The organism is Verrucomicrobiota bacterium, from assembly GCA_037139415.1.
Lineage (GTDB): Bacteria > Verrucomicrobiota > Verrucomicrobiia > Limisphaerales > Fontisphaeraceae > JBAXGN01.
On record JBAXGN010000045.1, the window covers coordinates 1 to 44,629 of the forward strand.

Sequence of the window (44,629 nt, forward strand, 5' to 3'; positions counted from 1 at the left end):
AACAACAAAAACAAAACAAAAAAACATTTACACAATTATATTTACAAAACCGGTTTTCGCCACCAAACCCAGGGTTTTCGCCACCAAACCCAGGGTTTTCGCCACCAAACCCAGGGTTTTCGCCACCAAACCATGGTTTGGTGCGGCCAGACCACGGTTTGACGCCACCAAACCACGGTTTGGTCTGGTCAAACTCGGGTTTAGCGCCACCAAATTCGAGTTTGGTCCGGCAAAACCACGGTTTGGCGCGGTCTGGAGACGGGTTTTTTGGAGACAGCGGCGGCTGGAAGGGTAATATCCGGAGAGTGATGGGGTGCGGTAAGGGGGCCGATTCCGTTGGGTGACTTTTCTGGCACACCCTTCAGGGCCGGGCCACTTCTGACGATTTTCCGGTGGTCGCGCCCCGTGCCCCTCGCGGCCGACCGGCTACAAGCTTTCAATCCTATCGGATTGAGGGAATTCAATCCGCAACCGCTCCCTATGCCCCCCCACATCAGGCTAACAATAGCTAAAAATGGGGGAGGAAAAAAGGGACATGGCAAAAATATTAGCTGGCATAAAAATGAGAAGCCGATCAAACAGACTGGCAGAAGCATAAGAACGCAACCGGAGGATGGATTTCAGACCGCAACGGCATTTCGCGTTTTTAGCGGTTTAAATTCCCCAGCCTGTTCCCGCTCCTGACGCCAACTGTTATTTTCTGGCAGTGATTTTTCTGTCGCTCCATGTTCCTGCTAAATGAAGGTCTTGGCGGCCTGAAAAAACTTTTAAATTGCTATTGAAAGCAACGGGTACTTTGGTATGTTACCCGTTCCTTTGCGGCGCTGGGCGTATGCCTGGCGACGGTTGGGGAGTTGAACGGTCTTAAAATGCCGCGCCAATGTTGGCGTGGTGGCCACAACCACATTAAACAAAAATCCCGTGTTCCGCGGGATGGCCAGCTAAAAAATGGCGGGCTGATAACAACGGAAAACACAGACATGATAAGTATTGGTATTAAGGAATTGCTCGAAGCCGGCGTCCATTTTGGACATCAGACGAAACGTTGGAATCCCAAGATGAAGCAATTCATCTTTGACGCCCGCAACGGCATTCATATCGTTGACCTCAGCAAAACCATCACGCAGCTCGAGACCGCCTGTAATTTTCTGCATACCACCGTTCTAAAGGGTGGCCAGATTCTGTTTGTCGGCACCAAGAAGCAGGCTCAGGAAGCCGTCCGCGAGGCGGCCAAGGCGTGCGGCCAGCATTATGTGACCGAACGCTGGCTGGGTGGCACCCTGACGAACTACGCGACCATCAAGAAATCCATTGATCGCCTCAAGAAAATTGAGCAGATGGAAGCAGATGGGTCCATGTCCGGCTTCGTGAAGCAGGAGCAATCGCGGTATCGCCGCGAGTTGGCGCGCCTGGTCAAATATTTGGATGGCATCCGCACCATGCCCCGCGTTCCGGCCGCCATGTTTGTGGTGGACGTGCATCGCGAGCATAACGCCGTCGCCGAAGCGAAGCGCCTGAACATCCCGATCGTGGCCCTCGTGGACACCAACTGCGATCCCGACCCGATCGCCTATCCCATTGCCGGCAACGACGACGCCATTCGATCGGTCCGCGTGATTCTCGCCACGGTGGTGCAGACCATCTCCGCCGCCAAGGGTGAGTACGACGCCAAGTTTGCCCGCCGCAAGAAAGAAGATGGCGCGGAAACTGCCGCACCGGCCCCGGCACCGGCCCCGGCTCCGGCTCCGGTGGTGGAAGCCCCGGTGGATCTGACGCCGCTGGCGGCTCCGGCTGCCCCGGCCAAAGCCTGATGGATGTCTAATTTCAGGTGCGGCTGGATTCGTTCAGCCGCGCCGATTATTCCTGAACATTCGCAACGAATATTTAAACTGAATTATTATGGCTGAAATCAACTCTGCATTAGTGGGCAAGCTGCGTGAAATCACCGGCTCTGGCATGATGGATTGTAAAAAAGCATTGACTGAATCCAACGGCGACCTTCAGGCCGCAGTGGATATTCTGCGCAAGAAAGGCCGGGCGACCGCCGGCAATAAATCGGTGAAGGAAGCCCGCGAGGGCGCCATTGCCCAGTTTATTTCTTCCGATTCCAAGGTCGGCGTGCTGCTGGAAGTGAATTGCCAGACGGATTTTGTGGCCCGCAACGAAACCTTCCGGGCTTTTTGCGACGAAGTGGCGCGCACGTACGCGACCAACGCGGACGCCAATTTTGAAAACCAGCGCATGGAACTGGTGGCCAAGACGGGTGAGAATATCAAGATCGCCCGGCACCAGAAGTTTGAAGTGACCGGCAGTGGTTTGATTGCCGCGTACATTCACACCGGGGCCAAGGTGGGCGTGCTGGTGGAAGTGGGCGCTGGCAAGGATGCCACGGTGGCCGCGGAAGACTTCAAACAGCTCGTGCGTGACATCACCCTGCAGATTGCGGCTGCCAATCCTGTGGCGGTCAGCCGCGAGCAGGTGGACCCGAAGCTGGTCGAAAAGGAAAAGGAAATTGCCGCCGAACAATTCAAGAACAAGCCCCCGCAAGCGGTGGCCAAGATTGTCGAAGGCAAAATCAACAGCTTTTTCCAGACGATCTGCCTGGTGGATCAAGGGTTCGTGAAAGACCCGGAAAAGACCGTGAAAGCTTATGTGGCCGAAGTGGGCAAGCGCTTGGGTGACGAAATCGTCATCCGCCGCTTCGTACGCTTCCAAGTCGGTGAATCCGCGTCGGCTTAAGCTGAACCTCAATCACGTTTTGCAGCGCCGGGTCTCGTTTGAGACCCGGCGTTTTTTTTGAATAATTTGCTCCGCTCAACCGCCTTGCGGGCACCTTCTCCCCCGTGGGGGAGAAGGACGGAGGCGACGGACCGGTAACCGTTGGTCAAGCCTTGTTGAGCACTTTTTCCAGCAGCTCGTTCATTCGCTTGACCATGTGGCGGGGGTCTTCGAGCACGCCGGCGGCCATCCGGGCATTATCCAATAATTGCTCGGCCACCAACGCGGCGAGGCTGGCATCCGCCAGCCGCATTTTGTTCAAGTGGCAGATGATGGCGTGGCGCGGGTTGATTTCGAGGTCGAGCTTCGCGCTGGTATCCTCCGCCGCTTCTTTGTTCATGGCCTTGAGGATTCGTCGCATGCTGGAGGTCATGAAACGGTCGCTGTCCACAATGACCACCGGGCTGTCCACCAGGCGCTTGGAGCTGCGCACTTCATGCACCTTGTCCCCGAGGGATTCTTTGAGCCATTGGGCCAACGCCTTGGCTTCGTCATCCGTCAACGCGCCTTCCTTCTGCTCCTGGTCTGCCAGCGCCAACTCTGATTTCTCAGCCGCCTTCAGCGGTTTCTCCTCAAAGCTGTGGAGATGCTCCATCACAAATTCATCCCAGGCGTCGTACAGGAACAGCACCTCGTATTTGCGGGCCTTGAAGACTTCAAAATACGGGCTGCCCTCCGCCGATTCCCGGTTGGGCGCGAGTTGATAATAAATTTCCTTTTGATCTTCCGGCATGCGCTTGAGGTATTCCGCCAGCGAGGTTTGCTTGCCTTTTTCGAGCGTGGAAGATTCGAAGCGCAGCAGCTTCCCAAGTTGCTCATGATGGTTATGGTCGCTGACCACGCCCTCTTTGAGAAATCGTTGGTATTCGGTGTAAAATTTCTCGTACGTCTCCGGGGCGTGCTGCGCCTGTTCATCAAGGAACTTCAGGAATCGGCCGGTCAGGACTTTGTTGAGCTTCTGCATCAACGAGGTGTCCTGCATGGATTCGCGGGAAATGTTGAGCGGCAAATCTTCGCTATCCACCACGCCTTTGAGGAAGCGCAGCCATTCCGGGAACAGTTCCTTGGGTTTGTGCTGGATCAACACCCGCTTGCAATACAGGCTGACCTCGGATTCCGAGCGGTACATCCCCACGGTTTCCAGATTGCGGGAGGGCACAAACAGGAGCGCCTGGATGGCCAGGGGGGCGTCGGCGCTGAAATGCAGACGCAGCAATGGCTTTTCATGGTCGTGGCCGACGTATTGGTAAAATTCGTTGTATTCCTCTTCCTTGATCTCGTTCTTGTTCCGGCTCCAGATGGCCTGCACGGTGTTCAACCGTTTGCCATCCAATTCGATGCCGAACTGGATGAAATTGCTATACCGTTTAACGAGCCGTTCGAGCGTCTCGTTCTTGGAAAATTCTTTGGCCTCCTCCTTCAATTGCAGCGTGATGGAGGTGCCGCGGGGCAAATCCGCCGCCGGTTCGATTTCGTACCCGCCCATACCTTCGCTGATCCAGCACCAGCCCTGATCTTCCAATTGATGCGAGCGGGTGCGCACCGTCACCTTGTTGGAGACCATGAAGGCCGAATAAAAACCGACCCCGAACTGGCCGATGAAGGTGGCGTCCGGTTTCTTTTCCTCGGCGAGCCGTTTAAGAAATGCGCGGGTGCCAGAATGAGCGATGGTGCCCAGATTTTCCACCAGGTCGCCATGGGACATGCCGACGCCGGAGTCCGTGATGGTGATGGTGTTCGCTTTTTCATCCGCCTGGATGGTGATGGCTAGCGGTCGTTCCGGTTGGAACACGCTCTGGCCGGACGTTTGCAGAAAACGCGCCCGCTCGCACGCATCCGCCGCGTTCGAGATCAGTTCCCGAATGAATATCTCGCGGTCGGTATAGAGTGAATGAATGACAATATCCAGCACTTGCTGGATTTCCGCTTGGAATTGATGTTTTTCCGTCATGGGTTGATAGCTCCACTTACTTTTGTTTTACGTTTAAGTTGGGATTTGGATTCCCTGTTTTTGCGCCATATTGGCAAAGACGCCGCGTCGGCGCAAAAGCTCGTCAAAGGTGCCCGCTTCGAGGATGCGTCCCTGGCCGAGCACAATGATGTTATCCATCGTGGTCAAGGTGGACAGACGATGGGCAATGCAAATCACCGTCCGGTTCTCCTCCAGCCGGTCAATCGCCGCCTGCACTTCGGATTCCGCCTGGGAATCCAGCGAGGCGGTGGCCTCGTCCAGCACCAGGATGGGGGCATTGCGCACAAAGGCACGGGCGATGCATAGGCGTTGCCGCTGGCCGACCGAGAGGGTGACGCCCCTTTCCCCGACGCGGGAGTCATACCCCTGCGGCAATTGCATGATAAACTCATGCGCATACGCCTGATGGGCGGCGAACTCCACTTCGGCACGCGTAGCGCCGGTGCGTCCGCACGCGATGTTTTGGGCCACCGTTTGATCGAAAATGACGATCTCCTGACTGACCAGGGCCATTTGCAGACGGAGGGCATGGCTGGAAAATTCACGAATATCCACGCCATCCAGCAGCACCCGCCCGGCGGTGGGATCGTAGAAACGAAACACCAGGTTCACCAGGGTACTCTTGCCGCAACCACTTTCACCCGCAATGCCGAGCTTATGTCCCCGTGGGATGACCAGACTCAGATCCTGCAGCACCGGTTTTTGCCCGTATGAGAAGCTGACCTTGTCAAAGTTCAGGGCGGTTTGAAATTTGTTCAGTGACTTCGGCGGCACGGGTTCCTTCACGGAAGGCTGCTCGTTCATGACTTGCAGCAACCGGTCCACCCCCACGCTGGTCTGCTGGAACAGGATGCCGACATTGGCAAGTTTCTTGATGGGCGTAAACATGACGATTACGCCGGTGAGGAAACCGACCAGGTCCGGCAGGCTGGTGCGCGTGTAAAAGATCACCGTGATGAGCAACCCCAGCCCAAACATGGCAATGGTTTCCATGAGCGGATTGACCAATTCGCGCGCCTGCACTCCTTTCATGCCATGATGCACCGTTTGGCGGGCATATTCGCGATAGCGCAACTCCTGCTCCGCTTCCAGCCCAAAGGCCTTCACCACCCGAATGCCGGAAAGCACTTCGAGCAACAGGCTCGCCTGGGATACTACCGCCGACACCACACTTTTGGCTGCCTTGCGCACCTTGCGTCCCAGGTAGATCAAGGGCAGCGTACACAGGGGCAAAAAGACAATCGCCAGCAACGTGAGCTTGGCATCCACAAAGAATAAGGCGGAAAAGACGCTAATGACGGTGATTGGCTCCTTGATCAGATCGTTGAAACCCAGGCTCATGCAGCGCTGCACGGCGGCGGTGTCCGAATTAACCCGGGTGGTCAGGTCGCCCATGGTGGACCGGTTGAAATAATCGAGGGACAGGCTGTTCAGTTTGCGCAACATGGCCACGCGCAGGTCCGCGATGACCCGTTCGCTGACCCAGTTGGTGCAGTAGGTGGCCAGATACCCGAGGTAACGGCTGAACGCCACCATGATCGGCAGGATCAGCAGACCGCCCACAATCTGCTTCCAATCAATGGCGCGGCCCATCAGGGGCAGCCAGGGATCCAACCAGCGCAGCAGGTAGCGGTTGATGGCCTTTAAGTAATGGCGAACGTCGGTAGCGGGGGGGGCAACAACGGCGGGCGCAGTCTCGGCGGGTTTGGCGGAGGCGACGGCGGAGGTGGCCTGGTGATCGGTTGCCATGCGCTCGAACAGCGTTTTGGTCACCCAGACGAAGCTCGCATTGGAAAGGCCAAACAGGACACTCAGCATCAAGGCAGTCGCCAGCCGCGTCCAGTACTGACGCATGAACGGCCAACCAAACTTAAACACGTTGAGTAAATTGCTCATGAACTGCAAACACTGCATGGAAGCGCGTCCAGCCACCCGGCCGGCCGCGCTTCAACGCACTGCCCGTATTGTTCACATCCCGGCACGAATGGCAACGGGATTCCGATGAAACGAACGAAAAGGACGAGTGAAAAGGATTGCGTGCGGGTTGGTTTTGCGCTTTGCTGGTTGTCAATGCTGCGAACCACCATGTTCCATACGTTATGTTGACCCAACGTCATAAGCCGCTGCTTTACGGCACCTTGGTTGTCGCCCTGGCGTGGGCGTTGGCCATGGTGGGTTACCTGGTTTTCAAAAACACCAAAATGACCGCGGAAAAAGTGGCCCAGTATGTGCGGACCACGGACCTAGCCAAGCTCAATGCGGAGCAGCGGCGCAAGGCCATTGCGAGACTGGCGGATGAATTGAACGCGCTCTCGTGGGCGGAGCGCCGCCGGGCCCGGTTGGAAAAGGAGTGGCGCCGGTGGTTTGAACTCATGAGCGAAGAGGAGCGGGAACGGTTTATTGAGGCCACCATGCCAGCCGGTTTCAAACAGATGCTCGATGCGTTTGCCCAGATGCCGGATGATAAGCGGAAACGGGCGGTGGAAAACGCGATGAAACGGCTTAAGGACACGCAGGATCAGATCGCCAGCGGTGATGCGAATGCGGCGCGGCCACCCGGCCTGGGCGGCGGGCCCAATGATCCGGTGATTAGCGAGGATTTGCAGAAGAAAGTCACCGCCATTGGCCTGAACACGTTTTACAGTCAGAGTTCCGCCCAGACCAAGGCGGAACTGGCCCCCGTGCTGGAAGAAATCCAGAAACTCATGGAAACCGGGGCGGCCTTCCACCGCCGGTAGCACTCGTTCATGAATGTTGTTGAGCAAAGCAGGTCGGGTCACACCGCTTTCACGCTGATCGAGTTGCTGGTGGTCATCGCGATCATCGCCATCCTGGCTGGTCTTTTGTTGCCGGCGTTTGCCCGGGCTAAAGAGAGCGGGCGCGCCACCGCCTGCCTGAGCAACCTGCGCCAGATCGGCATCGCCCTGCAATTGTATGTGCAGGATAACCAGAATAAAATGCCGGTCATGCGCGATCAAGCATTGCCGCCCGCCACCAACGATTTGGCCCGTCCCGACCTGGTGCTGACCAATTACCTCGGAGTCATAAAGATATTGCAATGTCCTTCGGATGATCAGCAGCTTTACGAAAAAACCGGCTCCAGTTTTAGTTGGAACAACCTTGTGAATGGTCAGGACGCCGAGCATCTGAAGGTGATGGGGATGGATTTTGATCCCCACCAGATTCCCCTCATGTACGACAAGGATGCGTTTCACAAGGCGCGGGGTGATAAAAAAGGCGTGAACTACCTGTACGCGGATGGGCACATTAAAAACCTGCTGGCCATTGAAGGGACCCGGTGAACACCATGGATGCATTGATCGAGCTTAAAGGCGCGCGCAAGGAATTTGGCGCACGGGTGGCCGTGGCGGGGCTGGATCTGGCCGTGCAGCGCGGTGAAATTTTCGGATTGCTTGGCCATAACGGAGCCGGAAAAAGCACGGCCATCGGGATGATGCTGGGCCAGGTGTGGCCCACCGCCGGGGAAGTGCGTCTCTTTGGCCAGGACGTTTCCGCCCGCCGCCAACTCGCCTTGCAAAAGGTGGGCGCCATTTTTGAAACGCCGGTCTTTTACGATTACCTCAGCGGTTGGCGGAACCTGGAGATTCTCAGCCACTACACCGGGCCCACCGAACCCAAGCGCATGGCCGAGGTGGTCGAGTGGGTGGGTTTGACTGGCCGGGAACACGCGCGGGTCAGCACGTATTCGCACGGCATGAGAGCGCGCCTGGCGGTGGCGCAGGCGTTATTGCCCAATCCGGAATTATTGATTCTGGACGAGCCCAGCGACGGACTGGATCCCGAGGGTATTCATGAAATGCGGCTGACCATTCAGCGGCTTTGCCGGGAACTGGGCCTCACCATCCTGCTATCCTCGCACTTGCTCAATGAAGTCGAACAACTTTGCACCCGCATTGCCGTGCTGAACCAGGGGCGGAAGGTCTTCGATGGCGCGCTGGCTCAGGCGATCCAGCAGCGGAACTGGTTTTCCTTGCGCACCGATGAGTTTGAAAACGCCGTGGCGGCGTTGCGTACGGCGGGTTTGGTGGAGGAGGCGCGGGATGGCCGTTATATTGCCTTGGCGAACGGCGTGGCGAGCGACCAAGTGGTGCGCTGGCTGGTTCAACACGACCGCCCGGTCCATGAAATCGTCCGCGAGGAACAGACCTTGGAAAATTTCTATCTGACGCTCATGCGGCAAGGGCGCGAGGCCGGGCCGGAGGGGAAAATATAAATATGTTCTTTGCCCAATTAAAAAACGAGCTACGCAAACTCTTCGGCAAAAAACGCACCTACATTGGGTTTGGCATGTTTTTCCTGGCGCAAAATGCCGTCAGCATCTCATTCAAGCTGACCACCGCCAGCCAGAAGGTTGCCAAATTTTTGGATGACAACGGTTATTTTGGCCAATCGTTCATCACCACCCTGACCATCGCGGTCATCATGATGTTGTTGATCGCCATCTTCCTGCTGCCGCTGTATGCCGCGCTGGTCGGGGGCGACCTGGTGGCCAAGGAGGTCGAGGATGGCACCATGCGCATGATTCTTTCGCGCCCCATTTCCCGTTTTCGCCTGCTGCTGGTCAAATGGCTGGCCGGCATCATTTTTTGCGTGACGCTGGTGCTGGTGCTGGCCGTGTTCGGGCTGCTCTCGGCCCGGGTCTGGTTCCCGTGGGGTGGCATGTTTGTAATGGCCCCGGAACACAACATCTTCAGCCTCTTTGATGCCAACGCCGGCCTGGGACGCTATTGCCTGGCCCATGTATTCTTGGTGGCGGAGGCCGGCTCGATTTTGACCCTGGCCTTCATGTTCTCCTGTTTCAACATCAAACCCGCCGCCGCCACGATTCTGGCCATGTCCATCATGCTGATCAGTTTCATCCTCCAACAAATCCCATATTTCCGGGACTATCAGAACTGGATGTTCACCTATCACCTGAATATCTGGATTTTGATCTTTGACCAGCACATCCCGTGGTGGCGCATTGGCCAATCCCTCAGCCTGCTGACAGCGTTTAACCTCACCTTCTTCATCATCGGCGCCTCCGTCTTTCATGTGCGCGACGTGAAATCGTAGGGTGAAATATTTTGTAAGGTTACCCAATTTGCATTTTGTAACTGGTTATATTTTTCCTTCCATCCCTTCCAATTTTTGCCACACTACTCTCGGAAGCCACTGGTTTGGAGAATTTTACCAATGATGTTCGACGCCATACAATTAGTAAAAACACCGCAATACCCGCTCCTTCTGGATCGGGCCAGTCCATGTTGCTAACTTGTCATGATTGTTCCAGCCGCATGAATCAATAATCCCTTACTGAGGCGGACATCCACACCAAGTTTATCACCTCTTCATAATTCATCCCTCATCCTTTATTTTGGAGGCATTGAAACGATGAAAAAGAAAACCTCTGTCCAGAAAATAAGTGTACCTGCAAAAACGAATCCGGACGGTTTCGCGCCGATCATTATCGAGGTCCTCCGTCTCATCCAGTCGGCCCGCCACGCCGCCGCGTCCACGGTCAACACGCTGCAGGTATTGACCAATAGAGGCGAAAATTTAATCAATACCCCAACCCGGCCAAGAGCAGGGCGAACAGGGCAATGACGACGAGCACGGCGTAGTAGCGGATCACTTGATCAATGCGGTAGCGCGCGTGCGTGGCGGCGACCAGGGTGACGAGGATCACCAGCAGGAAGACCTTGGCCCAGAACCAAACGACGTTTAGCGGAAACATCCAACCCTGCCCCCATGGGAAGAACAGCGCAACGAACAGCGCACTGTAGATGACCAACTTGGCCATCTGCGCGTATTTCAGCAGGGCCAGCTTGGGGCCGGAGTATTCCATCATCGGCCCTTCCATCAGTTCGGTTTCCGCCTCGGCGGTATCGAAGGGGATGCGTTGGACGAACGCCTGGAAGGAGAGCAGCATCACGGCCAGCATGATCAGTCCCGACCATGGGAAATGGCTGGCGGCATAGACCGAGCCGCTGAACACGGTATCCAGGCGCAACGAGCCGACATGAGTGGAGCCGATGACGACGGCGATGACGAAGAGGGGTTCCAGAGTGATGACGCTCATCATCTCGCGGCTGATGCCGAGTAGTGAGTAAGTGGACCCCGCCGCCAGTCCCGCCAACATCGTCGAAATACCGCACAGCGCCAGCAGGTACACCAGCAGCACCACGTCGCTGGCGTCATTCAATGGTGCGGATGCTCCCATGGGCACCAGCCATGCCACGGTGAGTATGGTTCCCAGCGACAGATAGACCGCGAACCGCTGCATCAGGGGCACTTCCCCGGATTCAATATCCTCCTTGCCCAATAATTTTAGCAGGTCGAAGTATGGCTGGCGAATTGGCGGCCCCTGGCGGGATTGGAGCTTGGCAGTCACTTTGCGCAGGATGCCCTCGAACAGCGGTGCGAGCAGCAGGACGATCAGTACGTTTGCCAGGCCCGCCAGGATGGCCAAAAGAATTTTTCCGGTCATAGTCGGTTTAAATTCCAGGGTTCAGATTGCCGCGCGCAGCACGGGTTTCATTGGCCCGGCGGATCAGTTCTTCCTGGGTGCACATGCGGTGTTCACCGGAGCGCAGGTCCACAATTTCCATGCGGTCTGTGCAGGAAAAACAGGGATCAATGCTGCCGAGCGAAATGGTCATGTCCGCCAGTTGCTGGTCTTTGATCATTGCCGGGATGCCCTGCAAATTCTGGTAGGTGGGAGCACGCACCCGCCAGCGGCGCGGTCGGTTGTTCTCGCCGGTGATGATAAAGTGATGGGACTCGCCGCGTGGCGCTTCCACGGAGGACATGCCCAGGCGGCCCACCGGCAATTCTTCGGTGAGGGCGAGTTGGATGGGGCCATCTTCCATCTTCTCTAGGCATTGCCGGATGATTTTGATGGTCTCGAAGACTTCCTTCATGCGCACGAGTATCCGAGACCAGACGTCGCCGCCTTGCTCGGTGATGACGTTGAATTCGACGCGGTCATAGGCCGCGTACGGATGGTCACGCCGGCAATCAATATCCGCGCCCGAGGCGCGCGCGACCGGTCCGATGAGCGCTGCGTTCTTTACCAGCTCGGGAGTGGCAATGCCCACGCCGGCAGTGCGGCGTTGGATGTTGCGGTCCTTGGAGACGGCGGCCACGACGCTGCGCCACTCGGCTTCGAGCTTGTCCAGTACAGCGCGCAATTCCATTTTCAGCGCGGGGGTGAAATCCCAGCGCACTCCGCCGATGACGCACAGGGCGTAGGTTTTGCGGTTGCCGCTGATTTTTTCCGCGATCCACATGATGGGCTCGCGGATGCGAAAACTCTGCATGAACAGGGTGTCAAAGCCGACGATGTGGCAGGCCAGCCCGACCCACAGCAGATGGCTGTGCAGGCGCTCGATTTCGAGCATGATCGTGCGGATGTACTCGGCGCGCGGCGGGGGCTTGATGGCAGCGGCTTCTTCCACTGCCTGCGCGTAAGCGACGTTATGCACGCAGCCGCAGATGCCGCAGATGCGCTCCGCTGCCATGGGAATTTCGTTGTAGGTCAGCACGCTTTCGCCGAGCTTCTCGATGCCGCGATGGGCCATGAACCCCCGGTATTCGCAGCCGCGCACCATCTCGCCATCCACGTACAGGCGGAAGTGGGTGGGCTCATCCAGGGTGGGATGAAACGGGCCGAACGGGACCACCACGCAGCCGGCGGGCGGTTCGTCGAACTTGAATTCGTTCTCGTCGTTGAACTCCGGCGGCACGAAATCCCAGCGCACATCCTTGCGCAGGGGATGATTGCCCTCGGGCCAGCCGTCCGGCAGCACGAGGCGCTTGGGATATTTATGTCCGACCGGTTCGATGCCCAGCAGATCGCGGAATTCGCGCTCGGCCCAGTTGGCGGCGGGCACGATGTCCGAGATGCTATCCACGCGCGGCTGGTCGCCGGGGAGATAGGTCAGCACGCTGCACAGGAGATGCAGGCGGTCGAAGGCGAAATGGTGGGCGACGAGGAATTTGCCAGAGACCGGACGATCGTCCGAGCCAATGCTGGTGACGTAGCGCGCGTCCATATCCCGAAACAGGAAGCGGCAGATTTCCTTGAGGGCGGCGGTCTCGACATAGAGGAACAGGCGGCCGGGGCCGGGCATGTCCGCCCGGGGGATGGCCCCGCCGAATTTCTCCTTCAACTGATTCAGGATTTTATGTGCTCCCATGGTAAATCTTAAAGCTTCAAGTTTGTTCGCGCCATTCGGTCAGTGCCCCTTCGGCGTCTCGTTCGGCAGCGGGGCAGTTTCGCTGACTGGAACTGGTTTGGCAGGCCGGCCGCCAAGCCACGGCAGGAACCGGGTGAGTTCACGGTAGAAATTGTGCGCATGGTACCGGTTGTGTTCGGACTCCAGGGCGTAACCGCACAGCCACGGTTTGCTCACGCGCCGCACCGCTCCGCCCAGCTTGGATAGGAACCGCACGAGGAGGAACATGGACGCCAGCACCGCCAGCGTGGCCAGCGGTGTCAACAGGGCCGCGTGATTGGTGCCGGTGATGGTGCCGTAATCGGCGATGATCGGCATGGCATCCGCCAGGATGCTGCCCAGACCGGCCCGGCTGCTGTTCAGCGCGGCCTGCACCAGGTGGAACCCGGCGGCGGGCGCCAGCCCAAGGAAGATGCAGAGGGTGGCCAGATACAATTTCGGCAGGCGCATGGTCCAAGGCACTTCAAGCGACGTGGTTTGTGCCGCGCGTTCGGCCACCAGTTGGCTCGTGCGGGATAGGAACGAGGCCCCGAAGAACCGGATGAAGACCGCCAGCGTCACCGCGCTGGTCATGATGGCGGCGACGGCGAAGAAGGGGAGGAACCAAGCTTGGCTGCCGGCTTGAAGCGAGGAGACATACAGATTCCATTTGCTGGCGAAGCCGTTGGAGAGCGGCACGCCCGCGATGCAGAACGAGCCGATCAGTGTCACGACGCCCGTGAATGGCATGTAACGCATTAGTCCGCCGATTTTGCCGATATCCTGGGTGCCGGTGGCATGCAGCATGGAACCGGCGTTCAGGAACAGCAGGCTCTTGAATAACCCGTGGTTGAGAGTATGCATTAGCGCGCCGTACAGGCCCACGGCGGCCAGCCCTGCAAGCGGTGAATTGATCAGGGTAAGGCTGATGCCCAACCCCAGCAGGATGTAGCCGATCTGCCCGATGCTGCTGTACGCCAGCAGTCGTTTGGATTGCGTCTGCGTCAGGGCTTGCACCGTGCCGGTGACCAGGGTGATGACACCCAGCGTGGCGATGGCCGTACCCCAAACGTGTAGTGGGCAAGCGCCCAAGGCGTCTTGCGGGGTGAGCCACAGGAACGTCCGAATGAGGCCGTAGATGCCGGTCTTGATCATGACCCCGGAGAGCAGGGCGCTCACGGGCGACGGCGCGGCGGGGTGCGCATCCGGCAGCCACATTTGCCCGAACGGCCACATGCCAGCTTTGATTCCGAAGCCGATCAGGAACAGCAGGAATGCGGCAGCGACGGTGGCCGGGTTGGATTGCAGCAACGCCGGCAAGTGCTCGCGGATGACATCGAAATCATACTTCAACATCGCCTGCCCGGGCGGGAGCCCCTTGACCTGGATGAGCAGTGCGCCGATCATGGTGATGGCACAGGCCAGTTGCATCATGAACATGTATTTCCAGGCGGCGCGGCGATGTTCCGGCTTATGGTGTTCAAAGCGGATCAACAGAAACGACGGGATGGTCATCACCTGCCAGAAGACGAAAAAGAAGAACATTGCATCGGTGGTGGTGACCAGGCCGATCATGCCCGCCACAAACAACAGTAGGCTGGGGTAATAGCGCGCCACGCTGTGCTCGCGGTAATGCTCCAGGTAGGGAATGGAATAGAGCAGGGCAGGGGGCACTACCAGGCCGATCAAAATCAGAAAGACCGCACTCAAACCATCCACCGCGATGCGCAGGGCGAAGCCCATGGATTTCCAGACCCAGATTTCCACCGGGTGCGACGGCCCGTGCCAGAGCGACTGGGTGGCGGCATACAAAATCATGCTGGAGGCGGCGCAGGCGACGATGAATGCCACCCATCCGGCGAGTTGGCGCGCACGCGCCAGCACTGCCGTCAGGACAGCTCCGGCCACGCATACCACCATGGCCCAAACAATGATCCAGGATAATGTCATGCTAAAATTTTATGGTTCTGCATCAGAACGAGCAGTGATTCCAATGTGGTTTGCAGAGCAGGGGATAGTCCGGCGTCCACCTGCAGCGACTGCGGCTGAATGCCGAGCAACCAGACCCGGCAACGACTTTGTGATTCCACCATGCGCGCCAGCAATCCGAGGGAAAGTTTATGGGTGGATACCTGCGGATAGCGGTTTTGGATGCCGGCGCTGTCCAGCAAGACCACATCGCCCGGATTGCCGCCGAAGTCCACGGTGTCCACCAACAGCAGGTGTGCAAAGCCATCCTCGGCCAGGCGCGGCAACCAGCGTTCCGGGCTGGTACCCGCGATGCAGACATCCTCTCGCCCCGCCTCGCTCAACGTCTCCGCCAGACGCACGCCAATGGCGTCGTCGCCGTACCCGGCATTGCCCAGGCCAATGACGCAAGTGCGTTGTGCCAGCAGGGCTTCGAGTTGTTCGTGGAGGTTGTTCATGGCGGCGCTTAAATATCCTCACCCAACTGGCGGATTTGCTCGAAAGTGAACACGGGCCCATCCACGCAGACGTACGCGACCCCGATGCAGCAATGGCCGCATTTACCCACGCCGCATTTCATATAACGTTCCAAGGTGGAGACGATGTCGGTTTCCTTGAAGCCCATGGCCAGCAGATCCTTGATGACAAAGCGGAACATGATCGGCGGACCGCAGACAAACGCAGTGGTGTTTTCCACGGGTACCTGCACACCCGGTTTCTTGAACAGGCTGCCGACCACGCCGACGTTGCCCTTCCAGGTCGCATCGCCCCGATCCACCGTCAGGTGGCACTCGCAGCCATTGGATTTACCCCATTCCTGCAACATCGCCTGGTACATCAGGTCTTTGGGTTGCTTGGAACCGTAAAAGACCTGGATCTTGCCGTATTTTTCGCGGTGTTTTAGGGCGTAGATGATGCAGGAACGCAACGGAATCAGCCCGATGCCACCCGCCACAAAAACCAGGTTGCGCCCGTAATACTGTTCCATGGGGAAGCCGTTGCCGTACGGTCCACGCACGCCGAATTCGTCTCCCGGTTGGAGTGCATGCAACGCCGCAGTGCAACTGCCGACCTGTCGGATCGTGAAAAAGACCTCGTCTTCCGTGGGACTGGGCGGCAGCGACGCGGGAAATTCTCCGGTGCCGAATAGGGAGACCTGCGCAAACTGGCCCGGACGGAACTTGCGGAATTTCTCCTGCTCGGCGGCGTCCTTGAAGTGCCAGAAGAAGGTTTTGACCTCGTCAATCTCCTGCACCACGCGATCCAATACCGCGATCTTGGGCTCGTAAATATTATACTGGTTCTGGTTTTGCGTCATGCCAATGCCTCGTGCTTCGGTCAGGTTGAGTTGGCCACTTTCATGGAGTCAGGTTTATCTTGTTCGGCGGTGGCGCGGCGGATCATCTCGACCACGCTGGGCATGCCGACATCCCCGTGGCATACGGCGGCGCAGCGCCCGCAGCCCACGCAGGCCATGGATAGCTCGCGCTGGATGAAATAATGCGCCAGTTTTCGGAACACCCGGCGGTTGCGGCGGTCATGCACGGCGCGGCGCGGGTTGAACCCGCCCGCCATGCGCGTGAAGCCGCCTAGTGCGCAGGCGTCCCACAGGCGCATGCGCTCCACTTCGCCGCTGTTCCCGACTTTGCGATCGGACACGGTGAAACAGGTGCAGGCGGGGCAGACGTAGGTGCAGCCGCCACATTCCAGGCAACGGTTGCCAATTTCCCCCCAGGTTTTTTCCAGGATTTTTCCCTGGCTGATGTACCGGACGGTGGCGGAGAACCAGCCGGTGGTGACCTTGAACCGCTTGCGCACTTCCTCCAGAATGACGCGCCGGCGCTCAACGTGTTGGGGAGTGCCCGGTTTGAAAATCGGGTCGGCAAAGAGCGTCTCGCCTTTCGCGCTGCCAGCTACCGCCATGAATTCGCCCTGCCCGAGATCCATCAATTGCAGGTCAAAATGATCGCGGGCCGCCGGGCCGGTATCGGAACACAGGCAATAGCATTCGTCGTTGATATCCACCGCGGTGTCCGTGCACACCATGTTCACCAGGAACAGGTTTTGGCGGCGCTTCTCGTAATAGACATCCCGGAAGTCGCGTCCCAGAAAGAAGCGGTCAAGATGCTGAATGCCGGCGACGTCGCAGGAGCGGATGCCGAAGATGGCGCGCTTCCGCTCGTCGTAGTTGGGTTCCACGCTGATTTTGCCGTCCGTCTTTTGAAAACGGAACAGCCGTTCGATCTGCGGGAAGACGAACCGCTTGGGCGGATGGTAGGGATTGGCGAGATGAAGCTGGATCTGGTTTTGATTCGCGTCGGTGACGACGTCGAAATAGCTGTCGCGCCCGTGGCCGACAAAGGGCGCGATGACCTCGTGTTCCTGGCGGAGCAGATCCACAATCTTCATCACGTCGGCTTGGGCAATGATTCGGGCTCGCATGGTCAGGCCTTTTCCAAACGCACGTAGAACGGGCGGCTTAAATTTCCGAGGTTGAAGGTGGGGGCGTCGCCGCGCACTTCCTTTTCGATTTCTTTGACGAAGAACGGCACCACGATGGTGCCCGTGCGCACCTCGCGCGTGACGCGCGCCGCCGTGGCATAGGCGCCCCGGTGCCCCACCACCCGGATTTTCGCGCCGTCGCGGATCCCCAGTTGCTTGGCATCCTCATCATTGATTTCCACGAATCCATCCGGGTAATCCAGCAGCAGCACCCGCAACTCGCGCTTGAGTGTTTCGCTGTGCTTGATCAATACGTTCTGATGCCAGTAATACAGGGCGTGGCCGAAGATTAGCGCCATGGGATAGTCCGGCGGTGCCTTGCCCAGATCTTCCGGCTTGGGCACCGGCACAAACTTGAACGGCTTGCCCGGGATGCCGTCCTCGTGCAGATAGGTGGTGCCGAGTGGTTTGTCGGTGGTGCAGGGCCATTGGCGACCGTAATCCCGCGCCAGATTCTCATGCGAGGCGCCACTGTAAAACGGCACCGCCCGTCCGATCTCTTCCATGATTTCAGCGGCGGATTGGTAGCCCCAGTCCGCACCCAACGCGTGTGCGATTTCGGTGATCTGTTTCCAGGCCGGCACCGGCCCGCTGGGCGGTTCGATGATCTTATTGGCCATCTGAATCCGGCGATCGGTGCTGGTGAACGTGATTTGTTCTTCGCCGAAGGCCACCACCGGCAGCACCACATGCGCGTAACGCATCGTGCTGGTCTCGAACAGGTGCTGCACGACCACCAGTTCCATTTTTTCCAGGGCGTGCGCCGCGTCGCAAAACGTCGCGGTCGTCACCGGGTCGTACCGCAGCAGCCAGAGCCCCTTGATTTTGCCATCCACCGCGTTCTCCATGATGCGGCGGGCTTCCACACCCGGCGTGGTGGGCAACGGCGTTTTCCAGAGTTGCTCGAAGCGCTGCCGGGCGCTGGCGTCCTCCACGGGTTGGTAACCGGGCAGGCGATCATGCAACATGCCCATGTCGCAGACGCCTTGCAGGTTGTTATGCTCCGTCAGCGCAAAAATGCCCGAGGCCGGCCGCCCGATGTTGCCGGTCATCAGCGCCAGGTTGATCATGCTGCGCACGCTGTTCTTGCCGCGCGCCTCCACGCCGGTGGAATACAGGATGGCTGCGCTCTTGGCCTTGGCGTACGTCACCGCCGCCGCCTCGATCAATTCCGCCGGGACGCCGCAAATCTCCGCCGCGTTCAACAGGTCATATTGGTGTGCCTCGCTCGCAAACGCCTCGAATTCCCGGCAATGATGCCGGATGAACTGGTGATCCATTAGGCCGCGATCCAGGATGATCTTGGCCATTGCGCCGTACAGCGTCACGCGGTTGCCGGGCCGGATCAGCAGCAGATGATCTGCCAGTTCGGCCAGGCGATGCCGCCGGGCATCAATGACAATGAGTTTGGCCCCGGCCAGTTTGGCACGAATCACCCAGCCGCCAATCGTGGGCATCTGCTGGGCGAGGTCCACACCATCCACGATGATGACTTCGCTTTTGGCCAGTTCGCCGATGGAGTTGGTGGAAGCCGGACAGCCCAGCATATCCAGCAGGATATCCACCGAATTATTGCTGTACACCCCGGTGCCATGCTCCACGTTGTTGGTGCCGATGACGGACCGCGCCAGCTTTTGCAGCAGGTAGCTTTCCTCGTTGGAACAGCGCGGTGAATTGCAGAAGGCCAGCGCATCCGGTCCATGCTTCTTCCGAATCTCATTCAGGCGGGTGACGATGAACTGGATGGCCTCCGGCCATTCCACCGGTTCGAGCTTGCCATTCTTGCGCACCATTGGGTGCGTCAACCGGTCTGGTGAACTGGCAACCTCATGGACATTCCAACCGCGCACGCAGATGCGTCCCCGGTTGCTTGGATGCGTCATGCTGGGGTACACCCCGGTGACGCGATTTCCCGTGGTTTCGAGGTAGATACCGCAACCCACCCCGCAAAACGTACACGTTGTTAGTTTATGGGCCATGACCGTTTGCCAACACGTTGACTTGTAATGGGATGAACTTCGCCGCCGTCCCGTGGAGCCAGGGCCCCAGACAACTTTCGGGCTCATACTGAATATTTGGCTCATCCGCTACGCTACGCTAGCGGTTTTGCCGCTAAAGTGGCTAACCTGCTTTTGCCAAACCATGGAAGTTTTTTGGCCGCAGGTGTATTGCGTTCCTTTTGGGTCAAGTGTTGCCACGCCGGTAGCCAAGCGGCGTTTCCCCGGTGTAACGGCGAAAGACGTAACTAAAATACTGGCTGGAGGAGAATCCAACGGCGAAGGCGATTTCGGTAATGGAATCCTGGGTGGTGCTGAGCAGGGTTCGGGCCTGTTCCACGCGATAACGCAACAAGTAATCATTGGGCGTGGTACCCGTGACGGTTTTGAATAGGTCGAACATGCGCGCCCTGCTCAGCCCGATATGTTTCACCAGGTCGTTCATCCGCACCGGTTCCTGGTAACGCCGGTGCAGGTATGCTTTGGCGGCAGCCACGAGTTCATCTGGTCGCGCGGTGGTGGGCGTGCTCAACAGGCGAGTGGCTTCGATGAGGGCGGCACACGCCAGGTTGCGCAAGGAGGCCCGAATGATGGGGTCTGGCGACGCGGGGGAATACGCGCCCATTTCATCCAGCAACCGCGCGATGCTGGTTTTCAATTCACGACTCATCATACGCACGCTCAGCGCGGCATGCGAGAGGGTGGTTTGTATTTGATGCAACGTCGTTTTTTCAAATGGCGTATGGCGCGGGTTGCCGTTGGCCAAGGTGGCGCATTCAATGCCGCAAATCGTGGAGGGCATGCGCACATTGTGGACCCCGCGATGAATGACGCGGGACGGCACCACCACAAAATGTCCGCCGGTTAGTTCGCAAGTAGCCGCCTCCTTGACCTCGTAGGCGGTGGCGCCTTTCAACAGGAACAGCAGTTCAAAGCCAGCGTGCGAATGCCAGGGGATGTACCGCGTGCTGTGGCAGCGGATCGCCCCGATATGCGCAATGAGCGGCAGGCCAATGTCAATGCCTCTAATTTCTTCCATGTTCGATTCGTAGACCAGCCTGCCTTGCCTGTTCAAAATTGTCCACTAGACAATAACAAAAGACAATTCAATCGTCCCATGGTATTTCTTTTTCAGAATGATTACGAGCGAAAAGCTATTTTCACAACCGTTGCGGGGCATCGTTCCGCCGATGATCACCCCGCTGTGCGGGCGCGATACGCTGGATGTTGCCGGCCTCGAGCGGTTGATTGAACATATTTTTGCCGGTGGAGTGCATGGGCTGTTTATTCTGGGCACCAGCGGGGAAGCACCCAGCCTGAGTTACCGTTTGCGGCGCGAGTTGATTACCCGTGTGTGCGCCCAGGTCAAAGGACGGGTTCCGGTCCTGGTGGGCATCACGGATACTTCATTTGTCGAATCAGTGAGCCTGGCACGGCACTCCGCCGAGGCGGGCGCGCAGGCAGTGGTGACTTCCGCGCCGTATTACTTTCCGGCTGGCCAGCCTGAGCTGTTGGAATATATCGAACACCTGGTGCCGGAACTGCCATTACCGCTGTTCCTTTATAATATGCCGCAGATGACGAAGGTGATGTTCGAGCCGGAAACCATTCGCCGGGTGATGCATCTGGAACGCATTGTGGGTATCAAAGACAGTTCCGGGGATATGGAGTATTTCAAGAAACTGATGCCGTTTACCCGGCAACGGCCGGATTGGACGGTATTGATCGGGCCGGAACACCTACTGGTGCAATCCATGCGCTGTGGGGGGCACGGCGGTGTCAACGGTGGTGCCAATATCTGGCCGCAATTATACGTAAAACTGTTCGAGGCGGCCAGTCGCGGGGATGCGCAAACGCTCGCGTTGCTGGAGCCCAAGCTTACCAAACTTGGTGAAGTTTATTGCGTGGGACGGCATGCTTCCGCCGTCGTCAAGGGCATGAAGTGCGCCGCGTCATTATTAGGGCTTTGCGATGATTTCATGGCGGAGCCGTTCGTTCGTTTCCATGAACCGGAGCGCGCCAAAGTACGCGCGGTGCTCCAACAATTAAACCTCAAAGTCACATGAGAGCCCATCCACTCGTCTCATCCCTGATAGTTGGGATCAGTCTAATTTTCCCGGCATGGTCTGCTGAAAAACAAAATGCCGCCGCTCCGGATTTTACACTCTCTGGGCATGGCTGGTCGCTGCAACGGTTGGTGGATGGGGAACGCGCCTTTTCCAACCGTAATTACGTCTGGCAGAGCGTGCCGGAGAAGTTTCGGGGCTGGCGTTTCACGCAGACTGCCGGAGGTGAGCTGCCTAAAATTCACGTCACGCCAGCTCGTGATACGACACTGTTCGCAGTGATTCCTCAGGCGAAAACGAAGGTGGCTCTCGATGGCTGGAAGGCCGTGCCGGAAACCACCTTCCAGTACACGGATAGCGGCAAAACCAAGATGACGATCTATTGCCGCGCCGTTCAAGCGGGACAGGAGGTGGAACTGCCGCAGGGTAATTGGACTGGCACACTCCTGCTGTTACCGGACGTTGACAGTGTCAAGACACAGTCCGATGCTCCGCCCGCTGACCAGGCGCTGCAGCGGCTTAAATATAATAATCCGGGGCTTGTCGTGGACCTTGGGGTCGGCTTGTGGGCGTTTCCGTTACCCATGGATTTTAATGGTGACGGCAAGCTCGACCTCGTCGTGGATTGCCCCGATAAGCCTTATAATGGTACGTATTTCTTTGAGAATGCCTCCGGCGATCCCATGACGATATTCAAGCCGGGGCGTAGGATTAGCAAGGGGCTGCAGTTTGCCCAAGTGTCCATGGTGGATGATCACGCACGGATCTTGACTCCCGCGGCGGAGTATCCGGATTTCCTGAAAACCGGTCTGGAAAACCCAGTGAAGTTGCCGCTTCCCGCAAATATCCACCCCAAAAAGGTGCGCGGCAACTTCTGGCGGTACGTGGATTATGATGGCGATGGCAAGTTGGACCTGGTGGAGGGCGCGGATGATTGGACCGAGTACGGCTGGGACAACGCTTACGACGCAAGCGGGCGCTGGACGAATGGTCCGCTCAGAGGCTTTGTCTTTTTCATCCGCAATCTGGGGACCACCGCTGAGCCCAAGTATGATACTCCCGTGAAAGTCATGGCGGGCGACCAACCGGTGGAAACCTTTGGGTGGCCTTCGCCGTGTTTTGCGGATTTTCGCGACGTTGGCAAGCTGGACCTGATTTGCGGTGAGTTTCGGGATAGCTTCACCTTCTTTGAAAACATTGGGACGCGTACCGCGCCGAAGTATGCTCCTGGTAAAAAGCTCAAACTGCCTGATGGACAACCTTTGACCATGGCCCTGGAAATGATTACTCCGGTGGCGATTGATTGGAACAAGGATGGATATGTGGATTTGATCGTTGGAGATGAGGATGGCCGGGTGGCCTTTATTGAAAACACCGGAAAACTCGCCGCTGATGGCACTCCGCAGTTTCTGGCGCCGCGCTATTTTCAACAGGAAGCCGAGGATTTGAAGTTTGGCGCGCTCGCCACGCCGGTTGGGTTCGACTGGGATGGCGATGGGGACACGGATATCATTTGCGGCGATTCGGCTGGCCATATTGCTTTCTTCGAAAACCTCAGTGGCCCCGGCGTGGAGCATCCCAAGTGGGCTGCGCCCAAATTGCTCGAAGCCGATGGTAAAATTCTCCGCATCATGGCGGGCCCGAACGGCAGCATTCAGGGGCCGTGTGAAGCCAAGTGGGGCTACACCACGCTGTCGGTGGCGGACTGGGACGGTGATGGTTTGCCCGACCTGATCGTCAATTCCATTTGGGGCAAGGTGGTGTGGTATCGCAACGTTGGCACGCGCAAAGCTCCCAAGCTCGCCGCCGTGCAACCCATCGAGGTCGAGTGGGACGGCCCGCAACCAACGCTCGCCTGGGGATGGCAGCGTCCCAACGGCAAGGAACTGCTCACCCAATGGCGCACCACGCCCGTGGCCGTGGATTGGAACAAAGACGGCCTGATGGATCTCGTCATGCTGGATCACGAAGGTTATCTGTGCCTGTTTGAACGTGCCCGCCGGGATGGCAGATTGGTGCTGCTTTCCCCCAAGCGTGTCTTTTGCGATGAGCAGGGCCAGCCGCTCCGCCTGAATTCTGGCAGTGCGGGCAAGAGCGGTCGTCGCAAGCTCTGCATTGTGGATTGGGATGGCGATGGCAAGCTCGATCTCCTGTTGAACGCCGCCAACGCCAAGTTTATGCGCCAGGTGGATGCGCGCGATGGTAAATGGTTCTTCCGGGATATGGGTCTGCTCGTGAATCAGAACATCGAAGGGCACGATGTCAGCCCCACCGTCGTGGATTTCAACGGCGATGGCATCCCGGACTTTCTGGGTGGTGCGGAAGACGGGCATCTGTATTATTACAAGAATCCCCGGGCCAAGTGAATCGGGGCGCATTAATTAAGAAGACGATGGAACTTTGCTTGGCTTTACGTTGTCTTTATGGAAATATTCACGCCATGAAACACACATACTTATGGTTCGTTCTGGTCTTATTCAGTGGACAACTGGCCTTTGGCGCGCCAGCGACGAACCTGCCCGCTGCCAAGGAAACCGACTCGCGCCTGCAAGCCGATGGCAAAGGGTGGCGGCTGGATAAAGCCAAGATTACCGATGCCAAACGCCCGCGTGTCCTGTTGATCGGCGATTCCATTCTGAATGGCTACTTCAAGGCCGTCGCTTCCGCACTGGATGGCAAGGCGTACGTGGATGCCTGGGTCAATCCCTACTCGCAATCAACGCATTTGAACCAACTCCTGGCCGAAGTGCTTGCGCAAGGTCCGTACGACGTTGTGCATTTCAACATGGGCCTGCACGGATGGCAAGCAGGGCGCATTAAAGAGGGTACCTTCGAGCCGTTGACTAAGGCTTACGTGGAAGTCATCCGCGCCAAGCTGCCGCGCGCCAAAATCATCTGGGCCAGCAGTACGCCTGTCACGGTGAAAGGCAAACCCACCGAACTGGACCCGGCGATTAACCCCATCATCCTTGACCATAATCGCATGGCCGCGAAGGTCATGCAGGAGCTGCAGGTGCCAATCAATGATTTCTACACGTTGCTTGCAACAAAATTGGAATTGGCCCGCGGCGACCAATTTCATTGGAAGTCGGATGCTTACCAGATCCTCGCGAAAACCGTCACCACCTCTGTGCTGCGGGCGTTGGAGACGCCGTAAGCCGCGGCTCCGTCAGCGAATGCAACAAAACACCATCATGAAACATTCCCTCATCACCTTTGCCATATTGACTGGGCAACTTGGCAGTTTGCTGGCGGCCGATGCCCAACCGAGCCTGCTGAAAAGCGAATTCATCTACGAAACCGCGCCGTTTCCCTCGTGCCACGCCTCCACGATTGTGGAAACCTCCGGCGGCAAACTCCTGGCCGCCTGGTTTGGCGGTCAGGCCGAGGGTAAACCCGACGTTGGTATCTGGCTATCCCGCTTGGAATCCGGGCGTTGGACCGCGCCCGTGGAAGTGGCCGACGGCGTGCAGACCCCAGAACTACGGTATCCCTGCTGGAATCCCGTGCTTTTCCAGCCGAAAAATGCCCCCTTGATGCTGTTCTACAAGGTTGGTCCCAACCCCGCCGCGTGGTGGGGGATGCTGCGCACCTCCGCCGATGATGGCCAGACCTGGAGCGCGGCGCGCCGTCTGCCCGACGGCATCTTTGGCCCGATCAAGAACAAGCCCGTGCAACTGCTCAATGGCGATCTCCTTTGCCCCACCAGCACCGAGCACGCCGGTTGGCGCGTCCACTTTGAGCGCAGCCCGGATGGCGGGCAAACCTGGACGGCCAGCGCACCCGTCAACGATGGCAAGACCATTGGTGCTATCCAACCGAGCATCCTGTTTCATCCCGGCGGCCAATTGCAGGCCATCGGGCGCACCAAACAGAAAAGCATCTTTGAGATTTGGTCCCAGGACGGCGGAAAGACCTGGGGGGCGATGACCTTGACGGCGCTGCCGAACCCGAATGCCGGTACCGACGCGGTCACTTTGCGCGATGGCCGGCATTTGCTGGTTTACAATCATACACCCAAGGGGCGCACACCGCTCAACGTGGCCATTTCCCGTGATGGCAAGGATTGGCAGGCCGCCTTGGTGCTGGAAAACGAACCGGGCGAATACTCCTATCCCGCCGTGATTCAAGCCAGCGATGGTTTGGTGCATACGGTTTATACGTGGAAGCGCCAACGCATCCGCCATGCCGTGATTGACCTGGCCAAGCTGGCACCATGATATATTAGCCAGTCTTAAACTTAAGAAGAAGCTTTCCCAGCCTGGGATATTCATTGAAGGTGTTGCTTTTCTGGTAAATTTCTTTTGACAAGACTCTAAAAAGTACTTAGTTAGCTAACGAATTGAACATGAAGCGAACGTGCGATAAGCCCAGAGCCGCGGTGACGGAAGCAGTCTTCCATTCATTTTTGCGGTCGTGGGGATTGCTGCGGCAGGTGCAGGACCCTTATTTTGCGCGGTTTGGCATCAGTGCGTCGCAGTGGGGTATCTTGCGGGTGCTGCAGCGGGCGGAACTGAAAGGCGAAATGGAATTGTCCTTGAAGGAGGTGGCTAGCCGTTTATTCATTCAGCCGCCCAGCGTGACTGGCGTTGTGGATCGGATGGAACGGCTGGGGTTTGTGGAACGCAAACCTTCCAAGACGGACTTGCGGGTACGCCATCTCAGCCTGACGCCGCATGCACGTACACTCATGGCCAAGGTGTTGGAAGGTCATGCGGAACGGATACAGTCACTGATGGGTGGCCTCGAACCACATGAACAGGAAACCATGCTTGGCCTGCTCCAACGGATGGAGGCACATCTGCAAACACTCGTTTCGTTACCGTCCGCTAATGAAATGTCAAACCAGGAGGCAAGGCGGGAACACAGTTCCCGGCAACGGTCATCTATCCACCAAGAACGAAACCTAGCAACGAAGTAACCAAGAAAGAATCTATGGCTCTCCAAAATGAAATGAACAGTAAGATTCCATCGGCCAACGGTGGTGAAGCCGCTCCAGTGCATAACTCATCCGTTACAAAATGGGTGGTAATCCTCATGGTTGGCGCATTGATTGCGGCGGCAGCGTATTGGTGGAGTACCCATAATGCACCGGCCGAAAAAAAGCCTTCAGGCTTTGCGCGCGGAGAAATGCCGCCAGTGCCAGTCGTGGCGGGTGTGGTCGCCGAAAAGGATGTACCGATTTACCTGGAAGGGTTGGGTACGGTTCAGGCATTCAATACGGTCACGGTCCGTGCCCGGGTGGATGGGCAGATTGTGAAAGTGGCCTTTACGGAAGGTCAAGAGGTTCATGCTGGCGACGTTCTTGTGCAAATAGATCCAGACCCTTACCGTACCGTATTGGATCAGGCGGTCGCCAAGAAGGGGCAGGATGAAGCCCTGCTCGGAAACGCAAAGGCAGACCTGAAACGCTATGGTGATTTGCTGGCGAACGAGGGGGTTACGCAACAAGTCTTCGACACGCAGAAAGCACAGGTAAATCAGTTGGAGGCGGCGGTGAAAGCGGACCAAGCCACCATTGAGAGCGCAAAAGTCCAGCTTGCCTATACCACCATTGTCTCTCCCATTGATGGGCGCATCGGCATGCGCTTGGTGGATCAGGGCAACATGGTTCGCGCCAGCGACGCGACTGGTCTGGTGGTAATCACCCAGTTGAAACCAATCTCCGTCGTCTTCACATTGCCCGAACAAACGCTGGGGAAAATTCAAAAACAAGCATCCTTGGCCGCTGATCTCACGGTTTTCGCGATTGGGCGGGATAACGTCAATGTGCTGGGCGAAGGTAAACTCACCGTCATTGACAACCAGATAGATACCACCACCGGCACTATCAAGCTGAAAGCCACTTTCCCGAATACCGATTTGCGTCTCTGGCCGGGGCAGTTCGTCAACGCGCGGCTGTTAGTGAACGTTCGCAAAGGCAGTGCCGTGGTGCCGGCGTCCGTGGTGCAGCGCGGGCCGGAAGGCGCCTTTGCATTTGTGATCAAGGAAGATCAGACGGTGGAAATTCGGCCGATCAAAGTCGCCCAGATTGAACAGGGGGAAGCGTTGATCGAGGATGGCCTTCATTCCGGAGAACGCGTGGTGGTGGACGGTCAGTACAAGTTGCAGAAAGGGTCCAAGGTCAAAACGGCCGACGCATCCGGCTCTGGTCAGGGGGGTGAGCGTGGAGGTCGCCGGCCCAAGTCTGCGGGTGCGAGCGATGATGGCGGTACTCGTGGAACCAAGAAAGCCAAGCCGTGAACATCTCCGAGCCATTCATTCATCGCCCGATTGCCACCTCGCTCTTGATGGCAGGCATCCTCTTGATGGGGGCGCTGGGCTATACGCTACTGCCGATCTCATCGCTGCCGCCGGTGGATTTCCCGACCATTCAAGTCACCGCACAGTATCCTGGGGCGAGTCCCGAGGTGATGGCGTCGTCTGTCACCACACCGTTGGAGCGGCAATTCGGCCAGATCAGCGGGCTGGCGCTGATGACGTCGGTGAGTTCCTTTGGCAACGCCAGTATCACGCTGCAATTCGTGCTCGACCGTGATATTGATGCGGCGGCACAAGACGTTCAGGCGGCCATGAATGCCGCTAACGGGGTGCTGCCGAAAATGCCCAATCCGCCGACCTATAGCAAAGTGAATCCGGCAGATACGCCTATCCTTACGCTTCAAATCAGTTCGGACTCCCTCCCGCTGGAAAAGGTCAACGACTTGGCGGATACGCTGATTGCCCAGAAGCTCAGTGAAGTGACTGGGGTCGGGCTTGTCACCATCGAAGGCAACCAGAAGCCTGCGGTACGGGTTCGCATTAATCCCCTGGCTATAACCGCGCAAGGACTCAGTCTTGAAGACGTGCGGGCCGCGTTGGTGCAAAACAACGTCAATGCCCCCAAGGGTAGCTTCGATGGAAAACGTCAGTCGTACTCCATCAACGCCAACGATCAGATTTTTTCTGCCACAGAATTTCGCGATGTCATCATCGCCTATAAAAAAGGTTCTCCGGTGCGTCTGCGGGATATTGGCGATGTGATTGACAATGTCGAGAATGTGCGTCTGGCGGGCTGGGTGGACCGCAAACCGGCGGTGATCCTGGATATTCAGCGCCAGCCCGGGGCGAACATCATTGAAACTGCCAACCGGGTAAAGGCATTGTTGCCGAAGTTGCGCTTGTCCATTCCCCCGTCGGTGACGATCTCCATTCTCACTGACCGCACGGAAACGATTCGTGCCTCTGTGGCTGACGTGCAGTTTACGCTAGTATTGGCAGTTTTACTGGTGGTTATGGTGATCTTCGTGTTCCTGCGAAAATTCTGGGCGACCGTTATCCCCAGCGTGGCCCTGCCGCTGACCATTGTGGGCACGTTTGGCATCATGCATTTGGTTGGGTTCAGTCTGGATAACCTATCGCTCATGGCACTGACGATTTCCACGGGGTTTGTGGTGGATGACGCCATCGTGATGATTGAAAATATTGTACGCTATATTGAAGCGGGAGAGCGTCCGATGGCAGCGGCACTAAAGGGCGCGAAGCAGATCGGGTTCACCATTATTTCGTTGAGTTTTTCGCTGATCGCAGTGTTCATTCCGCTGATTTTCATGACCGGTATTGTGGGGCGGCTGTTCCGGGAATTTGCGATCACCTTAAGCGCGGCAGTAGTGGTTTCGGCCATCGTATCGCTGACGTTGACGCCAATGATGTGCGCGCGACTGCTGACGGTGGATGATAAGTCGAAGCACGGACGCTTGTATCTGGCCACCGACCGGATGTTCCAAGGACTGCTTGACGCGTATGATCGCAGCCTGCAATGGGTGCTAAGACATCAGGCACTCACGTTGACCGTGGCCATTGCCACGATGGTGGCCACCGTGTGGCTTTATGTCATCATTCCCAAGAGTCTGTTGCCACAGCAGGACACGGGGTTGATCATCGGCGTTACAGATTCAGCGCAGTCCATTTCGTTCAAATCCATGGTCGAACGACAACGCACCATTGCAGAAATCGTGCGTCAGGATCCGGACGTGCTAAGCGTGGCATCGTTTGTTGGCGCTGGCACCGTGAATGCGACCGTAAATTCGGGCCGATTATACATCAATCTCAAGCCGCGCGATCGCCGCAAAGCCAGTGCGGATGAGATCATTGGCCGGTTGCGCGCGGCAACGGAACCGGTGGAGGGCATTTCCTTGTTTATGCAGGCGGCGCAAGATGTGCAGATTGACAGCCGTGTCAGCCGCACTCAATTTCAATATACGCTGCAAGATGCAGATGTGGTCGAACTCTCTAATTGGGCACCGAAACTGTTGGCCGCGCTGCGGAACAAGCCTGAATTGGTGGATGTCGCCACGGATCAACAATCGGGGGGCCTTCAGGTCAAAGTGGAAGTGGACCGCGAGAAAGCGTCACGTTTTAACGTCCTTACGCAAGCTATTGATGACACCCTCTATGACGCCTTCGGGCAACGCCAGGTCTCGACCATCTTCACACAACTCAACCAATACCGGGTCATCCTTGAAGTGGACCCCCAATATCAACTTTCTCCGGAGTCTTTGAGTAAAATCTACGTCAAGTCTGCGACCGGGCAGATGGTGCCTTTGAGCGCCTTTGCGACCGTGAGCATTGCCACTGCGCCGCTAACCATCGTTCATCAGGGGCAGTTCCCGGCGGTGACGCTGTCCTTTAATCTCGATTCGGCCAGTTCACTCGGTGAGGCCGTGAAGGCCATTCAGGCTGCGGAAAAGGAAATCGGTCTGCCGGAGACGGTGGTGGCCACGTTTAGCGGTAGCGCCGCCGAGTTTCGCTCATCCCTGGAAAGTGAACCGTTCCTGATCCTTGCCGCCATTATCGTGATCTACATTGTATTGGGGGTGCTTTATGAGAGCTATGTGCATCCCATCACAATTCTATCGAGCCTGCCGTCGGCCGGCGTGGGTGCGCTCCTGGCACTGATGGTGACGGGCCAGAGTCTTTCGCTCGTTGCGCTCATTGGCATCATTCTACTGATTGGCATTGTGCAAAAAAATGCGATCATGATGATTGATTTTGCGCTGGATGCCGAGCGCACGGAAGGATTGCCGCCGGCGAAATCCATTTACCAAGCGTGTCTGCTGCGGTTCCGGCCAATCATGATGACCACCATGGCGGCGCTGCTCGGCGCGTTGCCCTTGGCGTTGCAGGAAGGCACTGGTTCCGAACTGCGCCGTCCGCTCGGCATTGCCATCGTGGGCGGCCTGTTGCTTTCGCAACTCATCACGCTCTACACCACGCCGGTCGTTTATCTCTATCTGGATCGGTTGGGGCGCTGGGCTCGGGGTGGACGCGCGGTTACGCGGGTGGAAGAAACCGAAGGAATGGCTACCGCGCCGGCTTTCACCGGGCCAAACCCGCCTGTCCAATTATGAATTCAAACTTGGGAATTTTGTTTGCGCTTTCTCCGAAATTCGTAATTCGGATCTCGGCTTTCTTTCGGCGTTCGTGGTTCGGAGTTCGGACTTCTTTTGGACGCTCATGAATATTTCCGCGCCATTTATTCGCCGCCCGGCTGGCACCTCGCTGCTGGCCATCGGTCTGTTTTTGCTTGGTATCGTGGCCTATCATTTCATGCCGGTGGCGGCCATTCCCCGCGTGGATTATCCGATGATCAGTGTTTCAGCCTCGTTACCGGGCGCGGATCCGGCCACCGTGGCGTCGTCGCTGGCGGCACCATTGGAGCGTCGCCTTGCCCAGATCGCCGGGGTTTCTGAAATCACTTCGGTCAGTACTTTGGGCGGTTGTTCCATCACCATTCAGTTCGATTTAAATCGCAAAGTGGATGGCGCGGCACGCGACGTACAGGCTGCCATTAACGCCGCAGCGGCGGATTTGCCGATTAACCTGCCCAGCCCGCCGACCTACCGGAAAGTCAACCCGGCCGATGCCCCCATCATGATTCTGGCGATGCGGTCGGAGACGCTGCCGCCCACCCAGGTGTTTGAGTACGCTGATACCATCATTGGCCAGCGATTGAGTCAGGTGGAAGGTGTCAGTCAGGCCAACATCAGCGGCGCGGACAAATCAGCCGTGCGCGTTCAGGTCAATCCCGGCGCGATCGCCTCGGCTGGGCTCAGCTTGGAGGATGTTCGCACCCTCCTCAGTCAGGTGAATGTGGATTTGCCCAAAGGCAGTTTTGATGGGGAATATCACTCCTATACACTGGTCAGTAATGATCAAATTCAAGATGCCAAGGACTATCATAATCTCATTCTTACGCAGCAGCGTGGTGTTCCCATCAAGTTGAACGCACTGGGCCAGGCTGTCGAGAGCGTCGAGAACTCCCGGGTTGCGGGTTGGGCGGGCACGAACCGGTCGGTGTTGGTGATCGTTTTCAAGCAGGCGGGGGCCAACGTGATTGAAACGGTGGACCGGATTCGCGCGATTCTGCCACAACTCGAAAAATGGATTCCTCCGTCCGTGAAAATTACCGAACTGAGCGACCGGACAACGACGATCCGCGCCTCCGTTCATGACGTGCAACTCTCGCTCCAGCTCAGCATCGCGCTGGTGGTGATGGTCATTTTCCTTTTCTTGCGGCGGTTCTGGCCGACGTTTATTGCCAGCATCACGGTACCATTGGCGCTGGCCGGTACGTTCGCCTTCATGTACCTGTGCCATTTCAGCATTGATAATCTCTCGCTCATGGCGGTCACCATTTCCGTTGGTTTTGTGGTGGATGACGCCATCGTGGTCATCGAGAATATTCATCGTTTTATTGAACTCGGCGATACGCCGAGGCAAGCGGCATTTAAAGGGGCTAAACAGATCGGGTTCACGGTCATCTCCATGAGTACTTCGCTCATCGCCGTGTTCATCCCGCTGCTGTTTATGGGGGGATTGATCGGGCGCTTATTTCACGAGTTCGCCGTGACGGTGAGCTTGGCTATTCTGGTATCCGGCGTCATTTCATTGACGCTCACACCAATGCTCTGCTCCCGCTTCCTGAAAGCGGAGGCTTCCTATAAGAAACCGGGCTTTTTCAACCGTGCCTGCGAAAGTAGTTTTAACTGGTTGCTTGGACATTACGAAACCGGATTGAAATGGGTGCTGCGTCATCCCGGGTTCATGATGATGATTGCCTTGGGCACATTGGTTGCCACCATCTGGCTTTACCAGGCGGTTCCCAAAGGATTCTTTCCGCAACAGGATACCGGCATCCTGATGGGGGCCTCTGACGCGGCTCAGGATATCTCCTTTCCCGCGATGGCGGAGCTTCAGCAAAAGGTGGCGCGAATCGTTCTGAACGATCCGGCGGTGGCCACAGTTGGATCTTTCCTAGGTTCGGGTGGCGGCGGCAGTTCCACGGTCAACAACGGCCGCATGTTCATTACTTTAAAACCGCTGGCCGAACGCAAAGTGAGCGCGGATCAGGTGATCGCCCGCCTGCGCCGAAAGCTGGGCGAGGTCATTGGCATGAACCTGTTTCTCCAGGCGTCACAGGATATCCGTGTCGGTGGGCGGATGGGCCGGGCGCAATTCCAATACGCGCTGCAATCCGGCAATCTGGATGAACTCAATCTCTGGTCCACGCGGCTGACGGAACAACTTCGCCGTTCACCGGAACTGCGGGATGTCAACAGCGATCAGCAGACGCGTGGCTTGCAAACCACGATTGTCATTGATCGCGCTGCCGCCTCGCGTCTCGGCGTTTCACCCATCGCGATAGACAATACGCTCTATGATGCGTTTGGCCAGCGCCAGGTCTCCACGATGTATCAGCAATACAACCAGCATCATGTCATTCTCGAAGTGGAGCCGGGGTATTTGCAGGACCCCTCCGCGCTCAGCAAAATTTATGTCCGTTCCACGAACGGAGTGCAGGTGCCGTTGATGACGGTGGCGAAGTTTAAAACGGAGAACACGTTTCTCTCGGTGAATCACCAAGGCCAGTTCCCGGCGGTTACGATTTCGTTCAACCTGGCTACGGGAGTCGCGCTTGGGCAGGCCACTGAAGTCATTGAAAAGGCGGTTCGGGACCTTCAGATGCCTTCCAGCGTGCAGGGCAGTTTTCAAGGCACGGCGCAAATGTTTCGCGCCTCCATGACCAACATGCCGCTGCTGATCGCCGCAGCGCTGATCGCGGTTTATGTGGTGCTCGGCATGCTCTACGAGAGCCTGATTCATCCGCTTACCATCATCTCCACGCTACCCTCTGCCGGTGTTGGCGCCTTGCTTGCCCTCATGATTGGCGGGTTTGACCTGTCCTTGATTTCCTTCATCGGCATCATACTCCTGATGGGCATCGTGAAGAAAAACGCCATCATGATGATTGACTTCGCGCTCGAAGCGGAGCGCCACGAAGGGCTCAGTCCGCGGGATGCCATCTATAAAGCGTGTGTGATCCGGTTCCGGCCAATCATGATGACCACGATGGCTGCGTTATTCGGCGCGATTCCGCTGGCGATTGGTATCGGCACAGGTTCCGAGTTGCGCCAACCGCTTGGCATAGCGGTGGTCGGCGGTTTGGTGCTCTCGCAGACCCTCACGCTTTACACGACGCCGGTGATTTACCTGGCATTCGAGAGCCTGGGACAGCGCTTTAAAGCGTGGCGTCGCGGGCGCAAACTTCAACTCGCACCCGCCTGATGAAATTTGAGGAAACTTGGCCTATGAAAATCAAACGAACACTATTTCTCAGCAGCGCCTGCGCTGTCGTCCTGTTGGCTGGCTGTGCCGTGGGGCCGAATTATCAGCGGCCATCGGCACTCGGCACGAACGCAATACCTGCGACTTTTACTGGAACCACCAATCATTTGGGTGAGTGGAAAACGGCGGAACCCTCCGCGCACCTGCCGCGGGGTGCATGGTGGGAAATTTTCGGTGACGCGGAATTGAACCGCCTTGAAACACTGGCGACCGCCGGCAATCAGGAGTTGGTTGCCGCGCTCGCGCATATTGAGCAGGCGCGCGCCCTGGTCAGCGTGACGCGTGCGGATATCTTTCCTCAACTTTCAGTTGTCCCCAGCGCCAATCGCCAGCGTACCAGCGAGAAAATGCTCACCGGCAAGAGTTCCATGTACAACACGTTTACGGCTCCGCTCGAAGCGAGTTGGGAACCCGACCTTTGGGGCCGCGTCCGCCATGGGGTGCAAGGCGCGCGCGCCCGCCTGACCGCCGCTGCGGATGATTTGGAGTCTGCCAACCTCGCGATTCAGGCGGAAGTCGCCCTCAATTACTTTACGCTGCGGTCGCTTGAAGAGACCCGCAGCTTGTACGAGGAAACCATTAAATCCTATCAGCGCTCCCTCGACCTGACGCAGAATCGGCATACGAACGGCATCGCCACCGATTTCGATGTGTCGCTGGCTGAAACCCAGCTTAAATCCACCGAGGCGCAATTACCGGCGGTGGATCTGCAAAGCGCCAACCTCCGGCACGCGCTGGCGACGCTCTGCGGGCAGCCAGCCATGAGCTTCATCATTAACGAGGCGAAGACCAATTTGGTCGCGGCTCCCGGCGTCCCGCTTTCGTTGCCCAGCGAGTTACTGGAACGCCGCCCGGACATCGCCGCCGCCGAACGCCGGATGGCTGCGGCCAACGCCGACGTTGGCGTGGCCGCCACGGCCTTCTATCCGCGGGTCATCTTCAGTGGGCTCGCTGGTTTTCAATCCATTGACGCGGGCATGGTTTTCACCTGGCCGAGTCGTGTTTGGTCGGTGGGGCCTTCATTGCAGCTACCGCTCTTCACCGGCGGACGCAATCGCGCCCAACTCGCCTCTGTGCGGGCTGGCTATGATGCCATCGTCGCCAATTATCGGCAGACCGTTTTGAATGCCTTCCAGGAAGTCGAGGATCAACTTGCCGCCCAACGCCTGCTGGCCAGGCAATTTGACGCTGAAAATGCCGCGCTCAAGTCTGCCCGCCGCACCCTCGAAATTTCTCTCTTGCGTTACAAGGGTGGCTTGCTCACCTACTTGGATGTCGCCACCGCCCAAAATGCCGCGTTGGCCCACGAACAGACCGTTGTGCAACTCAGTGCCCGTCGTCTGGTCGCCAGTGTGACGCTCATTAAGGCGCTGGGCGCTGGGTGGAGCGTGGATGACGGTGGTGGTGGAACACGGGGACAGCAGAATAAGACGTCAACAAAGATACCCTAAAAAGTTGGCCGGTGAGTCCCGCTTCGGCTTCAACCGGTGAAAGAATATATATTCCTGGGCATTATTCGTAGGTATCATAGTCCCCTATTCTATCCGTTTGGAGATATGATAAAAGCCCGCGTCGCTCCCAGCAAGGCGATGGAGACGGGTTTCGGCTGATTCGTCCAACAATTTAGCGATGGTACGCAACAGTGTCGGAATATCCATCGGTTTCTCCAGTAAAACGCCAGCGCCGGAACCGACGGCTGTGAATAATTGATTCGGGCGCGCAGTCGCAATAATGATGGGAAACAGCGATAACTTGAACCACGCCGCATTGACCCCAAACCGCTGGCTCGGTACATGCCCCCCGGCCAGCTCATTCTTCACCTCATCATGCGTGTGTTCCACCGTCCCCGCCTTCTCCCGATGCCAAGCTAACAATCGGCCCCCCTTGATCGCCTGATTGGTCACCACCGCATGAAAATGCCGGTCGGTGCCGTCGGCAAACAACAGCCCTTGCGCTTTGCGCAATCGCAGCCCCACATACCGCAGCGGCTGGCGGTCCTTATGCTCCACTTTTTCCCCCGGCACAAAGTCCACTTCCGCCCACTGTCGTAACGTGCCGTCCGCCTCGCTTCCGAAGGTTTGCCAATCGCCTTCCGCCACCTTCCGCAGCGCCGCCGCCAGGGGCTCGCTCAGCACCGCACTGACCGCAAAGCCAATCCGGCCGCCCGGTTCCGTTTGCCGATCCGCATGGTTCAACCACGCCAGCAACCCGTGCTCATGACAGGCCGAATCCCCACGGAAATACCGTTGGCTCACCGTTGCTGGCAACGCGGCAAACGCCAGTTGCGCGCACGTCAGGGGCTCCTGCTGCGCCGGCACATTGCTGTCCCGCAACTCGTCTGCCAACACCAAATCGGCTTCCGCCCACACCGCCACCATGGGCTGATAGCCTTGGCCGCCCTCGTAGTGGGCATAGGCCGCCGTCTTGTGACTTTCAATGATCGTCGCGTCCTGATCCACCGTGGCGATCCGTTGCGCCTGCCCTTGCTGCGCATAGCGTTTAGCCACGTTCCACACCAAGCCCCGTTGCACTTCCTGTAAGGCTTGGATTGGCGCACTGGACGGAAATATGAAACTCTTTTGCACCGCCCGCGCGGGCTGCATGGTTTCCAATTTCTCGTCGTGGAAGCGTTCGAGAAACTCCCGCACCGCCGTGGCCTTGGGCAGCGCGTAGCCCAGACCGTGCGCCAGGCAATCGTCCCCAACCAAAAGGCGCAGGTCATCGGGGCATTCCCCGCCCACTGCCTGAAGCAGGTGGATCGTTTCCACCAACTGGGCTTCAGCAAAGCCGCGCTGGCGTTGGCGCAACGGGAGATTGGCGGCGATGAGTTGCGGCAGCCTCAGGGACCGGAACGCGCGGGAGACACTCAACAGTCCGGCATGGGCGCTGGTCGCCTCGTGCAAGAGGGGCGTCCAGGACAAAGGGCGTCTTGTGTAACAGTGGCAAACGTGCGGCCATGGCTATACATATAGAATATCTATATATATAATTCAACTTAAAAATAAACAAATATAGGTCCCAGCGAACCCAAATTGAAAGATCAGTAAATTAGGCGTGGATTAGGGCAGGTATCGGGAATGTCCCCGCTTTTGTCACCTGACGGCTTGGCCGCAAGGCAAGGGCCAAGGCGTTCAACCTGCCCCTGCCATAAAAAATGCGAGGCCCAAGGCCTCGCGGTTGCGGGAATTAACCGCCTCGCGGCCAGTCCGGCGGGAGTGCAATGGCGAAAAAAACAAATTCTTATCAGTTTTTGAGTTCCGCCATCGCTTCAGCCAAGCCCTTCCCGATGCCACCGAGGATCTTTGCCGAGCCGAGATAGTGAAATTCAAGGTTGGAGATGCCTTTCTCCAGCACCTGTCGTTCCCGCTCCGTGAGGCCCGCCAGGCGGAGTTTCTCCAACGCCGCCTTTTCATCAGCGGGTTTCAATTTGCCTGCGGTCGCGAGTTTCTTCGCCCGCTGTTTAATTTCATTCTCCCTCGCTTTCGCGGCGGTTAACTCAAGGTCCCAATACTTCTCGGTTCGAACGGCCACGACATTGCCTTTGAACTCCGGCAACTGAGCTGGTGCCGCCATCGCATCGCGGAAGTTCTGGTGCGTCGCCTTGTAGCGCTGCTGGTCGGGACCATATTCCGCCGTCGGCCCGCCCACGCCGAGCACACCGATGACGAAAGGCAGCTTCGGCGCGTTCAAATCCTTGCGCACATCGCGGATGAAGTGAGCCATCGCCGTGCTGTAGGCGTCGTAGCCGCCGGGTTTGTCGCGATTCGGATAGGTACCGGAATCCACCAGGTCGTTCCAACCTTGGAACCACACAAAGCCGGCCAGCTCGTAACCCTGCGCGGCATCGTAGCCGGGCACCACGCGCTTGATGTCCGCGAGCACCTTCTTCACATGCTCGACCATTAAGCGGTAGTTCACGCCCGTTTCCTTTTCCTTCGCGGCTTTGATGGCTGCGAGGTCCTTGCCCTGTTTTTTGAAAGTGGCGAGCTGCGTTTCATTAAACACATACGGTCCGGCGCTCGGCGGGCGGAAGTCGGTATTCAGGCTTTTGCCGCCCCATGCGGTCTTGATGAGCAGAATGGGTGCGTCCGTGAACTTCTGCATGTAGAGACCAAAGGTGAACTCAGGCCCGATTTTCGGCCCGTTCTGGCTGGCACCAAAGCCGGCGGTCAACTTGCCCGTCTGCTCCGTGTCGGCGGAGCCAAGCGAGGAAATCCATACGCGCTCGCAGACCTTCGGCTTCCCATCCGCGCCCAGCATCTCGGCCAGCATCGGTTTGGTGGCCGGGTCCATGCCGATGTGCTCGAAGGTGCTGACTTTGGCATGGCCCTGCATATTGGACTGCCCGGCGAGGATGAAGACTTTCAGGGGCTTCGCTTGAAGCTGAGTCGCAAGAAGGAGTGAGGTGAGCGAGAGAAAAAAACGAGTGGGGGGGATGCGCATAGGTTTCATGGTTTAGTTCCGGCGTCGTGCTCCCATACCGATTTCAGGGTGTTCACCGTCAACGATGTGAGCCGCACGTCGTCGCCTTTGGCGAACACCGCCACCGTACGCTCCTCCTCCTTGGGAAGAATGGCCATCGGCATATAGACACGTCCGTCGTTAGCAAAGATCTCGAGCGAGACGCGGTCGAGCAAGAGTCGCAGCTTAATCGTGCCGTTGACCGGTTTGAGCGGGGCGGTGCGATCAGCGCATTTCAACAGTCCGCTCTTGGCGTCGAACGTGACGGCGACGCCGCGCAAGTTCAGCCCCACTTCCTCCGTCGCCACGCCGACTGAAAACTCGGCGGAAATATCAAGCAGTCCGGCCTCCACTTCCGGCAGGACGGTGCCTTTGGGAGTGAGCGGGAATTTGGAAAACTCGCGCCTGGCCATGTAGAGCGACGCGATTTCCCGAATCGGCCAGGCGAAAAGACGCGGCCCCTCCTCCGTGGTCCGCAAGGTCAACTCCGTGGGAAAGTTCATCATCTGGCTGAAGGGCATTCCAGGCATGCGCGTGTTGAAAGCACAGCCAACATTGATTCGTCGCCCATCCTCCGCCGGAATATTGTTATAGGACTGCGCCGCACCGTAAGTGTTGCCAAAGTTGAATTGGAGTATTTTAGTGTCAGGCGTGAACTGCTTGCCGTCGAAAGTCCCGACGAGATAGCGGCCGCCGGCATACTTGCCGCCAACGCACAACGATGGGATATGATTGGGCATCAGAACCCATTTCTTGTTCTTCTGATTTCCTCCGATTGGCAGTTCGAAAAGATCGGGACATTCCCAGCAGTCCGGGATTCCGCTATTCCGTTCCCAATGTTTGAGGTCCATCGAACTGAAGAATTCGAAACCGCATTCCGCCTTCTCCAGCCAGCCCGGCTTCCCGGGCGGAACCTCGGGCGACGATTTCAGGATCCGGCAGGTGACCATGATCCAGCGACGGGTGGCCTCGTGCCAAAATACGCGCGGGTCGCCGCCGAGTTTTCCAGGGAGCGGGTTGCCGGAATATTCGGTGAAAGTCCGGCCGTCATCCGTGCTGTAGGTGAGGCATATCCCACGTCGGGTGCTGGGATAGACGATGACGATGGTGTCTTCCGTCCCCTGCTTAAACCCCGCCGTGTTCTCCTTGTCCACAACGGCACTGCCGGAATAAGGATGATCGCCACACTTGGGTGGGTGAAGGGCGATGGGCAGTTCCTGCCAATGCACCAAGTCTTTGCTGACCGTGTGGCCCCAGTGCATGTTGCCCCACTTGAGCCCATAAGGATTGTATTGAAAGAAAAGATGGTAGTCGCCCCTGTAATAAACCAGACCGTTGGGATCGCCCACCCAACCGCGGCGTGGCGAGAAATGAAATTGCGGACGCAACGGCTCACGATAGAGATTCTCCGCATCAAGCAGCGTGTCGGACTGGCGGAGTGAAGCGAGCGCCTTCGATCCCGTGGGCAACGTGTCTGCGCCCACGCTCAGTGTCTTGCCAACCCACACGCTCACATCGAGCGGCGCCCACCAGTCGGCATCGGCATCGGCCAGTTCGATGTCGAAGCGACGAACCTCCTTGCCATCCACGCTCACCGTCACCACGCGTTTCGCTGCGCCGTTCTTCACTGGAAAATGGAGCAGCTTGTTTTCAACAACAACTTCCCGCGCAACGATCGTTGCGACCATCGTCGGCGACGCATCGGCGGCGTGCAGCGCGGCCAGCGGCGCCAGCAGCAGGGCGGTGAGGAGTGTGAGGATGCACTTCTTGGTTGTTCTTTTCGTTTTCATTTGATTCGTCATTTCCAATGCTTGGAAAGAGCCGACGCGGAGTTTTCCAAACCTTGGAACTTCCGGCAAGTTTCGCCCGGCGTGCAGCGTGGCCAGTGGCGCCAACAACAGGACGGCGAGCGTGAGGGTTGAGAGTCTGTTCATGGGCGTTACTGTCGTTCGAAGTAAAGCAGGCGACCGAGGGGGACGGCGAAGCTTTTTTGGATGGGGCCGGCGATCAGGGTGCCGTCGTCGGCTTTCCATTTGCCGGACGGAATCCGCACGGTGCGGGCGGTGCCCTTGGTAACCATTGGAGCCACCAGCAGGTCGTCGCCCATCAAGAATTGGTCTTTGACGTTCTCGTAGCCGCCGTCGGGGAATACGTAGGCCAGCGGGCGCAGGATCGGTTCGCCGGTGGCGGCGCTGGCTTGGGCGAGTTCGAGGATGCGCGGCGTGAACCGTATCCGCAACGCCACGGCCTGTTTGACGGCGGTCAGATGGGCGGCGTCCAGCACACGCCAGGGTGCGACGGAGAATTGCATCATTGGGGCGAGGGCGTGGACTTGCGCGGACCGCACGATCAGGGCTTGGTCAATGGTCGCCGTATCGAGGAAGGACGTGAATTCGCCGCCGCCGATCAGATCGGGACAGACAAACGTGTACCCCATTAGCCCGGCGGCGATCATGTCGGGGATGAGTTGTTCAAGGTCGGGCCAATTGTGGCTCTTGTCGCAGAGGCGTTGCACGAGTGGCCGGCCCGCGAACTTCCATGTGGCGCGATACTCGTTGAGCGGAAAGGCGAGGCCGATCTCGCCAAACAGCCGGGCGTGCTCATTGGGGTCGAGTTTCTCGTGGGCGAGATATTGCGCTTTGTAGAACTCGGTGTCGCCGGCATCGAGCTTGAAACCGTCCACGCCGTAGGTGGCTTGCAGGCGCGTGAGTTCGCCGGTGAACCACGTCTTGGCGGCCGGGTTCGAGAGGTCGAGCATGGCGCTGTTGCCGTTCCACCATTTGACCATCGCGGGATCGCCGGGTTGATCCATGAAGAAGGCTTTTTTCCTGGCCAGCGCGCGGTAAACGTCGCTGTCCGGGCTGACAAACGGGCAGACCCAGACCATGACCTTGAAGCCGAGGGCGTGCAGTTCGTTCATCATCGCCTTGGGATCGGGAAAGCGGCCGGGGTGGAAGGTCCACTTGCCGTAGTCCTCCTGCCAGTTATCGTCGATCATCAGCACGCCGGGCGGCAGGCCATTGTCAACGATGGCGTGGGCGTACTTGAGCACGTCCCGCTGGTTCTGGTCGTACATCAACTCGATCCACGTGTTGTACTGCGGCGTGGCGAACAGCGCGCGGTCCGGCAGCTTGCCGTCGGTGGGGAAAAAGGTCTTCGACGCGTGGCGGTAGGCGTCACGCAAATTCTGCCCCGCTTGACCGTGCCGAAACGTGTTGCCCGCCGACGTGACGCGCAGGGTCTTGTCTTTGAACGCGAAGCGGAACGCCTTCTCGCACCAGACATACCGGCCCTTCGAGGAAACCAGCAGCGGCGCGTACTGATTCCCGCGATTGTCGCCGTCGAGGTTGATGTCAATGGGCGCGACGCCGTACGGCATCTTTGTGCCGAGCGTGACGGCACCACCCCACCACGCTTCGTTGGGCAGCAGGTCGAGTGTGAGTTCCGACGGCGCGGAGTTCTGCGCGAAGCTCGCCGTTGCGGCGAGCAGGAGCGAGAAGCTGAGAAGGTTGCGAATGTTCATGGTTCTTCTTCCTCGTTGATTATTTCATCGCTGAGTCACCAGCGACATTCAGCGGGGCATGGAGGGACAGGAATAAGTGAAAGTGTGTGTGTCATAGTCCAGGTCGGGTTTGGCTGGTCTATTCTTTCGCTGCCTGGCGGGTGACGATGGGAACGTAACCGACCTCCAAGCCCGGCGGCGGAGTGACGATCAAGGCCGGATCAAGTTCCGCCAGTTTGCCAAACGCGGGTGGCGGCAAATAGTCGCGGTCCTTTTTCCAATTCCGGTGGATTTTCTCCACGCGCGCCTGGAAGGCCTCCCGCTCCTGAGTCGTCAAGTCGGCATTGAGCAGGGCTGGTTGGTCAGCGAAGCGGTACCAGTAGTAGGTGACCACGCTGCCGTCCCCCGGATGCGCCTGAAAAGGTCCGGCTTTGGGGCCGGGCTTTTTCCAACAACTTGCCGCATCCTCGGGCGTAACATAGGCCTTGGGGTGCCTACCGGTGGGTCGGTCAAAGCGCGCCTTGGTCAAACCCGTTTCCGCCGGAACCTCTTCCGCCCGCACTGGAACCCATTGGGATTTCCCGCCGTTCTTCACCAGGTGGAAATATTCGGGAAGCTTCACCAGCGGACCATTCTTGGACTCGGTTTGCTTCACGACTTTGAGATCCCAGCGATAACCGAAGGTGTTCGGATCCACCGCCATCGGTGTCGCAAAGGAATGCCACGTTAGGGGTACCTTCTCTTCCTTGGAAGTACCGTCCGGATAAATTTTCCAGGTGGCTCCCCCTTTGCCGGTGAACTTATGAAGTACGGCAGCTTCAGGACGAATCACGCCGCTGGCCGCCACACCACCGCCGAACCAGGTCTGCACCGCATCCCAGAGCGCCTGCTTGTTGTAAGAGGTTATGTGATGCACAAGCCGTGATTCGCCGTTGGGCTCACTGGGAAAGAAGGTGGGGGCGATTCGGGCGTAGGTTTCCCCTTTGGCGTCCACGGCCTGAATACTGGGGACATGCTGGGTCTCCATCTGCAAGGCCCGGTTGGGGTTCGAGGGTCTGCTATCCAGGAGCATATCGCGGAAGCGAGGGTCAGCGACCACGCCACGGGACCAGAAATAAGGGGTGAAAAACGCCACCGGCCCTTTGAAATTCCGCGTGTTCAAAAAGAGCGTCCAGGACTGGTCCCCAGTCGGGATATCCTTGCCGGCGGTGATGGTTTTGGCCGGAGTGAGCGGCAGCGGCAGGTAGCCATAGCCGAACAGTTCGCCGCAGGTGCCCTGCTTGAGATTCAAACCATCGGGTGGCCACAACAGCCAGGGGCTGAGTTGCGCGATGCCGTATTTGCCATTTGGCTTGTCCCAGTCCCTTCCTTTCCCGGCCCCGGGGCCGTTGGCCCACTCGCTGAAATTCGGCGCCACGCCGCCCATGATGAACTTCGGCGTCTCCGTGGCATACTCCGTGTCCCGCCACCAGCCGAGGCCGCCCTCGACATCGGAATAGAGTTTGATCGCCGGAGAAGGTTCATTCCGGGCGAACATCCAGGTGCCGAACAAACCAGTTTGAAAACGTTGCCCCGGATATTGGTCCAACAACGGCCAAGCGGCCACATACATGGAGTACCCGGCGTTGTAGGTTTCGGGAACTTTCTCGTTGGGGACGAGGAGATAGCCGGCCATTTCCCCCTTCTGAACCGGGTTGGAGGCACCCTCCGCCGACCAGGCGCCGGCAGCCACCCCAAGCAATGCTGCGGTAATCCATCCCAGCCTGCTGGTTTGCCACCCCAGACTACTTCTCCTGAGTCGAAATATTCGTGAAAGCTGTCTGTTCATAATGCTGTTTCTTTCCGTTGCTTTATCGAGTGTTTTCATTTTCTGATTTTCCTGCAAATCAATTATGCCACTGACCATCGCTTTACCGATCAAGGCGTATTTCGCTCCTGCCGCGCAGCTTCAATTTATGCTTTTGCGCAAGCCCGCCCGGTATCAGCGGCGATACGACTCAGGTGGTCCCAAATAAGAAACCTTCGGCGGCTGGAAGTAAAGGACGAGTTTATAGTTCACAACACCCGCATTTCCCCGCTGCCTCAGAGCCAGAGCGCTTCCTTCATCGCGGCTTCGGTTTCCGGTTTGAGACGTCCTGGGAAGTGGGAGCTTTTCGAGTGGAAGAGGCAAAGAGTCCGCGCATATTCTGTGGTCGTAAACATCATCCACGATTTGCCCTCGACCTGTTGAGGAGTGACGGCGGAGTTGGGGTTGCGATTTAGAGCGATGAAGTCGTTGGCCTGCTTGAGCAGGCGCGCGTTGGCCTCATCCACCCTCTCATTCAAATCTGATCATTACCCATAAGTCCTGTTGCTGGACGCCGCCGGTTTGAACACCTGCGAGAAGACCTGCCAGGCCTGAGCGATGTCGGCTAAGCGCTGCAGGCCCAGCCACAGCGTTTTTGTCCCCGGCTCGCCATCGCCTTTGCGGCCCAGGAAGCCGCCCAGTCCCGCCACCA

Annotated in this window: 32 protein-coding genes and 1 pseudogene; 16 read left to right on the forward strand and 17 right to left on the reverse strand. The window is 57.9% G+C overall.

Annotated features, from left to right (window positions below; all coding sequences use genetic code 11):
- Positions 1 to 980: 980 nt before the first annotated feature.
- Together rpsB and tsf are read left to right on the forward strand one after the other, a co-directional pair.
- Entirely contained in the window at positions 981 to 1,811 is an 831-nt protein-coding gene (gene rpsB, locus WCO56_09870; protein MEI7729867.1) for a 30S ribosomal protein S2, read from the forward strand.
- 88 nt (positions 1,812 to 1,899) lie between these two features.
- Positions 1,900 to 2,739: a translation elongation factor Ts gene (gene tsf, locus WCO56_09875; GenBank protein MEI7729868.1), complete on the forward strand. Its 840-nt coding sequence runs from the start codon at positions 1,900 to 1,902 to the stop codon at positions 2,737 to 2,739.
- Positions 2,740 to 2,884: 145 nt separating this feature from the next.
- Here the strand turns inward: tsf and htpG are convergent, their stop codons facing one another.
- Together htpG and WCO56_09885 are read right to left on the reverse strand one after the other, a co-directional pair.
- On the reverse strand, positions 2,885 to 4,729 hold the full coding sequence (gene htpG, locus WCO56_09880) for a molecular chaperone HtpG (protein MEI7729869.1): 1,845 nt from the start codon (positions 4,727 to 4,729) through the stop codon (positions 2,885 to 2,887).
- 33 nt (positions 4,730 to 4,762) lie between these two features.
- A complete protein-coding gene (locus WCO56_09885; GenBank protein ID MEI7729870.1) occupies positions 4,763 to 6,646 on the reverse strand; it encodes an ABC transporter ATP-binding protein in 1,884 nt (627 codons plus the stop codon).
- A gap of 203 nt (positions 6,647 to 6,849) precedes the next feature.
- On the opposite strand from WCO56_09885, the gene WCO56_09890 reads away from it, so the two are divergent.
- From WCO56_09890 to WCO56_09905, 4 genes and pseudogenes are all read left to right on the forward strand, one after another.
- A complete protein-coding gene (locus WCO56_09890; protein ID MEI7729871.1) occupies positions 6,850 to 7,488 on the forward strand; it encodes a hypothetical protein in 639 nt (212 codons plus the stop codon).
- 9 nt (positions 7,489 to 7,497) lie between these two features.
- Positions 7,498 to 7,704: pseudogene (locus tag WCO56_09895) on the forward strand (type II secretion system protein).
- 353 nt (positions 7,705 to 8,057) lie between these two features.
- On the forward strand, positions 8,058 to 8,984 hold the full coding sequence (locus WCO56_09900; GenBank protein ID MEI7729872.1) for an ABC transporter ATP-binding protein: 927 nt from the start codon (positions 8,058 to 8,060) through the stop codon (positions 8,982 to 8,984).
- Between the two features lie 2 nt (positions 8,985 to 8,986).
- Positions 8,987 to 9,826, forward strand: coding sequence for an ABC transporter permease subunit (locus WCO56_09905; GenBank protein MEI7729873.1), 840 nt, complete (start codon positions 8,987 to 8,989; stop codon positions 9,824 to 9,826).
- A 487-nt stretch (positions 9,827 to 10,313) separates the two neighbouring features.
- Here the strand turns inward: WCO56_09905 and WCO56_09910 are convergent, their stop codons facing one another.
- From WCO56_09910 to WCO56_09945, 8 genes are all read right to left on the reverse strand, one after another.
- Positions 10,314 to 11,240, reverse strand: coding sequence for a complex I subunit 1 family protein (locus tag WCO56_09910; GenBank protein ID MEI7729874.1), 927 nt, complete (start codon positions 11,238 to 11,240; stop codon positions 10,314 to 10,316).
- Between the two features lie 7 nt (positions 11,241 to 11,247).
- Positions 11,248 to 12,951 carry an NADH-quinone oxidoreductase subunit C gene (locus WCO56_09915; GenBank protein MEI7729875.1) on the reverse strand — a complete coding sequence of 568 codons (1,704 nt, stop codon included), beginning with the start codon at positions 12,949 to 12,951 and terminating at the stop codon, positions 11,248 to 11,250.
- Positions 12,952 to 12,990: 39 nt separating this feature from the next.
- Positions 12,991 to 14,919, reverse strand: a complete 1,929-nt coding sequence (locus WCO56_09920; GenBank protein ID MEI7729876.1) for a proton-conducting transporter membrane subunit — start codon at positions 14,917 to 14,919, stop codon at positions 12,991 to 12,993.
- The gene (locus WCO56_09925; GenBank protein MEI7729877.1) at positions 14,916 to 15,395 is read right to left on the reverse strand and encodes a hydrogenase maturation protease; all 480 of its coding nucleotides are present in this window, start codon (positions 15,393 to 15,395) and stop codon (positions 14,916 to 14,918) included. The genes WCO56_09920 and WCO56_09925 overlap by 4 nt, the downstream gene beginning before the upstream one ends.
- An 8-nt stretch (positions 15,396 to 15,403) precedes the next feature.
- Positions 15,404 to 16,255, reverse strand: coding sequence for an FAD/NAD(P)-binding protein (locus WCO56_09930; GenBank protein ID MEI7729878.1), 852 nt, complete (start codon positions 16,253 to 16,255; stop codon positions 15,404 to 15,406).
- A gap of 20 nt (positions 16,256 to 16,275) precedes the next feature.
- The gene (locus tag WCO56_09935; GenBank protein MEI7729879.1) at positions 16,276 to 17,379 is read right to left on the reverse strand and encodes a 4Fe-4S dicluster domain-containing protein; all 1,104 of its coding nucleotides are present in this window, start codon (positions 17,377 to 17,379) and stop codon (positions 16,276 to 16,278) included.
- Between the two features lie 2 nt (positions 17,380 to 17,381).
- Complete coding sequence (locus WCO56_09940; GenBank protein MEI7729880.1) at positions 17,382 to 19,418, reverse strand: molybdopterin-dependent oxidoreductase; 2,037 nt, start codon at positions 19,416 to 19,418, stop codon at positions 17,382 to 17,384.
- A gap of 205 nt (positions 19,419 to 19,623) precedes the next feature.
- Positions 19,624 to 20,475 carry an AraC family transcriptional regulator gene (locus WCO56_09945; GenBank protein ID MEI7729881.1) on the reverse strand — a complete coding sequence of 284 codons (852 nt, stop codon included), beginning with the start codon at positions 20,473 to 20,475 and terminating at the stop codon, positions 19,624 to 19,626.
- A gap of 97 nt (positions 20,476 to 20,572) precedes the next feature.
- On the opposite strand from WCO56_09945, the gene WCO56_09950 reads away from it, so the two are divergent.
- The 9 genes from WCO56_09950 to WCO56_09990 all read left to right on the forward strand — a co-directional run bounded on the left by WCO56_09950 (position 20,573) and on the right by WCO56_09990 (position 35,619).
- A complete protein-coding gene (locus WCO56_09950; GenBank protein ID MEI7729882.1) occupies positions 20,573 to 21,502 on the forward strand; it encodes a dihydrodipicolinate synthase family protein in 930 nt (309 codons plus the stop codon).
- Positions 21,499 to 23,868 carry a VCBS repeat-containing protein gene (locus WCO56_09955; GenBank protein MEI7729883.1) on the forward strand — a complete coding sequence of 790 codons (2,370 nt, stop codon included), beginning with the start codon at positions 21,499 to 21,501 and terminating at the stop codon, positions 23,866 to 23,868. The genes WCO56_09950 and WCO56_09955 overlap by 4 nt, the downstream gene beginning before the upstream one ends.
- A gap of 74 nt (positions 23,869 to 23,942) precedes the next feature.
- Positions 23,943 to 24,659 carry an SGNH/GDSL hydrolase family protein gene (locus tag WCO56_09960; protein ID MEI7729884.1) on the forward strand — a complete coding sequence of 239 codons (717 nt, stop codon included), beginning with the start codon at positions 23,943 to 23,945 and terminating at the stop codon, positions 24,657 to 24,659.
- A 37-nt stretch (positions 24,660 to 24,696) separates the two neighbouring features.
- Entirely contained in the window at positions 24,697 to 25,722 is a 1,026-nt protein-coding gene (locus WCO56_09965; GenBank protein MEI7729885.1) for a sialidase family protein, read from the forward strand.
- 128 nt (positions 25,723 to 25,850) lie between these two features.
- On the forward strand, positions 25,851 to 26,423 hold the full coding sequence (locus WCO56_09970) for a MarR family transcriptional regulator (GenBank protein MEI7729886.1): 573 nt from the start codon (positions 25,851 to 25,853) through the stop codon (positions 26,421 to 26,423).
- Positions 26,424 to 26,455: 32 nt separating this feature from the next.
- Entirely contained in the window at positions 26,456 to 27,745 is a 1,290-nt protein-coding gene (locus WCO56_09975) for an efflux RND transporter periplasmic adaptor subunit (protein MEI7729887.1), read from the forward strand.
- On the forward strand, positions 27,742 to 30,891 hold the full coding sequence (locus WCO56_09980) for a multidrug efflux RND transporter permease subunit (protein ID MEI7729888.1): 3,150 nt from the start codon (positions 27,742 to 27,744) through the stop codon (positions 30,889 to 30,891). The genes WCO56_09975 and WCO56_09980 overlap by 4 nt, the downstream gene beginning before the upstream one ends.
- A gap of 106 nt (positions 30,892 to 30,997) precedes the next feature.
- A complete protein-coding gene (locus tag WCO56_09985; GenBank protein MEI7729889.1) occupies positions 30,998 to 34,108 on the forward strand; it encodes an efflux RND transporter permease subunit in 3,111 nt (1,036 codons plus the stop codon).
- 23 nt (positions 34,109 to 34,131) lie between these two features.
- The gene (locus WCO56_09990; protein ID MEI7729890.1) at positions 34,132 to 35,619 is read left to right on the forward strand and encodes an efflux transporter outer membrane subunit; all 1,488 of its coding nucleotides are present in this window, start codon (positions 34,132 to 34,134) and stop codon (positions 35,617 to 35,619) included.
- 84 nt (positions 35,620 to 35,703) lie between these two features.
- On the opposite strand, the gene WCO56_09995 is transcribed toward WCO56_09990, so the two are convergent.
- The 5 genes from WCO56_09995 to WCO56_10015 all read right to left on the reverse strand — a co-directional run bounded on the left by WCO56_09995 (position 35,704) and on the right by WCO56_10015 (position 43,863).
- On the reverse strand, positions 35,704 to 37,089 hold the full coding sequence (locus WCO56_09995; GenBank protein ID MEI7729891.1) for a transposase: 1,386 nt from the start codon (positions 37,087 to 37,089) through the stop codon (positions 35,704 to 35,706).
- Positions 37,090 to 37,411: 322 nt separating this feature from the next.
- Entirely contained in the window at positions 37,412 to 38,620 is a 1,209-nt protein-coding gene (locus WCO56_10000; protein ID MEI7729892.1) for a sialate O-acetylesterase, read from the reverse strand.
- The gene (locus WCO56_10005) at positions 38,617 to 40,563 is read right to left on the reverse strand and encodes a glycoside hydrolase family 32 protein (protein MEI7729893.1); all 1,947 of its coding nucleotides are present in this window, start codon (positions 40,561 to 40,563) and stop codon (positions 38,617 to 38,619) included. Before WCO56_10005 ends, WCO56_10000 begins: the two co-directional genes overlap by 4 nt.
- Positions 40,564 to 40,568: 5 nt before the next feature.
- Positions 40,569 to 42,152: a glycoside hydrolase family 31 protein gene (locus WCO56_10010; protein ID MEI7729894.1), complete on the reverse strand. Its 1,584-nt coding sequence runs from the start codon at positions 42,150 to 42,152 to the stop codon at positions 40,569 to 40,571.
- Positions 42,153 to 42,270: 118 nt separating this feature from the next.
- Complete coding sequence (locus tag WCO56_10015; protein ID MEI7729895.1) at positions 42,271 to 43,863, reverse strand: hypothetical protein; 1,593 nt, start codon at positions 43,861 to 43,863, stop codon at positions 42,271 to 42,273.
- Positions 43,864 to 44,023: 160 nt separating this feature from the next.
- On the opposite strand from WCO56_10015, the gene WCO56_10020 reads away from it, so the two are divergent.
- On the forward strand, positions 44,024 to 44,146 hold the full coding sequence (locus tag WCO56_10020; protein ID MEI7729896.1) for a hypothetical protein: 123 nt from the start codon (positions 44,024 to 44,026) through the stop codon (positions 44,144 to 44,146).
- Between the two features lie 67 nt (positions 44,147 to 44,213).
- Here WCO56_10020 and WCO56_10025 read toward each other — a convergent pair whose 3' ends face one another.
- Positions 44,214 to 44,456 carry a hypothetical protein gene (locus tag WCO56_10025; GenBank protein MEI7729897.1) on the reverse strand — a complete coding sequence of 81 codons (243 nt, stop codon included), beginning with the start codon at positions 44,454 to 44,456 and terminating at the stop codon, positions 44,214 to 44,216.
- 9 nt (positions 44,457 to 44,465) lie between these two features.
- Positions 44,466 to 44,629 (reverse strand): IS4 family transposase (locus WCO56_10030; GenBank protein MEI7729898.1); only part of this gene is annotated, 164 nt, incomplete at its 5' end.

Bases quoted from the DNA above. Each gene is read 5' to 3' on its own strand.
- WCO56_09950 (MEI7729882.1), top strand. From the start codon at position 20,573: ATGATTACGAGCGAAAAGCTATTTTCACAACCGTTGCGGGGCATCGTT.
- WCO56_09925 (MEI7729877.1), bottom strand. From the start codon at position 15,395: ATGAACAACCTCCACGAACAACTCGAAGCCCTGCTGGCACAACGCACT.
- rpsB (MEI7729867.1), top strand. From the start codon at position 981: ATGATAAGTATTGGTATTAAGGAATTGCTCGAAGCCGGCGTCCATTTT.
- WCO56_09985 (MEI7729889.1), top strand. From the start codon at position 30,998: ATGAATATTTCCGCGCCATTTATTCGCCGCCCGGCTGGCACCTCGCTG.
- htpG (MEI7729869.1), bottom strand. From the start codon at position 4,729: ATGACGGAAAAACATCAATTCCAAGCGGAAATCCAGCAAGTGCTGGAT.
- WCO56_09945 (MEI7729881.1), bottom strand. From the start codon at position 20,475: ATGGAAGAAATTAGAGGCATTGACATTGGCCTGCCGCTCATTGCGCAT.
- tsf (MEI7729868.1), top strand. From the start codon at position 1,900: ATGGCTGAAATCAACTCTGCATTAGTGGGCAAGCTGCGTGAAATCACC.
- WCO56_10000 (MEI7729892.1), bottom strand. From the start codon at position 38,620: ATGAAACCTATGCGCATCCCCCCCACTCGTTTTTTTCTCTCGCTCACC.
- WCO56_09920 (MEI7729876.1), bottom strand. From the start codon at position 14,919: ATGACATTATCCTGGATCATTGTTTGGGCCATGGTGGTATGCGTGGCC.
- WCO56_09885 (MEI7729870.1), bottom strand. From the start codon at position 6,646: ATGAGCAATTTACTCAACGTGTTTAAGTTTGGTTGGCCGTTCATGCGT.
- WCO56_09935 (MEI7729879.1), bottom strand. From the start codon at position 17,379: ATGCGAGCCCGAATCATTGCCCAAGCCGACGTGATGAAGATTGTGGAT.
- WCO56_09930 (MEI7729878.1), bottom strand. From the start codon at position 16,255: ATGACGCAAAACCAGAACCAGTATAATATTTACGAGCCCAAGATCGCG.
- WCO56_09970 (MEI7729886.1), top strand. From the start codon at position 25,851: ATGAAGCGAACGTGCGATAAGCCCAGAGCCGCGGTGACGGAAGCAGTC.
- WCO56_09955 (MEI7729883.1), top strand. From the start codon at position 21,499: ATGAGAGCCCATCCACTCGTCTCATCCCTGATAGTTGGGATCAGTCTA.
- WCO56_09975 (MEI7729887.1), top strand. From the start codon at position 26,456: ATGAACAGTAAGATTCCATCGGCCAACGGTGGTGAAGCCGCTCCAGTG.
- WCO56_10020 (MEI7729896.1), top strand. From the start codon at position 44,024: ATGCCACTGACCATCGCTTTACCGATCAAGGCGTATTTCGCTCCTGCC.
- WCO56_09960 (MEI7729884.1), top strand. From the start codon at position 23,943: ATGAAACACACATACTTATGGTTCGTTCTGGTCTTATTCAGTGGACAA.
- WCO56_09965 (MEI7729885.1), top strand. From the start codon at position 24,697: ATGAAACATTCCCTCATCACCTTTGCCATATTGACTGGGCAACTTGGC.
- WCO56_09915 (MEI7729875.1), bottom strand. From the start codon at position 12,951: ATGGGAGCACATAAAATCCTGAATCAGTTGAAGGAGAAATTCGGCGGG.
- WCO56_10005 (MEI7729893.1), bottom strand. From the start codon at position 40,563: ATGAACAGACTCTCAACCCTCACGCTCGCCGTCCTGTTGTTGGCGCCA.
- WCO56_09905 (MEI7729873.1), top strand. From the start codon at position 8,987: ATGTTCTTTGCCCAATTAAAAAACGAGCTACGCAAACTCTTCGGCAAA.
- WCO56_10010 (MEI7729894.1), bottom strand. From the start codon at position 42,152: ATGAACATTCGCAACCTTCTCAGCTTCTCGCTCCTGCTCGCCGCAACG.
- WCO56_09900 (MEI7729872.1), top strand. From the start codon at position 8,058: ATGGATGCATTGATCGAGCTTAAAGGCGCGCGCAAGGAATTTGGCGCA.
- WCO56_09990 (MEI7729890.1), top strand. From the start codon at position 34,132: ATGAAAATCAAACGAACACTATTTCTCAGCAGCGCCTGCGCTGTCGTC.
- WCO56_09910 (MEI7729874.1), bottom strand. From the start codon at position 11,240: ATGACCGGAAAAATTCTTTTGGCCATCCTGGCGGGCCTGGCAAACGTA.
- WCO56_09940 (MEI7729880.1), bottom strand. From the start codon at position 19,418: ATGGCCCATAAACTAACAACGTGTACGTTTTGCGGGGTGGGTTGCGGT.
- WCO56_09890 (MEI7729871.1), top strand. From the start codon at position 6,850: ATGTTGACCCAACGTCATAAGCCGCTGCTTTACGGCACCTTGGTTGTC.